Source organism: Bacillus xiamenensis (assembly GCF_000300535.1).
Taxonomy (GTDB): domain Bacteria; phylum Bacillota; class Bacilli; order Bacillales; family Bacillaceae; genus Bacillus; species Bacillus xiamenensis.
Window position 1 is genome coordinate 1 of the sequence record NZ_AMSH01000025.1, and the last position, 48,002, is coordinate 48,002.

Genomic DNA, 48,002 nt, shown 5'->3' on the forward strand with positions numbered 1-48,002 from the left:
GCTAAAATAAAAATCATTTTAGCCCTTTGTCAACAATCTGTGAGCTGTGCCCCATAAGGGCACAGCTCTATTATTGACGAGTAATATGCAGTTTTTTCATTCGATATTGCAGACTTTGCCTGCTCATGCCCAGTATCTTTGCAGTCTGTGAAATATTGTCGTCCATTTGATTTAAGTAATGGACGATATATTGTTTTTCAAAGCGTTCCATTTGGGTTTGAAAATCAGTCGTCTGTTCCGAGCTTGTGTAGATAAAGGTATCAGCTGCTGATGGTTGCTGCACAGGACTCACCTGCATGTGTTCAGCAGGACGACCTTCTCTATGCTTGAATCTGAAATGATAGGGAAGATGCTGCAAGCTTAAGTATGCTTCATCCATCATCATATTCATCCCAGCCTCAATCACATGCTCCAGCTCTCTGACATTGCCTGGCCAATCATAAGCCTGAAACAGAGCAAGCACCTCTTCATCAGCCGCCTTCACATTCATTTGAAACAGCTCATTATATTTTTGAATAAAATGCATGACAAACGTAGGGATGTCTTCTTTTCGCTCAGAAAGCGGCGGGATAAACAAGGTGACAATTCCTAATCGGTAAAATAAATCCTTTCGCATCCGTCCACTCGCAATCGCATCCACAGGGTCCTCATTCATATTGGCAATTACTCTCACATCAACGGCAATTTCTTTTGTGCTGCCTAACCTTCTCACGCGCTTCTCCTGCAAGACGCGCAATAGTTTTGCTTGAAGAGCCGGGTGTAAGGAATTGATTTCATCTAAAAGCAGTGTCCCTCCTTGTGCTTGTTCGAATAGACCGGGCTGATCTGTTGCGCCTGTAAAAGCCCCTTTTTGCGTTCCGAACAGCAGACTTTCAATAAGGTTATCAGGAAGCGCCGCACAGTTTTGGGTAATAAATGGCCCGGATGAACGACTGCTGCCATTATGAATGCTTTGTGCAAACAGTTCTTTCCCCGTCCCTGTTTCTCCAACAATCAGCACATAAGATGAGGTGCGTGTGGCTCGTTTCGCATGCTCGATGACTTCTAAAAATGCAGGACTCTCCCCAATAATTGAATCAAATGTAAAGCGTGTGTTTCCTTTTTTCTTCATATTGTGATGGATCAGCCGTTCGAGCTTGGTGACGTCATTCGAAATTTCAACCGCTCCTTGAATCAAACCGTCTCGAACGAGCGGGTATGTATGGTTAATGGTTGTGATTTCTTTTCCATTGTAGTTGTGATATGTCTGCTTTGCATGAACCGTTTGTTTCCCCGTTCGTAGCGCTTGGACAAGTGTGCTGTGCATCTCGTCTTGAAAGACAAAGAGGTCTAATACATTTTTATAAAGGACATCAGAGCGTTTTAAAGATTCGATCTCCATCATTTTTTTATTATAAACAATGGTATTGCCATTTTCGTCAATGGCGTGCACCCCGACATCAATTAAATCGAGCATTTGTTTATACAGATCAATCTCATTTTCAAGTTTTTCGACATGGTGCTCTTTTTTCATTTACGCCACCCCCCAGACCTTTCCATCTATTTTACATGAAATATTTTGCGGTTTCCTCTTAAAAATTTTGCATATGCAAAATATTTTTGCGTTAAAGGCCAGATAAAACCTAGGAACGAAGCGATTACAAAGTTGGCACAATCCTTGCATAACATAAGAGTGAAGATGAACCCAATGGAAAAAGGCAAGCTTATTGAAGGAGGATAACATGATGACACAGACAAATGAATTGATTCAACAAACAGAACAATATGGTGCTGCGAACTATCATCCGCTGCCAATTGTGATTTCAGAGGCTGAGGGCGTGTGGGTGACTGACCCTGAAGGCAATCGATACATGGATATGCTTAGTGCGTATTCCGCAGTCAATCAAGGACATCGGCATCCCCGTATTATTGAGGCACTCAAAACACAAGCAGACCGTGTGACACTGACATCGAGAGCCTTCCATAATGATCAGCTTGGTCCTTGGTATGAGAAAATTTGCAAACTGACGAATAAAGATATGGCGTTGCCGATGAATACAGGAGCGGAGGCTGTGGAGACGGCTGTAAAGGCAGCAAGGCGCTGGGGCTATGATGTAAAGGGCATTGAAGAGAATCGCGCAGAAATCATTGCATGTACCGGGAATTTTCATGGCCGTACGATGACGGCTGTGTCACTTTCTTCTGAAACAGAATATCAAAGAGGTTTTGGTCCGATGCTTCCGGGCATTAAGCTCGTCCCTTATGGAGATCTGGATGCGCTGCGTGAAGCAATCACTCCGCAAACAGCGGCTTTTCTCATTGAGCCGATTCAAGGGGAAGCGGGCATTATCATGCCGCAAGAGGGCTTCTTGAAAGAAGCAAAGGCACTATGTGAGAAGGAGAATGTTTTATTTATTGCAGATGAAATTCAAGTAGGATTAGCACGAACGGGTAAGATGTTCGCATGTGACTGGGAAGAAATTGAGCCTGATATGCTGATTCTCGGTAAAGCACTTGGCGGCGGGGTATTCCCGATCTCATGTGTTGTAGCAAACCGTGATATTTTAGGCGTGTTTAATCCGGGGTCTCATGGGTCTACATTTGGTGGAAATCCTCTCGCATGTGCAGTGTCACTTGCTGCACTGGATGTTTTAATTGACGAGAAGTTAGCAGAGCGTTCAAAGGAGCTTGGCGAATATTTCAAAGACAAACTGTCACGCATTCAAAGCCCTGTCATTAAGGAAGTGCGCGGGCGCGGACTATTTATCGGCATGGAGCTGCATGAGGCAGCTAGACCATATTGTGAGAAGCTCAAGCAAGCAGGGCTGTTATGCAAGGAAACCCATGAGACAGTAATTCGATTTGCACCGCCGCTCACCATTTCAAAAGAAGACTTAGACTGGGCGATCAATCATATTGAAGCATTGTTTCAAGCATAAAGGGTGCAAGGGAGAAGCCTCAAATTCTCCCTTTCTCTTTCAATGAACGGCGAATTTTGTCAAAAGATGATGAATAGAAGAGTGAAAGTGGGGAAGCGGATTTGAAGCAAGAACAGCATAATGAACTAGAGCGTTCCATGAAAAGCAGACATCTCTTTATGATTGCCTTAGGCGGGGTCATTGGCACAGGCCTTTTCCTTGGGTCAGGACTCATTATTCATCAGGCTGGACCAGGGGGAGCGATTCTTTCATTTATCATTGGCGGACTGTTCATGTATTTGGTCATGCTCTGTCTTGGTGAATTAGCAGTGGCGATGCCGACAGCCGGTTCCTTTCAGGAGTATGCAACCGAGTATATTGGTCCATCCACAGGCTTTATGATCGGCTGGCTCTATTGGTTTAGCTGGGCGTGTACAATCGGACTTGAGTTTACATCGGCAGGTATTTTACTCCAAAGGTGGTTCCCTGATATTCCTGTGTGGCTTTGGTGTCTGGCATTTAGCATCATCTTATTTGCCATCAATGCCATCTCAGCACGAAGCTTCGCTGAAACAGAGTTTTGGTTTTCAGCCATCAAGGTTGCTGCCATCGTCTTGTTTATTATCATTGGAATTGGCGCAATTTTCGGAATGATTCACTTGAAAGACGGAGAACCAGCCCCTCTATTTCGTCATTTGACGGATCATGGCGGCCTTTTTCCGAATGGTATTTTTGCGATTTTATTAACCATGGTCACAGTTAATTTCTCCTTTCAAGGAACAGAGCTTGTAGGGATTGCAGCAGGGGAGAGTGAAAGTCCCGAAAAAACACTCCCTCGTTCTATTCGGAATATTATTTGGAGAACGATGGTCTTTTTCGTCTTATCTATTGCGGTTCTTGCCGCACTTCTTCCATGGCAGACAGCAGGCACTGTAGATAGTCCGTTTGTTGTGGTATTGGACAAGGTCGGCATACCATACGCCGCCGATATCATGAATTTTATTATCATTACAGCCGTTCTATCTGTAGCGAACTCTGGATTATATGCATCATCACGAATGCTCTGGTCGCTTTCAAAGGATGGGAAAGGACCTGTTTTTACGAAAAAATTGTCCAAGCGTAAAATTCCGATCAACGCATTATTGGTGACAATGGGTGTTTCTGCTCTATCTCTGCTCACGAGTGTTGTAGCACCAAAAACGGTCTATGTCTGGCTTATTTCAATTTCAGGTATGGTGCTTGTGGTCGTATGGATGTCCATTTGTTTATCCCAGTATTTCTTTAGAAGACAATTCATAAAAGACGGAGGAGATGTAAAGGATCTCGTCTTCCGTACACCACTTTATCCATTTGTGCCATTGGCAGGCTTTATCGCATTTGGCTTGATTCTTATCAGCTTATTCTTTATTGAGGATCAGCGGATTGGCCTTTATTGCGGTGTTCCGTTCATGGCTGCCTGCTATCTCATTTATTACCTTAAAATCAAACCGAAGGAAGATGCGAAGCGGTTTGCTGAAGAGGAAGAAGCGGTACCAAAAACATAAGCAGGCGGATTACATTCGCCTGCACCTTTTTCATGCCAAATTCATTCTATATAGAAGAAAAATAATATTTTGAAAGAAATAAAATAGCGAGAAGCTTGGTGACAAGCAGGTTATCGGTGAAAATGTGTCTATTTTTTGTCTGAATGTGTTTGTAAGAGTTGAAAATGCAAGATGATCCTGTTAAAATAATGAAAGAAAGCAGGGTTTGATTTTTTTTGGCTGTGGCGGGACGTTTTTTGTCACAGTGGGACGTTTTGAGTCCAACGTGAAAAGAAAGGGTCGTTTGCCATGAATCATTTATTGGAAGCTCAAAAAAAATTATTGCCAGATCTTCTTACAGTTATGCAAAAACGCTATGACATTTTGCAGTACATCAGGTTAGCTGAACCAATTGGCCGCAGAAGCCTTGCGACAAGTCTTGGTCTCAGTGAGCGCATCTTAAGAGCTGAAGTTCAGTTCTTAAAAGAACAAAACCTGCTGGATGTTAAAACGAGCGGTATGATGCTGACAAGTGAAGGTCATGCTTTGCTAGACATGCTTGAAGGAATGATGAAAGACGTTTTAGGCTTAACCTTTTTGGAAAATACATTAAAGAGGAAGTTAGGCCTGGAAGAAGTCATTATTGTTTCTGGTGACAGTGACGAATCTCCGTGGGTGAAGCAAGAGATGGGGAGAGCTGCTGTCCAATGTATGAAAAAAAGGTTTACAGGAAATAATATCGTCGCCGTCACTGGCGGAACGACGATGGAAGCCGTTGCCGAAATGATGACCCCTGATGCCAAAAATCGCGACATGATGTTTGTCCCTGCGAGAGGCGGTCTTGGGGAGAATGTAAAAAATCAGGCAAACACCATTTGTGCCCACATGGCTGAAAAAGCTTCCGGTACTTACAAGCTGCTGTTTGTTCCAGGACAGCTGTCAGAAGGTGCGTACTCTTCCATTATTGAAGAGCCGTCCGTCAAAGAAGTGCTTCAAACGATTAAATCGTCCACGATGCTCATTCACGGGATCGGGGAAGCAAAAACAATGGCGATGAGACGAAACACACCAACCGAAGATTTAAAAAAGATTGATGAGCATGACGCCGTGACTGAGGCCTTTGGCTATTACTTTAATCGTGATGGCGAGGTCGTACACAAAGTTCACTCCGTCGGCATGCAGCTAGACGATCTAGAAAACATTCCACACATCATTGCTGTTGCAGGTGGATCATCAAAGGCAGGGGCCATTGAAGCCTATTTCAAAAAACCCCGCCGAACGGTTCTTGTTACAGACGAAGGAGCCGCAAAAGAGTTATTAAGGGAGTCAATTGATCCCTCAATATAAAACATTCTGTTACCTATAAAAGGAGGAAACATCATGGCAGTAAAAGTCGGTATTAACGGATTTGGACGTATTGGACGTAACGTATTTCGTGCAGCATTAAACAATCCTGAAGTTGAGGTAGTAGCGGTTAACGATCTAACAGACGCTAACATGCTTGCACACCTTTTACAATATGACTCTGTTCACGGAAAACTAGATGCAGAGGTTTCTGTAGACGGTACAAACTTAGTAGTGAACGGTAAAACAATCGAAGTATCAGCTGAGCGTGACCCTGCAAAATTAAGCTGGGGTAAACAAGGCGTAGAAATCGTTGTTGAATCTACTGGATTCTTCACGAAACGTGCAGACGCTGCAAAACACTTAGAAGCTGGCGCTAAAAAAGTCATCATCTCTGCTCCTGCTAACGAAGAAGATATCACAATCGTTATGGGTGTAAACGAAGACAAATACGATGCAGCTAGCCACGATGTCATCTCTAATGCATCTTGTACAACAAACTGCTTAGCTCCATTTGCAAAAGTACTTAACGATAAATTTGGTATCAAACGCGGTATGATGACAACTGTTCACTCATACACAAATGACCAACAAATTCTTGACCTTCCGCACAAAGACTACCGTCGTGCTCGTGCAGCTGCGGAAAACATCATTCCAACTTCTACAGGTGCTGCGAAAGCTGTTTCACTTGTATTGCCTGAACTTAAAGGAAAATTAAACGGTGGCGCAATGCGTGTTCCAACACCTAACGTTTCTTTAGTTGACCTTGTTGCTGAATTAAACCAAGATGTAACAGCTGAAGACGTAAATGCAGCACTGAAAGAAGCAGCTGAAGGAGAACTTAAAGGAATCCTTGGCTACAGCGAAGAGCCATTAGTGTCTGGTGACTACAATGGTAATGCAAACTCTTCTACAATCGATGCTCTTTCTACAATGGTTATGGAAGGCAGCATGGTGAAAGTGATCTCTTGGTACGATAACGAGAGTGGATATTCTCACCGCGTAGTTGACCTTGCAGCTTACATTGCAAAACAAGGTCTCTAATTTCTCACACTGAAGGAACTCACTTGGTTCTTTCCTAGAGACACGATATAATGAAGACGGACAAGGGAAGGGGAAGCATCCCTTTCCCTTTTTCTCTGTTTTTATCCGTTCTGCACGATTTCTCGTTTTGATGAGGGCAAAATGGGAAAAGGATAAAAGAGAGACTTGTCTAATGCGTAAGGAAACCAGAATAAAGGAGGATCTCCTGACGAGCATGAATAAGAAATCAGTAAAAGACATTGACGTAAAAGGTAAAGTTGTGTTCTGCCGCGTGGATTTTAACGTTCCAATGAAGGACGGAAACGTGACGGATGATACTCGTATTCGCGCAGCATTACCAACCATTAAGTATTTAACAGGGCAAGGCGCAAAGGTACTATTAGCTAGTCATTTGGGTCGTCCGAAAGGTCAAGTTACTGAAGAACTGCGTCTGACACCTGTGGCAAAACGTCTGCAAGAGCTTCTTGGACAAGAAGTGAAAAAAGCAGATGAAGCTTACGGCGACAACGTGAAAAAGCAAATCTCTGACTTAAAAGAAGGAGACGTGCTAGTGCTTGAAAACGTTCGTTTCTATCCTGGTGAAGAAAAGAACGATCCTGAATTATCAAAAGCGTTTGCTGATTTAGCGGATGTGTATGTCAATGATGCGTTTGGTGCTGCACACCGTGCACATGCATCAACAGCTGGTATTGCAGCATATCTTCCGGCTGTTGCGGGCTTCCTCATGCAAAAAGAGCTTGAGGTTCTAGGAAAGGCCATTACTAATCCTGACCGTCCATTTACAGCGATTATCGGCGGGGCAAAAGTAAAGGATAAAATCGGTGTGATTGAAAGCCTTCTTGATAAAGTGGACAACCTCATCATCGGCGGCGGACTCGCTTATACATTTGTAAAAGCACTTGGCCACGAAGTAGGGAAATCCCTATTAGAAGAAGACAAAGTAGATTTAGCGAAATCCTTTATGGAACGTGCAAAAGAAAAAGGCGTGAACTTCCTTATTCCAACAGATGTTCTAGTAGCCGACGACTTTTCAAATGATGCGAATACAAGCATTGTGCCAATCTCTGAAATTCCAAGTGATCTAGAAGCACTTGATATTGGAACAGAGACAAGAGAGAAGTATGCTGATGTCATTAAAAACAGCAAGCTTGTTGTCTGGAACGGTCCAATGGGTGTATTTGAAATTGATGCATTCGCCAAAGGAACAAAAGCAATTGCAGAAGCACTGGCAGAAGCAAAAGATACATATTCTGTCATTGGCGGTGGAGATTCAGCAGCAGCTGTTGAGAAATTTGGACTTGCCGATCAGATGAGCCATATTTCGACAGGCGGCGGCGCTTCACTTGAGTTTATGGAAGGCAAAGAGCTTCCAGGTGTGACTGCATTAAACGATAAATAAGACCAAAACTGCTATAAGGAAGTGTCAATCATGAGAAAACCAATTATAGCTGGGAACTGGAAAATGAATAAAACACTTGGCGAAGCGGTCAGCTTCGTTGAAGAAGTAAAATCATCTATTCCATCTCCTGACAAAGTGGAATCTATTGTATGTGCACCAGCCCTTTTCCTTGAAAAGCTGAACAGCCTTTCAAACGGAACAGACCTGAAAATTGGTGCGCAAAACATGCACTTTGAAGAAAACGGTGCATTCACTGGTGAAATCAGCCCTGCTGCTCTAAAAGATCTTGGCATCGGCTACTCAGTGATCGGTCATTCAGAGCGCCGTGAATTCTTTGCTGAAACAGATGAAACAGTGAACAAAAAAGCACACGCAGCATTCAAGCATGGCATCGTTCCAATCATCTGTGTAGGTGAAACACTTGAAGAGCGTGAAGCAGGCAAAACAAATGAACTTGTCGCTGATCAAGTGAAGAAAGCACTAGCTGGTTTAACAAAGCAGCAAGTTGCTGCATCTGTGATTGCATATGAGCCAATATGGGCCATCGGTACAGGTAAATCTTCTACAGCGAAAGATGCAAATGATGTTTGTGCTCACATTCGCCAAACCGTTGCAAGCGAATTTGGTCAAGAAGCGGCCGACAGCCTTCGCATTCAATATGGCGGAAGCGTAAAGCCGGCGAATATTAAAGAATATATGGCAGAATCCGATATTGACGGTGCTTTGGTTGGTGGCGCAAGCCTAGAGCCTCAGTCTTTCGTTCAATTATTGGAGGAAGGTCAATATGAGTAAGAAACCAGTTGCATTAATCATCTTAGACGGGTTTGGTTTAAGAGGTGAAACAGTCGGAAACGCTGTTGCACAAGCAAAGAAACCGAACTTTGACCGCTACTGGAACGAATTCCCGCATCAAACGTTAACGGCTTCAGGTGAAGCAGTAGGTCTCCCAGAAGGTCAAATGGGGAACTCTGAAGTTGGGCATTTGAATATCGGTGCAGGACGCATTGTGTATCAAAGCTTAACAAGAGTGAATGTCGCCATTCGTGATGGGGAATTTGAAAAAAACGAAACGTTCCTAGACGCAATGACCTATGCAAAAGAGAATGACAAGGCCCTTCATTTATTTGGACTATTGTCAGATGGCGGTGTGCACAGCCACATCCAGCATCTATTTGCATTGCTGAAACTAGCGAAAAAAGAAGGCTTAACAAAAGTATACATTCATGGCTTCTTGGACGGACGTGATGTTGGTCAGAAGACAGCTAAAGTGTACTTAAAACAGCTTGAAGAACAAATCAAAGAAATTGGTGTCGGTGAAATTGCAACACTTTCTGGACGCTATTACTCAATGGATCGTGACAAACGCTGGGATCGTGTGGAAAAAGCATATCGAGCAATGGCGTATGGTGAAGGTCCAAGTTATCAAAACGTCTATGATGTCGTGGATGACTCATATGAAAATGGAATCTATGATGAATTCGTCATTCCATCTGTCATTACAAGAGAAAATGGTGAGCCAGTTGCAAAGGTAAACGACGGCGACTCTGTGATTTTCTATAACTTCCGTCCAGACCGTGCCATTCAAATTTCAAACACATTCACAAATGAAGATTTCCGCTCATTTGACCGCGGAGAAGCGCATCCGAAGCATTTACACTTCGTTTGCTTTACACACTTCAGTGAAACGGTGGATGGCTATGTCGCCTTCAAACCAGTGAATTTGGATAACACAGTAGGAGAAGTGATTTCACAAAATGGATTGAAGCAGCTGCGGATTGCTGAAACAGAGAAATATCCTCATGTGACATTCTTTATGAGTGGTGGACGTGAAGAAGAATTTCCTGGTGAAGACCGCATCTTGATTAATTCACCAAAGGTGGCAACCTATGATCTAAAGCCAGAAATGAGTGCTTACGAGGTGAAGGATGCACTTGTTGAAGACATCAATGCAGACAAGCATGATGCGATCATTCTGAACTTTGCCAACCCGGATATGGTCGGTCATTCAGGAATGCTTGAGCCAACCATTAAAGCCATTGAAGCAGTAGATGAGTGCTTAGGAGCTGTAGTCGACGCAATCCTAGCGAAAGGCGGACATGCCATCATCACGGCAGACCACGGTAACGCAGACGTGCTGATTACCGAAGAAGGAAAGCCGCATACTGCGCACACAACAAACCCTGTTCCAGTGATCGTCACGAAAAAAGGTGTGACGCTTAGAGAGGGCGGCATTTTAGCCGATCTATCGCCAACACTTTTAGACTTACTTGGTCTTGAAAAACCAAAAGAGATGACAGGAACATCATTGATTCAAAAATAACAAATTGATTCAAAAGGAGAGAAATCACAATGCCATACATTGTTGACGTATATGCACGCGAAGTATTAGACTCACGCGGTAACCCAACAGTTGAAGTAGAAGTTTACACAGAATCTGGCGGTTTTGGCCGTGCATTAGTTCCAAGTGGTGCTTCTACTGGTGAATATGAAGCAGTAGAACTACGTGACGGAGACAAAGACCGTTACCTTGGAAAAGGTGTTCTGACAGCTGTAAACAACGTAAACGAAATCATTGCACCAGAGCTTTTAGGCTTTGATGTAACAGAACAAGTAGCGATTGACAAGCTGTTAATCGAACTTGATGGAACAGAAAACAAAGGGAAATTAGGCGCAAATGCTATTCTTGGCGTATCTATCGCTGTAGCACGTGCGGCTGCTGATTTCTTGCAAATTCCACTTTACCAATACCTTGGTGGATTCAACTCCAAAACGCTTCCAGTGCCAATGATGAATATCGTCAATGGCGGAGAGCATGCGGATAACAACGTAGACATCCAAGAATTCATGATTATGCCTGTAGGTGCACCGAACTTCCGTGAAGCACTTCGCATGGGCGCACAAATCTTCCACAGCCTGAAATCTGTATTAAGCGCAAAAGGCTTAAACACAGCTGTAGGTGACGAAGGTGGATTCGCTCCAAACCTTGGTTCTAACGAAGAAGCACTTCAAACAATCGTAGAAGCGATTGAAAAAGCGGGCTTCAAACCAGGTGAAGAAGTGAAACTTGCGATGGATGCTGCATCTTCTGAGTTCTATAACAAAGAAGACGGTAAATATCATTTATCAGGCGAAGGTGTTGTGAAAACATCTGCTGAAATGGTTGACTGGTATGAAGATATGGTATCAAAATACCCAATCATCTCTATCGAAGACGGCCTTGATGAAAACGACTGGGAAGGTCACAAACTATTAACTGAACGCCTTGGCAGCAAGGTTCAGCTAGTAGGAGATGACTTGTTCGTAACAAATACGAAGAAGCTTTCTGAAGGAATCAAAAACGGCGTTGGTAACTCAATCCTGATCAAAGTGAACCAAATCGGTACATTAACTGAAACATTTGATGCAATCGAAATGGCAAAACGCGCAGGATATACAGCTGTCATCTCTCACCGTTCTGGTGAAACTGAAGACAGCACAATTGCCGACATTGCAGTTGCAACAAATGCTGGACAAATCAAAACAGGTGCTCCGTCTCGTACGGACCGTGTGGCGAAATACAACCAATTGCTTCGCATCGAAGATCAATTGGCTGAAACAGCACAATATCATGGCATTGAAACGTTCTATAACTTGAATAAATAATGCCAGTACCGCGCTGCGTGCCGCTCTTACATAAGAGCGCGCCGCAGCGTTTTTTTTTATGTTCATGCAACTATTCCATTTGGCATATCCTTTTTCTGTAAAAAATAATTCTTCTGTCATTGAAAATTCGGTAAAATGCCAATATATAAGAAAGAAATCATGAAAAAATTTCTAGAAATATGAATAAATTTGAACTTATGTTTTATGTATGATGGTGTTATTGTTTTACATATATTAGGAGGTGTTAAGATGCTGAATGCTTTTAGTCTTCGTTTTCCTGTAAGTGTGTACATGTATGTACTACATTTATTGGCAGCCTATGAGGAAAAGAAGCAACGAATCCTAACTTCTCAGAATACACAGAAAAACTCATTTTGGATTTATGTTCTTGCGGTTATTTTAGGTGTAGTGACATTTGCAGCACTGGTTTGGGCATGCAAAACATTTGGAAAAGGCTCTAAATTTGCAGGGCAATTCAAGTTTTTAGGCATTTACATCAAAATCAAATGCGGTTGAGTTTTTAGCAGATGTAAGGGACAGATGACGATATCGTGAGGCGAAGTCATCTGTTCTATCTGAAACAAACGGAGGGACATGATGCTGACCTTACAATTAAAAGAAAAAACGTATAGCCGCACCTTCTCTCTTCGCAATATTCAGCTAAATGTGGAGAAAGGACGTATGCTTCTTCTTTTGGGGCATAATGGTGCAGGAAAGACAACGATGATTCAATCTATGTTTGGGCTGACGCCATTTACAGGGTACGTATCTTTACATGGTCAACAGCTGAACTTTCAATCCTCAGCTCATATCTCCCTATTAAAAGAACATGTTTCCTATATTCCTGATGAACATGCTTTGTTTGATTATTTAACGCCAAGAGAATATTTTCACTTACTCCAGCTACCACATGAGCAAGATATCACGCGGGAGGAGACATTCGTTGATCTTTTTGAGCTGAGTCCGTATATGGATCAGCCAATTGCCCAGCTGTCTCATGGCAATCAAAAGAAAACGCAGATCATTTCACAGCTCCTCAGGCCTTGTGATTATTATGTATTCGACGAGCCAACGAACGGACTTGATCCAGATATGATGATCATCTTAAAAAAGGTGCTCATGAAACTGAGAGATCAAGGCGCTGGTATCCTCATTTCCACTCATCATTTAAGTTTTGGTGAGACATTGTATGATCATCTCATGATCTTAAGAAACGGTGACGTAAAGCTGGATATGTCTCGTCAAGAAACGAGCCGGACATTTCCTCAACAAGCACTTGAGGACATTTATAAAGAAGTGAATCGAGATTACTATATACAGGTGGAGAGGTTACTCAATGATTTGGACACGACACGTTCTTCATAAAATAGAATGGGGCATGCTCATAACGAAAGTAAAGCAGATCGGCAAAAAATATCCTTTGCAGCTTCTCACAGCAGCCGCATTTTTCTTGTTGATCTATGCCACATACGTGGTCATGAGCCTGCGTTTTTTTATGCAAGCAGGGGAAAGCGAACCAACTGCTTTATACCTTCAATTTGTGAAAATGACACTGTTACTTTTAGGTGCGGGTGTTGTCTTTTCCCGCAATAAAATGAAGCGTCAAGAGTATCAATTCTTCTTTCTGAATAGTGCGATTCAAAGTGTGTCATTTGTCCTGTGTGTCTATTTCTTTCCGGTGTTGTTTTGCTTCATGATGCTTGGCCTGCTTTTTTTGCCAATTGGTTTTGGACTTTTTATTAGCGGCGTTATCCCATCTATGTATTGGATGATGGTTATTTGTGTTACTTGCTGTGTATTGGCGCTGTATGCGCTCGCTTCTTGGATGCTCATACGAATCGGAGTGAGCCATTTCATTTCAAAAACAAAAGAGCATTTACTGCTACAAACGATCGGATTTGTGACACTCGGCGCTTTTGAGTTTTTTTTCTTTCAAAAAGCGGTTGAGATGATGCATGTATGGCCGTCTGGCTATCTCGTGTTTCTTGTGATCTTACTATGCGCCGTCTGGCTTTGGCTGAAGGGTTTAGCGCCTTGTTATGTCAATCGAATGTTTTTGCAGCTGAAAGTAGAAGTAAAGGCGTTTTCTTACCAGAAAATCAGAACGGATTCTTCATTTCTGACTCAATTGCGGCAGGAATTTGTTTATTTCACGCGATCAGCTGTGTTTAAAGAACAGGGTATTCTGTTTTTATTTCTTGTCTGTTTTACGATAGGTCTCCCGTTTGTGTTTACTCCGGCAGAGACTGGCTGGCTGTATGCTTTTATTGTGCAGTATGCATTAAAAGAGATCTTGATCATGCTTCCGCTGATGATTGGCAGGGAATATCATATGAACCATCGAGCCATCTTTATGTTAAATTCATCAAAGGGCGCTTATTTACTGTCGAGAATTTTATTTTATTACACGATCAATTTGTTGATATATTTTGTGTATATCGGGCTTGCTTATGTGGTGTTGGGCATTGAAAGTGAAGGTCACGTTTTGGCGAGTCTGTCCATTTTATTGATCACCGTCATGGCGGCATGTGTAGGCTTTGTCGTGAAAATCAGTGAGTTGAATAAACTGTTTGTGATTGTGATGATGATTGCTGTGTTCAGCATGATGGATATGATTTTATTAGAGTGGCTTTCAGCACATACCGAGCTTCTCTCAATCGCCTACATGGCCTTCTCAGCCGTATTCTTTAGCTGTATATATGCTGCCATGTTAAAGAGGCCGATTGTGCGATGATGGAACTTTTAATTTGCTTGATAGCGGTTGTGGTCATTCATGAACTCGGTCATATACTGATGGTGATGTTGTGCAACAAAATCGAAAAAAGGCCGCTTTTTGATTATGTGGTGATGATCGATTGGAAGCACGTGTCGATCGTTCATGAGACCTTTGCCCGGCCAAGCTTTAATATGATGGTGGCACTTGCAGGTCCGTTGTTTCCAGTAATCTGCTCGGCTGTGCTTTTTCTGATATGGAAGCATCCGATGACTCATCCTTTGCTGCTTTTTTCTTTACTAAACACTGTGATGCTACATCCAGCTTGCCCAGACGGGAAAAATATCACAGCCAGCTTAAAAGAGATGAAAGGAGAGAAATAGATGGTCAAAGTTTTTCATTCGTTTTCTAGCGGCTTAACGCTAGCGATGCTTTATGTATTTGCTGTGTTTATGACTCCGGTATTTTTACTGCTGCTAGAGGTCAAACATGTGGAATCAAGTCCAACTCTGTTTGGCATGCCATTTTATATCATGAAAATTGAACAGTATCAATTCAGCTCTGAGGCGACCCTCTTTGGATGCGTGGTCTGCTTTTTAGCGGGTGCCGTGCTTTATTTCTTGATTCAATATGTGATTCATGCAGTGAAAAAGAGCAGAACATAAAAAAGCAGGCTGAATGGACTCAGTCTGCTTGAAGAACGAGTGACAGCCGAACCATATCCATACACTGAATGCCATTTTCATAGATCGGTTCATCATAATGTTTAAGAAAGAAATCATGATCAATGGACGCCATGCGAAATCCGCATTTTTGGTAAAGGGCGAGCTGCTGAATGCTGGAGTTGCCTGTGCCAATTTCAATTGTGTGAAAGCCGGCAGCTTTGGCTTCTGAAATGGCATGGCGCACCAGCTGTTTTCCAATCCCTTTTCCTTGCCATGACTCCTTCACAGCGACATTCATGATTTCCACTGTATGCTGAGAAAGAGACGTGAGAACATAGACACCTAGCATGTCCTGTTCATGAAAGGCAACATAACAAGAACCAGATTCTACATAGGCAAGGACCTTTTCTTTTGAAGGATCAGCTAATAATAAAAGATCCATAGGGACAGATTGATCAGGGGGCAACGGCCGAATCTGTATCAATTCACTTCATCCTTTCTATTTTTCAATATCTCCTTGTTTCATACCCCAATCCCCCACTGAGAGCGAAGGGGATGTTTTTTTCATGTTCTATCCTCCTGTCTTCAAGCCTCTCTTATCAGCGGTTAAAGCCGAATAGGTTTTATCCGAACAAGGGAATATTCGCATCAGATTGGCAGACACTATGAAAAAAGGAGGGTGTCTGTTGATTTCCTTTATGATTCATGTCATTGTGTCATTATTTGCTGTATCGAACCCGATTGGAAATGTGCCTCTATTCATCACTTTAACAGAAGGCTATTCAGAGAAGGAACGCTCCCAAACAGCCAAAAAAGCCATTGTTGTGTCATTTATTATTTTGATTGCCTTTCTACTGGCAGGCAGGCTCATTTTCAAATTGTTTGGCATCGATATTCATGCACTCCGCATCGCCGGAGGTATTTTTATTTTTGGTATCGCTTACAATTTGCTGAATGCAAAAGAATCACATGTTCAAAACCCTCATTCGGATGAAAAGGCAGAAAGCAAAGAGAAGGCAGATGTCTCGGTGACCCCGCTCGCCATTCCGATCATTGCCGGACCTGGTACAATCGCTACCGTCATGAGCTTAACGCCAGGAAGCCAAGTAACGCTTCATATGCTTGCGATTCTGATTGGGATTGTGGTCGTTCTGACCATGACTTATTATGCATTTCATTACTCAAGTTTCATCATGCGAAAAATGGGGAAAACAGAGATGAATGTCGTGACACGATTAATGGGATTGATTCTTGCTGTTGTGGCAGTTGAAATGATTGGCTCAGGAATAAAAGGGATGTTTCCAATGCTGATGTCATAAGTGTATATAAAAAAGCTGTTTTTTTCTACAAAGTTGTAAAATAAAACAGCTTTTTTAAGGTTTTGGCACATGTTTAAATACTTCTTCGCTTTCGAAGAACTCAATTAAGCGGCTAATCCAATCATAGTAATCAAGGCTTTCCTTAATTTCTGAAAGAAGAAGATTGATTTTATCCTCTGTCTCTTCTGGTAAGTCATCTTGTTCGAGCAGCTCCAGCAATTCCTTGCATGTCTTCTTATGTGCCTTGCGATTTTTGCTGACCACACGTGACCAATTGGCTGCAAACAATGAAATAAAGGTTTGGTAATGATCTTGCTCAACATCATACAAATCTTTACGTATTCCTTTTTCATACACCTTTTCAGCAATATTCAAATCAAGCATTTCTCGAACGACTTGACTCATTCTCGTTTTGCTCATGCCGGTCGCCTCTGAGAGCTCACCGAGCGTCATTGGTTTACGGTTCATGTGAATGATACCAAGCACTCTGCCCACTGTGGCAGAAAGACCAAAGGCATTCATGTTCTCGGCAGCTTTTTCAATATAATGATCCTGTGCTTTTTGAATGGCACCTAACGCTTGCTTGTCCACTCCCCGCTTCATCCCTTCATGACTGACAATTTGTAACACAATATATCATATACCTGTTTGTTGATGAAAACAATAAATATTGAGTATTTGCTCGTAAGTTGGAGGAAAAAGGAGGGATCGTTACATATCTGACCGTTAACTGAAAATTTTAAATAAATCTTATGCAATATAAACACATCGTAAACTTTTTATTTTATAAAGTTTGCACTATAATAAATAAGGTGTAAATTTTCTGAAAATATATATCCGACTAATTGGAGGTGTCTCATTTGCTGAAACTAGAGAATGTATCTAAGACGTATAAAGGCGGAAAAAAAGCTGTCAAAAATATTGATTTAGAAATAGCAAAAGGAGAATTTATTTGTTTTATTGGACCGAGTGGCTGTGGAAAAACGACAACCATGAAGATGATCAATCGACTCATTGAACCTTCCTCAGGAAAGATTTTGATCGAGGGAGAAAACATTATGAAAAAAGATCCAGTCCAATTAAGAAGAGAAATTGGTTATGTGATTCAGCAAATTGGGCTTTTCCCCCATATGACCATTGCACAAAACATTTCACTTGTTCCGAAGCTGCTAAAATGGCCGGAAGAAAAACGAAAAGAACGTGCACGAGAACTGCTCAAACTCGTCGACATGGGGCCGGAATATTTAGAGCGTTACCCGCATGAACTCAGTGGAGGACAGCAGCAGCGGATCGGAGTTCTTCGCGCATTAGCAGCAGAACCCCCTCTTATCCTCATGGATGAACCATTTGGAGCACTTGACCCCATCACAAGAGATTCATTGCAGGAAGAATTTAAGAAGCTACAAAAAACGCTAAATAAAACAATCGTATTCGTCACACATGACATGGATGAAGCGATCAAACTTGCTGACCGCATTGTGATCTTAAAAGATGGAGAGATTGTCCAAGTAGGAACGCCAGATGATATTTTACGTAACCCTGTCAACGAGTTCGTAGAAGAATTCATCGGGAAAGAACGCTTGCTTCAATCAAATCCGAATATGGAACGTGTGGAACAAATGATGAACACGTCACCAGTCACAATTACAGTCGAAAAAACACTGACAGATGCCATCTTTATTATGAGAGAAAAGCGGGTGGATTCCCTGCTCGTCGTTGATGAAAATCATGTGCTAAAAGGCTATATCGACATCGAAACAATTGATGCGAACCGCAGAAAAGCAGCCTTTGTTGGCGATATTTTAAATACAGAATTCTATACAGTACAAGAAGGCGCACTTCTAAGAGATACCGTCCGAAAAATTTTAATACGAGGCATTAAATATGTACCAGTTGTCGATACACAGGGTCATTTAAAAGGCATTGTGACACGTGCAAGTCTTGTGGATGTTGTATATGACTCCATTTGGGGAGAAGATACGCCGGAGGCTGTCACTGAAATGAACTAAGGGAGGTGTACACATGGATCAAATCATTGATTTTCTAGAGAAAAATGGTGGGGAACTCCTCACAAAAATGTGGGAGCATTTATATATTTCTTTGATTGCCGTTGTGTTAGGCATTATCGTTGCCGTTCCTTTAGGCGTGATTCTCACACGAATGAAAAGAGGCGCAGGTGTTGTCATCGGTGTCGTGAATATCTTTCAAACACTCCCTAGTTTAGCGATTCTTGCATTTTTTATTCCTATTTTGGGAGTCGGGAAAATACCTGCAATCGTTGCTCTATTTTTCTATTCGGTTTTGCCTATTTTGAGAAATACGTATGCAGGTGTTCAAGGTGTGAACAAAAACTTGCTTGAATCTGGTAAAGGGATCGGCATGACGACATGGGAGCAAATTCGTCTTGTTGAACTGCCGCTTGCCATTCCGATCATTATGGCAGGTGTTAGAACATCAACCATTTATTTAATTGGCTGGACAACACTTGCAGCTTTTATCGGTGGAGGCGGTCTTGGTGACTACATCTTAATTGGACTTCAGCTATACCAGCCGGAATACATTATTGCAGGTGCCATCCCAGTCACCATTTTAGCGGTCATCATCGACTTTTCATTGATGAAGCTTGAGAAAAAAGTAACACCAGAAGGCTTAAAAGGATTGAAGGAAGTTTCATAAGGAGTTGGCTCATGTGAAGAATCGAAAAACAAAATGGATCAGTGCACTGCTTGCTGGATGCTTGCTATTGATAAGTGGCTGTTCACTTCCTGGACTAGCCGGCTCCTCAGGGGGCACGCTGCGAATCGGAGCACAAAACTTTACTGAATCAGAAATTATGGCTTATATGGTTGGAGATATCATTGAGCATTACACAGATAAAAAGACAACCATTGTGAAAAACCTAGGCTCAAACACCGTACAGCAGAAAGCGATGGAAAACGGAGATGTCGACATTTCTGCGACAAGATATACAGGCACAGATTTGACAAGTACGCTCGGAATGGATGCGGTAAAAGATCCAAAACGTGCAATGGAAATCGTCCAGAAAGAATTCAAAAAACGCTACGATTACAAATGGTTTGATTCCTATGGATTTGATAATACGTATGCCTTTGCCGTGACGCAAAAGATGGCGAAGGAAAACAACCTGGAAACAGTCTCTGATTTGAAAAAGAATGCCAAGAATTATCGCTTCGGTGTGGATAATATTTGGCTGAAAAAGAAAGGCGACGGTTATGAAGGGTTTGTGAAAACATACGGAATTGAATTTGGAAGCACCTTTCCGATGCAAATCGGTCTAGTCTATGACGCATTGAAAAATGAAAAAATGGATATTGTACTTGCCTATTCAACAGATGGCCGGATCAAAGCGTATAATCTCAAAATCTTAAAAGATGATAAACGATTCTTCCCGCCTTACGATGCATCACCAGTTGTCCCGGAGAAAGTATTAAAAGAACATCCAGGGCTCGACAAGGTCATCAACAGGCTGATTGGGAAAATCGGTACAGAACAAATGCAAGAGCTAAACTATCAAGTCGATGGAGAGCTTCAAGAACCAGCGACTGTTGCGAAAAATTTCTTAAAGAAACACAATTACTTTGAGTAAGATTGGGAGGTGTCAGGGCTGATGGACACACTGCAGCAATTATGGACATATTATCAGCAGAACGGTTCATATGTGTTAGAAGAATTTTATCGGCATTTTCTCATGTCAGTGTATGGGGTGCTATTTGCGGCGATTGTCGGAATTCCAGTAGGCATCTTTGTGGCGCATTACCGCAAATTGAGCAATTGGGTGTTCGCAATTACAAATGTCATTCAAACGATTCCAGCATTAGCGATGCTTTCAGTGTTGATGCTTGTATTAGGACTTGGCGCAAATACAGTCATCCTATCACTCTTTCTGTATTCGCTTTTGCCGATCATCCGCAACACGTACACAGGGATTGTCAGCATTGAGCATGCCTATTTAGAGTCGGGGAAAGCAATGGGTATGACGAAATGGCAAGTGCTGAGAATGGTTGAATTACCGCTTGCTTTATCGGTTATTATGGCTGGTTTAAGAACCGCACTGGTCATCGCAATCGGCATTACAGCGATTGGGACATTTGTTGGTGCTGGAGGACTTGGAGATATCATCATTAGAGGTTCAAACGCCACCAACGGAACAGCCATCATTTTAGCAGGTGCTATTCCAACTGCGCTCATGGCCATTATTGCCGACCTTGTCATGGGCTGGCTTGAACGTTATTTAAGCCCAACAAACAAGAAAAAAGAGAATAAAGCGCTAGCTGAAAAAAATATGACATCGGCTTAAGCGATGAAAAAGAAACAACCTCTCTTACAAATGGTAAGGGAGGTTGTTTTATGATCAACAGGCGGGCTCATTTGAGGAGAAATTATGATTCAAGATTGATCCATTCAGAGGACCATTTCGCAATTTCCTCAAAAACGGGTGCAAGTGAGCGTCCCATATCCGTTAAAGAATACTCAATACGCACGGGTGTTTCAGCGAAAACCTCCCGTTTTACAATGCCTGCTGCTTCAAGCTCTTTTAATCTCTCAGATAATACTCTTCCGCTTAAATTTGTCAGGGCTGCCTCAATTTCACTAAAGCGCTGCTGACCTGAGAGAAGCTGAAAAACAATCAGTGCCACCCAGCGTTTACTTAATAACTCAACTGCTTTTTCAAACCGCGGGCACATGTCAGATTGATTCATCTTTCTTCACTCCAATCTGAACCCATTATACCGTAATTCTGTCATAAATCAGCGCAAAAAGCTTGTCAATGCTCAAAACATTTTACGGCGATGAACGGCTGTTTAACAGAAACAGCAAATAGCGGTTTAGATCCTCTATTTCTTTTTTAGATAAGGTGGACCAGATGTCCCCATTGAATATTTCAAGGTCGCCAAGCCCATAGTTGTCTGCTGTTTCTCGTATTTTGGACAAAGCCATTTCTTCTTCCTTCATGACTTGGGCAGGGGTTGCTTCTTCAATATAGCCTGCAGCCTTCATCATTTCCTCATAAGGTATCTTTAATGCACCTGCCAGCTTCTTAATTGTAGGAGGTTTCGGAATGCCTCGTTTCCCATTTTCAATCCGAGAAATACCGGCAGCACTGACCTCTGAATACATCGCTAACTGGTTCACTGACAGCTTCTTTTCCTCACGCAATGCTCTTAAATATGCACCGAAGTTCATCAACTCAAAACCTCACATGGTTAAAGATTAGTTACCTCTAGTTTACTTGATTTGTTGACTATTGGCAATAAGTATACCATGAAAATATTGACATTAGTTAATGGTGGATGTATCTTAAGTTTATGCCCAACTATTTGTTCGCCTTTTTTTGGTTGATGAGCGTGAGAAAGTATTGATTCAACTGGCTGATGTCATGTGCGGTGAGCGTTTCCCATTGGTCTCCATCAAAAATGGGGAGATGTTCGACATCTTTTTGAAGCGCCGTTTGATAGATTTTTAACATGGACTCATATTTAGGTTTCATTTCGTGAACTTTTTCTTGTTCAATATAACCGGCAAGCAGCATTAAATCCTCATAAGGCACCTTCAAAGCGCGTGCTAATTTTTTTATGGTTAAAGGCTTCGGCACACCGCGCTTTCCATTTTCAATCCGAGAAATACCAGCAGCGCTAACACCTGAATACATGGCAAGCTGATTGACAGACATTTTTCTATTTTCTCTTAAAATGCGTAATTGTTCACCAAAGTGATTCATGTCATCGAACCTCACATTTCAGTATATGACTTATTTTAGTATGATCATTGACCAAAGGAAATAGCAAGGGCATAAAAGTGTTGACATAAGTAAATGAAGCTGATTGATGTGAGAGTTCTACATGTTGTACATATTGATCCTACAGGAGGTTGTAATGATGGTCGAAAAGATTCAGATCAGGCGGGCTTTTGTGATGCAGTATATGATCGAAAACGATATGTCTTTAAATCAGCTCGCAGATGAAATTGGCATCTCTCCTGCCACACTCAGCAGGGTATTAAATGGTCACAGGAAGCCAGGACAGCTTGTCATTGGCAAAATGATTCATTACTTTGATAAGAAATTTGAAGATCTATTTTACTATGAAGATGTTGACAAAAGTCAATGAATGCAATCATCGTATCATCATAAAGGAGGCAACCTCATTGAAAAGAACTGGGATGGTTAGACACATTGATTCTCTTGGTAGAATTGTTCTGCCTTCAGAAATGCGAAAGGTACTTAATATCAAAGAAGAGCAGCTGTTAGAAATTTTCATCGAAGATCAAACCATTATGCTGAAAAAATATGATGCAGACAAAAGCTGCCTTTTAACTGGAAAAATAACGAAACACAACAAAAGCTATGGAAATGGCAAAGTGGTTCTGAGTCCTGAAGGAGCTGAACAGTTGTTAGTAGAATTAAAACAGCTCTTGCAAGAAGATGCAACTCGCTAAAAACGTTTTTTAACTCAAAAATTGCATATAAAAAATGCGGCATGCAGCACATTGGAGCGAAATTGAATCAAAATGACAAATAAAGTCGACAATATATAGGAAATCTTTATTTTGATGTTTCGTGACATGTACCTTGTTTTCATGTAAAATAAAGTTATGTGTACCAGTTTGTCTGGAGGTGTTTTCATGCACGCATTTGTTATCACATTACTCGTAATTGTCAGTATCGCACTTATCATCGTTGTATTATTGCAATCAAGTAAAAGTGCTGGACTGTCAGGCGCTATTTCAGGTGGAGCCGAGCAGCTTTTCGGTAAGCAAAAAGCGAGAGGTCTTGACTTGATTCTTCACCGATTAACTGTCATTTTGTCAGTGCTTTTCTTCATCTTAACACTTGCATTGGCATATTTAGGCGTGTAAGGCGCGAGTAACAGAAGGTCTGATCTTTTTTCAGACCTTTTTTTATTATTAGCACTCTTTTGTGTTTGTTTCGTACATACAGGTGGAAAATATAAACTATATCAAAAAGAAAGGAAGTCACATCATGAAAGTTGTTACACCAAAACCATTTACGTTCAAAGGTGGAGAAAAGGCGGTGCTTCTTCTTCACGGTTTTACTGGGAATACAGCAGATGTTCGGATGCTTGGGCGCTATTTGAATGAAAGAGGGTATACATGCCATGCACCTCAATACAAAGGACACGGCGTACCGCCAGAGGAACTTGTCCATACAGGCCCGGTAGATTGGTGGAAAGATGTAGAAGAAGGTTATCAATTTTTAAAAGATGAGGGCTATGAGGAGATTGCTGTATGCGGACTATCCCTCGGAGGAGTTTTTTCATTGAAATTAGGTTACACTGTACCTGTAAAGGGAATTGTACCTATGTGTGCACCTATGTACATAAAAAGTGAAGAAGTCATGTACCAGGGTGTACTAGATTATGCCCGTAACTATAAAAAATTCGAGGGTAAGTCAGAGGATCAGATTGAACGAGAAATGGAAGAGTTCAAGAAAACACCAATGAATACGCTCAAGGCTCTTCAAGAACTGATTGCAGAAGTGAGAAACAATGTTGACATGATTTATTCACCTACTTTTGTTGTTCAGGCACGTCATGATCATATGATTAATACAGACAGTGCAAATATTATTTATAACGAAGTAGAGACAGATGAAAAACATTTGAAATGGTATGAAGAATCAGGCCATGTCATTACGCTTGATAAAGAGCGAGAGAAGGTTCATCAGGATGTATATGCATTCTTAGAATCACTCGATTGGTCAATTTAAATATATAGAGGGTTAGAGTGTGCAAAAAGAAGAATTTATGGATGAACTACTTACGTTTATGCAGGAAGAGGCGTACAAACCGTTAACGGTACAAGAATTAGAAGTCATGATGGAAATTACCAATCCGGATGATTATAAAGAGCTCGTCAAAGCACTTGTGATATTAGAGGATCAGGGACTTATCGTCCGTACCCGCAGCGACCGCTATGGTGTACCAGAAAAAATGAACTTGGTAAAAGGGAAGCTGTCTGCTCATGCAAAAGGATTTGCGTTTGTGACACCTGAAGAGTTTGGACAGGATGATATTTTCATTCCGCCTAATGAGCTGGGCACAGCGATGAATGGTGATACCGTCATGGTGCGTGTCAGCCATAAATCAAACGGCACCAAAAAAGAAGGAACTGTCATCCGTATTCTAGAGCGTAATACTCAGACGGTTGTCGGTACCTATACAGAAACGAAAAGCTTTGGTTTTGTCATTCCGGATGATAAAAAAATCACAAACGATATCTTTATTCCGAAATCAGCTAAAAACGGAGCGGTTGAAGGTCATAAGGTTGTTGTGACACTGACAAGTTATCCAGAAGGCAGAATGAGCGCAGAGGGTGAAGTGACTGAAATCTTAGGTCATAAAAATGACCCTGGCATTGATATTTTGTCGATCATTCATAAACACGGTCTGCCAGGTGAGTTCCCTGAAGAAGCACTGAAGCAGGCGGCAGACACACCTGAAACAATTGATGAAAAAGATCTGGAAGGCAGACGTGATCTGCGCAACGAGACGATTGTAACAATTGACGGTGCAGATGCAAAGGACTTAGATGATGCCGTTACTGTGCAAAAGCTGGATGATGGTAAATACAAGCTAGGGGTGCATATTGCGGATGTCTCTCATTATGTGACGGAGAATTCCCCAATTGATCGGGAAGCCTATGAGCGCGGGACGAGTGTGTATCTTGTAGACCGCGTTATCCCAATGATTCCTCATCGTCTGTCAAACGGTATTTGTTCATTAAATCCGAAAGTCGATCGTCTTACACTGTCTTGTGAAATGGTTATTGATCAAAACGGGAAGGTTGTCAAACACGAAATTTTCCAAAGTGTGATCAAAACGACAGAGAGAATGACGTATTCCGATGTGAATAAGATTTTAGTGGACCAAGACGAAGAGCTTCTAGACAAATATGAGCCGCTTGTACCGATGTTCCAAGAGATGGAGAAGCTTGCAGAAATTCTTCGCGACAAGCGGATGGAGCGTGGAGCTGTAGACTTTGATTTCAAGGAAGCAAAAGTGCTTGTAGATGATGAAGGAGTAGCGAAAGATGTGGTCATTCGTGAGCGTTCTGTCGCCGAGAAATTAATTGAAGAATTCATGCTGGTTGCAAACGAAACAGTTGCCGAGCATTTCCACTGGATGAATGTGCCGTTCATTTACCGAATTCACGAAGAACCAAATCCCGAGAAGCTTCAGCGCTTTTTAGAGTTCGTGACGACATTTGGTTACATTGTCAAAGGAACGTCAACAAATATTCACCCGCGTGCACTTCAAAGTGTACTCGATGCCGTCCGTGATCAGCCGGAAGAAGTCGTCATTCAAACTGTGATGCTTCGCTCTATGAAACAGGCGAAGTATGATCCAGAAAGCATTGGCCATTTTGGATTATCAACGGAATTCTATACACACTTCACATCGCCGATCCGCCGTTACCCGGATTTAATCGTGCATAGGCTGATCAGAACCTATTTAATAGAGAAAAAGACAGACGAAGCGACCCTTGAAAAGTGGGGACAACTGTTGCCAGAAATCGCAGATCATGCATCTACAATGGAGCGCCGCTCTGTTGATGCTGAGCGCGAAACAGATGACCTGAAAAAGGCAGAGTATATGCTTGATAAAATCGGTGAAGAGTTTGATGGTATGATTAGTTCGGTCACGAATTTCGGACTATTCGTTGAACTGCCGAATACGATAGAAGGTCTTGTCCATGTGAGCTACATGACAGACGATTATTATCGCTTTGATGAACAGCACTTTGCCATGATCGGTGAACGTACAGGAAATGTCTACCGTATCGGTGATGAAATCACTGTCAAAGTAGTTGATGTCAATAAAGATGAGCATTCGATTGATTTTGAAATCGTCGGAATGAAAGGCACTCGCCGTAAATCGCCAAAAGACTTCAAGTTCAAAAAGCGGACAGATCCACCAGCCAAAAGAGGGCGCGGAGGTCAAAAACCTTCTGGAGAAAAAGCCAAAGATGAAAAAAGCGGTGGAGAGTGGTTTACGAGCCGTAAAAAGAAGAAAAAGAAAAAACGCGTATTTGATAACGCACCGAAACAAAAGCGCAAAAAGAAAAAGTAACGTGACAAAAAGCAAATAGGGCATCATGCTCTATTTGCTTTTTGACCACGTAGCGTCAGCATTGTCGAAAGCTGGATTGTTTGATAAAATAATCCGTACGATTTGGACCGTGTTTGTGTCAAAAGGAGGGTGTTCGCCAATGCCAAAGGGAGAGGGAAAAGTTGTTTCCCAAAACAAAAAAGCAAATCATGACTATTTTATAGAAGAAACCTACGAAGCCGGCCTTGTGCTACAAGGGACGGAAATCAAATCAATTCGAGCAGGAAAAGTGAATTTAAAAGATTCCTTTGCCAAAATCGAACGAGGAGAAGTGTTTCTTCACAACATGCACGTAAGCCCATACGAGCAGGGGAACCGTTATAACCATGATCCGCTGAGAACAAGAAAGCTGCTGCTTCATCGCAAGCAAATCAGCAAATTGATTGGTGCCACTAAGGAAGAGGGCTATTCACTTGTTCCCATTAAACTCTATTTGAAAAATGGCTTTGCCAAAGTGCTAATCGGAGTCGGTAAAGGGAAAAAGAAATACGATAAGCGTGAAGATTTGAAGAAAAAAGATGCAAAACGTGAAATCGAGCGTGCCTTCCGTGATCGGCAAAAGCAATTCTAGTCTAGAGCGGATTGCTTGCTGAGGCCCGAAGCACTATGCTACAATATGATATGCAGTCATCAATCATCGTCATTTTTTACAGAAACCACCAGTTGTTTCGAACGATGAAGTTGTTATAATAGTTATATACGGAAGCAGTTAAGCTAAAGAACGTTTCCATCCCGTATATCCCTTTTACAAGGGGACGTTACGGATTCGACAGGGATGGTTCGAGCTTAGGCTGCGAGCCGAGAGGCGATCTCGTTAACACGCACTTAAATGTAACTGGCAAAACTAAAAGTTTTAACCAAAACTTAGCACTAGCTGCCTAATAAGCGCAGCGAGCTCTTCCTGACATCGCCTATGTGTCTGTGAGGAGCCCAATGAAGTAGGCTACGCTTACGTTTTCGTCTGAGGACGTAAGAAGAGATCCATCAGACTAGCTCTCCAAGCGCCCGTCAGCAGGCATGAGGATGAGTGAACACGTAAATATGTTGACTACGCTCGTAGACGCTTAAGTAATCGATGTCTCTGGACGTGGGTTCGACTCCCACCGTCTCCATCAAAACTTTTAGAACGCAGTCGTATCAAGGGTTTGAAAGCCCTTGGTGCGGGTCTGGCAACATTTTGGCAACATGTATGAGTTTCCTAAACGTTTGGTCAGCATCTAAGGATTTGTTAACAATCTTTTTATTCTTTATAAACATTACATATTTCAATAAAAAAAGACGCTATTTTCAGCGTCTTTTTTTTATTCGATAATCTAAATTTCTATTCATATTCAAATGCTTATTATTTCGAGAGCGTCTATTTTTCAAAAAAATACCTTTAAATGAATATTATCCTATCTTCATCATGTTTATGTTGAAATAAACTTATAATGTTTAATATTAACATTTATAGTAGGTATTTGTAACGGTGGCGATGAATGAATTTCTCAAGAAAGTTTCAATTTTAACAGTCATTCTTTTTACAATTAGTTCATTATCGACTTTAACTAGTTTCGCAGAGACAGAGTCAGATAATGAGAAACAGCCCGTTTTAGAGGGAGTTTTAGTAGGTGAAACAGTAGATGGCATCAATTCAAAGAATGTTCAATTGAGTAAGGAGGTTTTATCTGAGGAATTCGATCTCGAAGAAGAGGTTAGAAATATGCCTTCAATAGATGAAATGACGAAAGATGAGAAGCAACTTTTTAATAAAATAGTAGAAGAACAAACAGAGCTTTCAAATGTAAATGAGAAGGAAATATTTAAACAAGAATTAACAAATTTCTTTGATAAATATTCTGATACATATAATGATTTGACTGCAGCACGCACAAAAAGAGTTAGTGGAGGGAATAAATGATGCAACACTAGAAGAAAATGATGATTTTGCATTTGCTAAAGATGTATTTGTTTCTTCTTTTGGGGTGAAAGAAATTCAAGCTGCTAAAAAGAAAAAATCATCAGGTATAAAGGTCGGTGTCTCTGTTAGATTTGCAGGTGCAGTTTTCAATGCAGTGATTGGTTTTGCTGTTGGGGGTGGTGTAGGTGTTATACAATCATTTATTATTAAAAAAGGTAAAGCGGAAGCTAAAAGAATATTTACTAAAACTGTGACAAGTAGATTAAAGGCGTGGGGAGCTAAAAAATTAGCGATCTCTATTGGTGTTGCTGTTGCAATTGCTTTAATTATTTGGATATCGGAACTCAAATTGCTAAACAGTTAGATAAGAGGGATAAGCACCCTAATAATGGTTGGGTAGATATATATTAGGAGGAATGTTGTGAAGAGGATGATGAAGTATGCTGTGATGATTTTATTTATGAGTGTATTTTTCTATTATTACAATATGTTTGTACCTAAAAATTTTCTGTACCTTTTAATTGCATTTCCAATTTGCTTTGTTGCTATAAACATAATTGATAAGCTATTTACGAATAAATGATTATAAGAATAAGCAAGCCTCATGTTTGCTTATTCTTATAATTAGATTTGTATCGGTATATCATTCTATCGGCCGATTAGAGTGATCCTTAGATATTGTTTATCCATGTTCAACTTTTATTAAAATGTTATCGTTATCTAAAATGTTTCCTCGAATAAGTCTCTAAAAACCGAACAAACAAAGGACAAACCACAATCACCGCCATCACCATCAAAAACCGATCCGACATAAACTCCAAAAACGTTGTTTGAATCACATAAACCGCAATCAGCAGTAAATAACTTACCAAAAAGAACAACCCAGATCGTCTTTTTTCAAATGGCTTCTCTAAAAGAATGAGCATAAACAAACATGCCATGAGGATCAAAAAAGTCATATTCTTTTCATGCCTCCTCCGCATTTGATCCCCAAATTGTACATATAATTCTTCTGCCGCAACATGCTTTTCCATCAATTTGAGCAAAGAGTATTGAAATCAGAGATGTCATCACAAGTAAAATGCTCGGAACTTTACAAAAAATCTCCAATCAATTCAAAATCGCATCTTCCCATTTGTGACGTCCTCATATATAGTTATATTAGACTAGTTCTAAATAACTGAAATTGGGGCGTTTACATGAATTCGATTGTTTTACATTTTATTGTGATCATGAGTGTTTCTGGCATTCTGTCCGTGATCTTATCAATCATTGCTCATGCAAATCGCCATCGGTATATTGGCTGTCAATTGTTTATGTACATGTCTGCGGCAACTGCGATTTATATTTTTGGGCACACGTTTGAATTGTTGGCACGTACCCCTCAAGAAATCATGTTCTGGGTTAGTTTTCAATACATAGGTCTTCCGTTCATCGCACCGTTCAGCCTCATGATTGTGCTGCAATTTACGGGTTTTTATCAATATATAACAAAGCGCCGCGTGCTTTTCATCTTACTGATTCCCATTCTCACCACCATTATGGTGTTCACCAATTCTTTTCATTCACTTTTTTACCGAAGCATCACGCTGCATACTTTAGACGGGTTTTTACTGGCTGATTTTAGGATTGGGTATTGGTATATCATTCATGGCGTCTATACCTTTGGCTGTTCAATGCTCGCAGTCTTTATGCTGCTTTGGTTTTTACGTGTGACCAAAAAAGAATATTTAAAACAGATTCTGATCCTGCTCGTTGGCATGTTATTGCCGATCACGACCTCTTTTATCTATTTATTAGGTCTCACGCCTTTTCACATTGACCCAGTACCAGTGGTGATGTTTTTAACCAACGCTCTTTATTTATGGGCGATTATGTCCTTTCATCTCTTTAAGCTTTCTCCTATTGCGATGGAGCGTGTGTTTGAGCATATGTCAGAAGGCGTTCTCATTTTGGATCGTTACGGAACGCTCATCGATTATAATCCTGCGGCTGCGTCGATTATTCCGATACTTTCTAAAAAGGGAATCGGCTATAAAATCGAGGATATTTTCTCAGGGGTCATCAAAGAGTCCTCGTTTATTCAGTGGTTGCGTTCTCCGCAGGATCATTCGCATTATGATTTGATGTGGGAAAAAGAGCAGCCCTGCTATTATCATCTGACCGCTTCTTCTCTATTTAATAAGAGAGGTGAGATCGAGGGCAGGCAAATTGTGATTAGTGATGTTACGGAGCAGCGTTTGCTGCAGGAGGAGCTGGAGCGTCGCGCGTATATAGATGGTTTAACGAATATCTTCAATCGTTCTTCTTTCATTGAACGAACACAGATGATATTGGAAGAGGATGCACAGAATACCGCCATTTTACTGTTTGATATTGATTTCTTTAAACAAATCAATGATACGCACGGACATCATATTGGGGACGAGGCACTTCGTCATGTTGTCTCCATTTGTCAGCAGCATTTAAAGGTGGATGATTTATTTGGCCGATATGGTGGAGAAGAGTTTGCCATTTGTCTGCCGCAGCATTCATTTGAAGAAGCATGTCATATCGCAGAACAAATAAGACATTCCTTTGAAGTGAGCTTCTTTCAGGCTGATGAGAAAAAAGTACAAGTGACAGCGAGCTTCGGCATCGCCCATACAGCGAATGATTCCCCTATATTAGAAAAGCTTCTATTCGAGGCGGATCAAGCCTTGTATATGTCAAAACGCCACGGACGTAATCGGATTTATTCATCAACTGGTGAAGACTATATACCACATCAGAGACATGACCTGCCGCCAGCTTCTCATTGACTGTTGTCCTTCATTTAGATATGATAAACATAACATTTGAACGGTTTCCTAAAGGGGAGTAGCTTTTACGGTTTGGTCGTCATTACAGAAACATCCGCTGTTTCTCGGCCATTCCGGCATGAACATGTTAGCCAGACCTTTGCCTATGACACATAAGGCAAAGGTCTGGCTTTTTTTAAGGCCTTTTTGCATCCGTGTGGCAGGGGAGCGGGACAAATGAGTGCTTTTAACACAATAGATGAAAGGATGATGGAGTTTGAAAAAATATGTGATGACTTTCCTATTTTCCGGCACGCTGTTGTTAAGCGGATGTTCCGGCTTGCTTGACCAAGTAAACGATACAACGACGTATGTCACAGAGGCAAATGAGTATGTGACGGATATTCAGCAATTCACAGAGGCATTTCCACAACTTGCGAAAGAAGCTGTACAAGATGCTGCAAAAAAAGCAGATTTGACGCAGCAGCTTGAATCATTGAAGGCTGACATTCAAGAATTTAATGAACTCACAGCGCCGAAAATAGCGGAAGATCTGCATGCACAAATCATAGAGAAAAATAAAGTGCTGTCAGAGGAAATTCAAACTTATTTACAGCAATTGAAAACAGACAAATTCGATGCTGCTGCTATATTGGAGGATCAGCAAGGGCTGATCAAGCAGCTCCAGCAGTCCGTCAACCTTTTGCAGGATATTGAACAATTAACAAACTAGGACAAACGCAGCTTACGCAAGGCATATCTTTGCCTTTTCCGGTGGAGATATGCTTTAATTTAGTAAAAGACAAGTTTGATAGAAAAAAGGTGATCACATGACAGAGCATGAAGAAAGGCATATCGCTTCGCCTAGAGCCGAGAAGGAAAAAGATCAATTAATCAACCGCTTAAAACGAGTGGAAGGACAAGTTCGAGGAATTCAGCAAATGATTGAGAACGATCGTTACTGTATAGATGTCGTCAATCAAATTTCTGCTGTGAATGCGGCTTTAAAGAAGGTGAGTCTTCAATTGATGGAAAAGCATACACACCACTGCGTAGCGGATGCCATTAAGAGCGGCAATGGGGATGAAGCCATTGAGGAGTTAATGAACGTCTTCACGAAGCTGACAAAATCGTAGCACACAGCGCATCATTTATGTTTACAATGATACCCTACTAGGGTATAGTAAAAATAGAAAATGATTGATGGAGGCGATGAGAAGTGGAACAAGCAACACTTCAAGTGCAGGGCATGTCTTGCGGACATTGCGTGAAAGCAGTCGAAGAAAATGTAGGAGAATTAGCAGGTGTTGAATCTGTGAAAGTCCATTTAGACAAAGGACAGGTGAAGGTTTCGTTTCATCCTGATCAAGTCACGTTACACCGTATCTCCGATGTGATCGAAGAACAGGGATATGATGTCGTATAAATGAACAAACGTGCTGCATAAGACAGCGCGTATTTTTTTAACATCACAATACCCCCATGGTGTATATGGAGAGGTGAGATAAATGAAAAAAGAAATTGACTTTCACATTACGGGGATGACCTGCGCCGCCTGTGCAGGCCGCATTGAAAAGGGCCTGAACAGGCTAGAAGGGGTGGACGATGCCAGTGTAAATTTGGCGCTTGAAACATCGCACATTGTCTATGAAGCGGACCAGCTAACAGCAGATGATCTGAAACAAAAAATTCAATCGCTTGGCTATGATGTGGTGATGGAGCAAGCAGAATTTGAGATAGAAGGAATGACGTGTGCGGCCTGTGCAAACCGAATTGAGAAAAAAGTCAACCGGATAGACGGTGTTGATCAAGGGTCTGTGAACTTTGCGCTTGAAACCCTTCAGGTCACGTATCATCTTGGTCAAACATCTCCAAGTGACATCAAAGAGGCTGTGAAATCCATTGGGTATTCATTAATAGAACCAGCCGAAGAGCATGCAGAGGAAGGCAAAAAAGATCATCGCCAAGCAGCCATTGAGAAGCAGACGGCACGTTTTTTATTTTCAATGATCCTGTCACTGCCGCTGCTTTGGGCTATGGTCAGCCATTTTTCTTTCACATCGTTTATTTGGCTCCCAGAAGCGCTGATGAACCCGTGGGTTCAGCTTGCATTAGCAGCGCCCGTCCAGTTCATTGTCGGCTGGCCTTTTTATGTAGGCGCCTATAAAGCTTTAAGACATAAAAGTGCCAATATGGATGTCCTTGTGGCACTAGGGACATCTGCTGCCTTTTTCTATAGTTTATATGAAAGCATTCAATCAGCAGCGGTCCAAGGCACACATGAGGCGGCTCTCTATTATGAAACAAGTGCGGTGCTTATTACGTTGATTGTGCTCGGAAAGTTAATGGAAGCAAGAGCGAAAGGGAGATCATCAGCAGCGATTCAAAAACTGATGGGCTTACAAGCGAAAGAAGCAGTCATTGAACGAGACGGGAAAGAGATGACCGTTCCTATTTCCGAAGTGAAAGTGAATGATCTTGTGTTTGTAAAACCGGGTGAGAAAGTCCCGGTAGATGGAGAAATCATCGAGGGAACAACAGCGATAGACGAATCCATGATTACAGGAGAAAGTCTGCCAGTTGATAAAATCGCAGGAGATACGGTCATCGGGGCAACCATCAATAAAAATGGGTTTATCAAAGTGAAAGCAACAAAAGTAGGGAAAGAGACGGCTCTTTCACAAATCATTCGAGTGGTAGAACAAGCACAAGGCTCAAAAGCACCGATTCAAAGAATGGCGGATCAAATTTCAGGGATTTTTGTTCCCATTGTAGTCGGTATCGCTGTACTGACCTTTCTCATATGGTTTTTCTTTGTAGATCCAGGGAATGTGACATCAGCACTTGAGACTTTTATAGCGGTGATAGTCATTGCATGTCCTTGTGCGCTCGGCCTTGCTACACCGACCTCCATTATGGCAGGTAGCGGACGTGCAGCTGAGTCAGGGATTCTGTTTAAAGGCGGAGAGCATCTAGAAGTGACCCAATCACTAGACACGGTAGTTTTAGATAAAACAGGGACTGTGACAAAAGGCGAGCCGAGTCTTACAGATGTGATGGCATATGGCCATTGGACTGAAGATAAGCTACTTCAGCTAGCGGGGTCGGCAGAACAACAGTCAGAACATCCTCTTGCCAGAGCGGTGACAGAAGGCATGAAGAACCGCGGTCTTGAAGCGGTTGAGGTAGAAGCTTTCCAAGCAGACCCTGGTCATGGAATGAAAGCAAGGGCCGCTGGTCATGAGCTTTTGATTGGCACGCGGAAGCTATTAAAGAAACACCATATCGAATACGAAAAAATAGAAGCAGCCGTTACTAAACTAGAGGAGCAAGGGAAAACGGCCATGCTCATTGCGATTGACGGCGAGGCGGCAGGTATTGCTGCGGTTGCAGATACGATGAAACCGTCTTCTCCTCAAGCAATCGCTCGGCTCAAAGAGCAGGGGATTCATGTCGTAATGATAACAGGGGATAACAAACGAACAGCAGAGGTGATTGCGAGACAGGCGGGCATTGATCATGTCATCGCTGAAGTCCTGCCTGAGGAAAAGGCGGCACATATTGCGACGTTTCAGGAACAAGGAAAGAAAGTGGCTATGGTGGGAGACGGCATCAATGATGCACCTGCCCTTGCGACAGCGAATATTGGAATGGCAGTTGGAACGGGGACAGACGTTGCCATGGAAGCAGCAGATATTACGCTCATGACAGGAGATCTTCATGCCATTGCAGATGCGCTTGAATTCAGTAAAAAAACGATGAGAAACATTAAGCAAAATCTATTTTGGGCGCTTGCTTACAACTGCATTGGGATTCCAGTAGCCGCATTTGGATTCCTTGCGCCATGGCTTGCAGGAGCGGCAATGGCCTTTAGCTCTGTGTCGGTTGTGCTGAATGCACTTAGATTACAGAGGTTGAAACCTGTCAGAGAGGGAGTGGCAGAATGAAGCTGAATGTCAAATGGGTGTGGACGTTGAGTGCTGTGATTTATGTGGCGCTTGTACTGATTGGTTATGCTGTTTATGACAAATTTTCTCCACATCAAGAGTCTCCAGCTGAACAGATGCAGCAACATTAAGACTTCGCCAAAAGCGAAGTCTCAGCGTGTAGACAAACCCTCGCATTCTTTGTCAGTCCTGCGTGCCGGTGCTCACGAATGTCAAATTCGCTCCGCTCCGGTACTCGTCCTTCCTAGACTGCAAAGGTTTTCACGCTGAAAGGAAGACAAAGGGCTAAAATAAAGGACATTTTAGCCCTTTGTCAACAATCTGAGACTTCGCCAAAAGCGAAGTCTTTTTTTAACATTTTTGTGGAAGAACTGACCTTTTTTAAAAAATTTCATAAAAAATTCATTTGTTTTTGTTCCTTTTTGTCGTTTTTTGTAGGTTCATCGTTAAGATTCGATTAAGCAACAAAGAAAGCGTTATCAATAAAAGGGGGTTCACGTATGAAAAAGTTAGGGTTAGCTTCTCAAATACTCATTGCACTTGTTCTGGGTGTTGTCGTAGGAGCGCTGTTTTATCAAAATGAAACTGTTATTAATGTGTTAACGCCGATTGGCGATATATTCATCCATTTAATTAAAATGATCGTTCTTCCAATTGTCATTGCTGCATTGATTGTAGCAGTAGCAGGTGTAGGCGATATGAAAACCATCGGAAGACTCGGTGGGAAAACGATTCTTTACTTCGAGATTGTGACAACGATTGCTTTAGCAGTTGGACTGCTTGCAGCAAACGTCTTCCATCCTGGTACAGGAATTGATATGAGCAACATGGAAAAAGGCGATATCTCTAAATATGAAGAGACATCTAAGGCTTCTTCCGACAAAGCGACTTTCTCTGAAACGTTGGTACATCTTGTCCCAACAAACGTTTTCCAATCAATTGCAGAAGGTGATCTATTACCAACCATCTTCTTTACAGTATTATTCGGATTAGGAATTGCCGCAGTAGGAGATAAAGGGAAACCAGTGTTAGGATTCTTTGAGGGCATACTCGAAGCGATGTTCTGGGTGACCAATAAAGTGATGAAGTTTGCTCCATTTGGTGTATTCGCACTCATCAGTGTGACGGTGATCAAATTCGGGGTCGGAGCGCTTCTTCCATTAGGTAAACTGGTCCTTGTCGTATACGGTACAATGGCATTCTTCGTATTTGTTATCCTAGGCATTATCGCAAAAATGGCTGGAACAAGCGTCATTACACTATTTAAAATTTTAAAAGAAGAAATTATTCTTGCCTTCTCAACAGCAAGTTCAGAAGCTGTTCTGCCTAGATTAATGGACAAAATGGAGAAGTTCGGCTGTCCGAAAGCGATCACGTCGTTCGTTATCCCGACAGGCTATACATTTAACCTAGATGGAAGTGCAATCTATCAATCGATTGCCGCTATATTTGTTGCACAAATGTATGGCATGCCGCTTTCCATCTATGAGCAAATTACGTTACTATTAATCTTAATGCTGACATCAAAAGGAATGGCTGGTGTACCAGGTGCATCTATCGTTGTTGTCATCACAACACTTGGAGCAATGGGACTACCGCTTGAAGGACTTGCCTTCATCGTTGGTATCGACCGTATTCTTGACATGGTTCGTACAACAGTGAACGTCTTTGGTAACTCACTTGCAGCCATTGTTATGTCTAAGTGGGAAAAAGTATTTGATCACGAAAAATCGAAAAAGTATATTGAGGAATTAAAACAACAAACAAAAGCAGCGTAAAAAGGAGATCTTTTCAAATGACGAAGCTACAGGACAAGCAAGTTCGAATCGAACGAGACTTTCTAGGTGAAAAGGAAGTAGACACTCAAGCATATTATGGGATTCAAACATTACGTGCAGTGGAGAACTTTCCAATTACAGGCTACCGTATTCATGAGGAACTCATTAAAGCATTAGGGATTGTCAAAAAGGCAGCCGCCCTTGCCAATATGGATACACAGCGACTATATTCTGGTCTTGGAGAAAAAATTGTTCAAGCCGCAGATGAGGTCATCGAAGGAAAATGGAACAGCCAATTTATTGTCGATCCAATTCAAGGCGGGGCTGGCACTTCAATGAATATGAATGCCAATGAAGTCATTGCAAACAGAGCGCTTGAACTACTAGGAAAGGAAAAAGGCGCTTATACTGAGCTTAGTCCAAACACGCATGTGAACATGTCGCAGTCTACAAACGACGTTTTCCCAACAGCGATTCATATTTCGACATTGAATATGATTGAAAAGCTACTTTATACGATGGAAAACATGCATCAAGTCATGATTGAAAAAGCGCAGGAATTCGATCATGTCATCAAAATGGGACGTACGCATCTTCAGGACGCTGTGCCAATCAGACTTGGTCAAGAGTTTAGTGCCTATGCAAAGGTGCTCGCTCGTGATATTAAACGTATCAAGCAGTCTAGACAGCATTTATATGAAGTGAATATGGGGGCAACAGCAGTCGGAACGGGGCTGAATGCAGACCCTAAATATATTCGTCAAGTGGTGAGCTATCTTTCTGACATTAGTGGATTACCGCTAGTTGGAGCGGAAGACTTAGTTGATGCAACGCAAAACACGGATGCTTATACAGAAGTATCTGCTGCGCTTAAAGTATGTATGATGAATATGTCCAAAATGGCGAACGATATTCGACTGATGGCTTCAGGTCCAAGAGCAGGCTTTGGTGAGCTGCACTTGCCGCCTAGACAGCCAGGTTCATCGATCATGCCAGGGAAAGTCAACCCAGTCATGCCAGAGGTGATGAACCAAGTGGCATTCCAAGTCATCGGGAATGATCACACGATTTGCCTTGCATCAGAGGCTGGTCAGCTTGAACTGAACGTAATGGAGCCAGTCCTAGTGTTCAACTTGCTTCAATCTCTCAGCATGATGAAGAATGTATTTGAGTCCTTCGTTGACAACTGCTTGCGTGATCTAAAAGCAGATGAATCTCGATTAAAAGAATATGTAGAAAAGAGTGCCGGTGTCATGACGGCGGTCAATCCGCACATTGGTTATGAAGCTGCTGCACGAATTGCTAGAGAAGCGATCCTGACAGGCGCATCTGTACGTGAGCTTTGTCTGCAAAATGATGTGTTAACAGAGGAAGAGCTTGATGTCATCTTAAATCCTTTTGAAATGACGAAACCAGGTATTGCTGGCGCATCACTTTTAGAAAAGGATCGTTTAGAAGATTAAGTGACACCATGAGAAGCGCACACCGACAAAGTTCCGGTGTGCGTTTTTTCATGGACTGTTTGTTTTTCTGAAGCTCACATAGTATACTATCGTCAATTATTAGGGATGTGACTGCGTTTGAATCTACTGAAAAAATGGCTGAATACAGAGCCTTATTTAATTGTCATGCTCATTGTACTAACACCGATTGGCGGAGAGCTGAAATTTTATCCATTTGAGGACAGCTTTCGGGTCAGCTTTGGAACCGTTGTCTTTTTCTTTATCCTGCTTCAAATGAAAAAATTCCCTTCATGGGCAAGCGGCATGATTGCGGGGGGATCTGTGTTTGCTTTCCGGGTGCTGCTTGATACAGTCGTGACAGGCCATCTCCCGCTGGAAGAGGCGGTTTCTTTAAGATTTCCTTCCCTGCTCTATTATGTCGTCTATGGCACGCTCTTTTATTTATTGCAGGTCAGACGGTTTCGTGATAAGCCTTGGTTGATTGGGGCGACGGGCATCATCATGGAACTGTGTGCAAGTGTTGTTGAAATGATTGCACTCCGGGGAGCCATTGATGAAATTTTAACAGTGAGAACGCTCTTCCAACTATTTGTATTGGCGATTTTCAGAAGCTTTTTCGTACTGGCTTGTTATACGATGATTCGATTATACGAAGAACAGGCAAGAGAGCGTCAGATGAAAAAGGAAAAGGAACATCTGCTGATGCTGCTGTCGAACCTTTATATGGAATCTACATACTTTCATAAAACACTGGCACATGCTGAGCACATTACAGCCACATCGTATCAATTGTATCAATCCCTTCATCATGCAAAGGATGCGGAATCATTAGATTTGAAAAAGCTCGGAAAAACAGCCCTGCAAATTGCAGGAGAGGTGCATGAAATCAAAAAGGATAATCAGCGGATTTTTTCTGCTTTATCAAAACTGATTCATGAGGAGAATTTTCAGGAGTATGCAAGTCCCGCTCATATTGCTGGGCTTGTCATTCGTATTCATGAAAATTACGCGGAATCACTTAAAAAACACATTGTCTTTGATTATGATGAAGAAGGACAGCATCCTGCCTATCATGTGTATACGATTCTATCTTTATTAAATAACATTGTTTCCAACGCCGTTGAAGCCATCCCAGTTGATGGAGAGGTGTCACTAGCCATTTCAAGGGAAGAAAATCATGTGATCTTTCAAATTAGTGACAACGGACCAGGCATTAAAGAGCGTAACCACCATGTGATCTTTAAACCGGGCTTTACTTTAAAATACGATCAGGCTGGAAATCCATCAAGCGGCATCGGTCTTTCCTATGTGAAGGACACAGCGGAGAAGCTGGGCGGAAGTGTTGAGATGGAGAGTATCCCAAATAAACAAACGATTTTTACGTTAAAGATACCAATTGATCAAGTCAGCAGAAAAGAGGGGAATGGGAGATGAGATTTTTTATTGTCGATGATGATGAAGCCGTTCGTTCATCACTGGCTCAGCTCATTGAAGATGAAGAGCTTGGCGTTGTGGCTGGAGAAGCAGAGGATGGTGCTGAATTAACAGCCAACTACTTAAATGATTTGCATATTGATATCTTATGTATTGATCTTTTGATGCCAGAAAGGGACGGGCTTGAAACGATCCGAGCGATCAAGGATGAGTTTCATGGGAAATATTTAATGCTTTCGCAAGTAGAAACAAAGGAATTAATCGGACAGGCATATACGCTTGGCGTCGAGTATTATGTGACAAAGCCAATCAACCGTGTAGAGGTTTTAAGTGTGCTCCATCTGATGATTGAACGTCTGCATTTAGAGCACTCGATTGAAAATATTCAGCATTCGCTAAAGTCGGTGATGCAGTTCCAGCAGCGCGGACAGACAAAAACGAAGCAGCGGGGGAAAAGTCTTGCAGAGGCAGGTCAATTCTTGCTGGCGGAGCTTGGAATTGTTGGCGAGAAGGGGTCTAAGGATTTACTAGATATGATTCTTTTCACAGATCAGTATTTAGCGGTACATGCCGATCAGCACGACTCTTTTCCTTCATTAAAGGTGATTTTTACTGGCATCACAGAGGAGAAATTAAATGAACCTTTTACATCAGCAGACATCGCAAGAGAAGCCAAAGCAGCGGAACAGCGGGTAAGGCGTGCGATCAATCAATCATTGAAACACATCGCATCGCTCGGGCTAACGGATTTTTCGCACCCAACCTTTGAAAACTACGCCTCTAAATTTTTCGATTTCACGATTGTTCGAAAGAAAATGAGTGAACTGACAAAAGAGACAAGCGGTAGAGAAGAACATACCCGCATCAATGTAAAGAAATTTGTGCAGGTGCTCTATTACGAGGCCAAACGTATCTTTATGGAAGATTAAAACAGACATGCTCTTTATGACGAGGGCATGTCTGTTTTTGTGATGGATTCAAAATGTATCTGCAGCACCGAGCGCATAAGCTGAGGCGGGAGACGGTGAGGCTGTAAGATACCGTTCAAAGCAAGCCCGTTGATGACCGCATAAAGTCGTTCAGTCTCTAGTAAAAGATCAAGATGATCTAGCAGCAGATCATCGTCTTTCAGCTTCGTTAGACAAAAATGAACGGTTTGGAAAAGCTCGTCATACATTTCCGCATTGAGCGGCTGTAGATCTGGTTCAGTCAACGATTGAATCGTAAAAGCCTGCCACACCTCCATTTCAAATCTTCGTTCCTCATCAAGCGGACGGACTTGCTCAAGTAACGTGAGGACATTTTCAGTAGTAGAACCGTTTAATGACAGTCCGGCCATTCGCTCCTTGACTCACTCTTGAATCAAATTCATAGAGAAAAGAAATAATTCCTGCTGTGTGGAAAAATAATGGCGCATGGAGCCGGCAGAAATGTCAGCTTCAACAGCTATTTTCCATACAGGCGCATTCTCTAATCCATCCTGTTTGATCACTCTCATGGCAGCTGGCCCAAAAAACATCCGCAAAATATGGCAGGCTGAAAAAAGACAGGCGGATTCACTCCACCTGTCTTTTTTAGGATGACAATCCTTTGTATATGGTGTCAATATTCCATTTCATCATTTTATAGTAGCTGTCCCCGTCTTCCCCTTTCTTGCCAATGGAATCAGTGAAGACTTTCCCCTTAATTGGAACCCCGGTTTCCTCAGAAAGGCTTTCAAGGCTCCGTTTATCTACACTTGTTTCAAGAAAAAGAGCAGGAACTTGATGATCTTTGACAAAATGAATGATGCGTTTCATTTGCCCAGGTGTTCCTTCGCTTTCTGTATTGATCTCCCAAATGTAGCCGGCCTTCAGTCCATACGCATCTGCAAAATACTTGAATGCCCCCTCACTTGTGACAAGAAGCTTTTTGTCTTTTGGCAGCTGTTCAAACTTGTCTTTTGCTTCATCATGAAGAGCCTGAAGCTTTTTGATATAGGCTTTAGCATTTTTTTCGTAATCCTCCTTATGCTCAGGGTCGGCTTGAATGAGCGCATCCCGGGCATTTTGGGCATAAAGGATACCGTTCTCGACATTCAGCCAGGCGTGAGGGTCCTGCTGGCTTTCCAGTCCTTTTGAGGACAAATGCTTTACTTTGACTCCCTTACTCAGCTCGGCTACAGGTGCATCATCTCCATTCTTACCGCTTGATTCAAGCAGCTTTTGAAACCAGCCGTTCCCTGTTTCAAGATTTAAGCCATTATAGAGAACAAGGTCTGCATCCGTTGTATGCTGAACATCCTTTGGCAGTGGGTCAAATTCGTGTGGATCTGTTCCAATTGGTACGATGCTGTGAATAGAGACATGCTGCCTGCCTACTTCCTTGACGATGTCATAAAGAATGGAGTAGGTTGTGACCACTTTTAATTTGCCATCATCTTTGCCAGCATGATTTTGTTGAGTAGAACATCCTGCGATCACCATAAGAGCAATGAATACTGCGGTCAACCGGATTGCAAATACCTTCTTCATATATGTCCTCCTTTTACATAGACGCTTCCTTTTTTAATTGCGTTCGTTTTCGTTTCGATTTTAATGATCTCCACAAAATCCCTTGCTTCGGTGAAAAGATAAATGCACTGCCGAATAAAATGGTCGCAACTAGCACGATTGAAGCACCAGACGACAAGTTATACGTAAAGCTAAGCCCAAGTCCTGCGACTGCTGAAACTGCTCCGAAAAAGGCAGATAAATAAATCATGATCCATAGCCGGTCTGTCAGTAGATAGGCGGTGGCTGCCGGCGTAATCAGCATCGCAACAACAAGTATAATACCTACGGTTTGCAGGGATGCGACGGTTACAAGGGTCAATAAGGTCATGAGAAAATAATGAATCATTCGATTCGGTAAACCGTAAACAGAAGAGATCACTGGATCAAATGAACTAATGAGCAGTTCTTTGTAGAAAACAATGACGGCCAGCAAAATAAAAATGCCGATTCCAAGCGTAATCCACATATCAGATGAGCGAACGGCTAGTACGTTTCCAAACAAGATATGATATAAATCGCTTGAACTTTTCAAAAATGTGATCAAAATGATCCCGATGGAAAAAAAAGCGGTGAATACGATGCCGATGGCAGAATCATTTTTAATGCGGCTGTTTTGACTGACATATCCGATGCCGATAGCTGTTAATACGCCGGTTAAGACGGCTCCGAAGAAAAAATTGATCCCCAGCATATAAGAGATGGCGACACCTGGCAGAACGGCGTGTGAAATCGCATCTCCCATCAGTGCCATACCTCGTAAAATGATAAAGCAGCCAATGACGCCGCAAATGATCCCCACCATGACGGATGTAAATAACGCTTTTTGTAAAAACGCATACTCAAAGAGTCCGGTTAAGAATTCCATTACACGTCTCCTCCTGCTGATTTTAAAAATGGCAACTGCGTTTCATAGGCTTCCAGCATGACCTCTGGACGAAGGATATCGTGTACAGGTCCTGCTTTGATCAGTTTTTTATTTAATAGAATGAGGTGGCTGAAGTAATCATCCGCCTTACTTAAATCATGGTGGACGACCAGAATGGTTTTCCCTTCATCTCGCAGCTCCTTCAAAATGCGAATCATCGTTTCTTCACTGGTCATATCAATTCCGACAAAAGGTTCATCTAAACAAAAGAGCTGTGCGTTTTGAGCAAGCGCTCGTGCAAGGAAGACGCGCTGCTGCTGACCGCCGGATAATTCCCCAATTTGTCTTTTGGCAAAGTCCTGCATTCCGACCTTTTCTAAGCAATGGTACGCATAGGCACGGTCTTCTTTTTTCGGTCTTTTGACCAATCCGAGCTTTGGGTATGTCCCAAGCAGAACGGTATCTAGCACATGGATTGGAAACGTCCAGTCTAAATCATTTCTCTGCGGTACATAGGCGATCTGTTTTCTCACTTGTTTAAAGGGCTGTTCAAAAAAGTGAATATCCCCTTGATCTTTTTCAATTAAATCCAAGCAAGCTTTCAATAAAGTTGATTTACCGGCACCATTTGGACCAATGATGCCTGTCATCGTTCCTTCCTGTATGGAAAGAGAGACGTTTTCTAGTGCATCCTGTCCGTGGTATGAGACATATAGACGGTCGATTGTTAAAGCGTTTGACATCTCTTGAGACCCCTTTCAATCATCAATTGCGTTTCCTAAAGATATATGCGTTCATTTAATAATTTTGACTAAAGGATGAAATGATTCTCTAATGCTAATTTGTTTCCTTAGGGAAACTTTTATTTTATTCTAAGCGTATGTTCTTCTTTTGTAAAGAGAAATGCTGGAATTCCTCATCAAACGATCGTTTGTATGTTATGCAAGGAGCAGGGGACATGAGCATGGTTTATTGAAAATCTCAGTGACATCATTGGACACAAAAAAACACTTCATTTGCTCATAAACGATTGACAGTTTATAAGAACTCCTCATATAATAAGGGTAATTCAATATATGAATATGTGCTCATATATAATATTTACAGCAGCTGATAGGTTTGATTGAATCAGGGAACGCTACTTATATAGAAAAAGGTGAGAACATGAAAAAGATGAAGGATGAATACGTGTTAAGCGGTCTTGATTGCGGAAACTGTGCACGTAAAATTGAAACAGGCGTCAGCAAAATTGCTGGAGTTGAAGCCTGCTCCATTAATTTTGCGACCGGTACATTAACTGTGACACATGCTGATGCACAAGAAACGATGTCAAAGCGTATTGAAAAAACCGTTCAGTCCATTGAACCTCATGTGAGTGTATCACCAAAAGAAGAAGGACATCACCACGATCACGATCATGGGACAAAAAATTTGAAAACGATTGTACTGAAATTAATCGGCGGTGCAGTCATTGGAACAGCAGCTTATTTTATACCTGACAATGGCTTACTGAAGTTCATCATGTTTTTCGCCGCATATTTACTCGTTGGCGGAGATGTTGTCTTGAAAGCACTGAAAAATATAGTGCGAGGCCAAGTATTTGATGAGAACTTCTTAATGACCATAGCGACAGCTGGTGCTTTTGTGATTCAGCAGTATCCTGAGGCACTGGCAGTCATGCTGTTTTACCAAATTGGAGAGCTTTTTCAAGGAGCGGCAGTCAATCGTTCAAGACGGTCGATTAGTGAATTAATGAATATCCGTCCTGAATACGCGAATCTCAAAGTAGGACACGAAACGAAAAAAGTAAAGCCGGAAGAAGTGAAAGCTGGTGACCGCATTGTCGTGAAACCAGGTGAAAAAATTCCTTTGGATGGACGTGTGATAGATGGCTATTCTCTTGTCGATACCTCTGCACTAACTGGGGAGTCTGTTCCAAGAGATGTGGAAGCGGGAAAAGAAGTGCTGGCTGGATTTGTGAATCAAAACGGCATTCTTGAAATTGAAGTGCAAAAAGAGCTAAGCGAATCGGCTGTTACGAAGATCTTGGATTTGGTCGAGAATGCAAGCAGCCGAAAAGCACAAACAGAAAACTTTATCACAAAGTTTGCAAAATATTATACACCTGCTGTTGTCGTGCTTGCCTTATTGCTTGCCTTTATGCCGCCGCTTTTCATTCCATCAGCTCAATTGTCTGAATGGGTGTACCGGGCGCTTGTCTTTCTCGTCATTTCTTGTCCTTGTGCACTCGTTGTCTCCATTCCATTAGGTTTCTTTGGAGGAATTGGTGCAGCATCTAAACGAGGCATTCTCGTGAAAGGCAGTAACTATTTAGAAGCCCTGAACTCTGTGCGCTATGCTGTGTTTGATAAAACAGGCACGCTCACAAAAGGGAACTTTACAGTCACTCATATCACAGCCGCTCATGAGAAATGGTCAGAAGAGGAATTGCTTTCTTTTGCGGCTTTAGCAGAAGCGCATTCCTCGCACCCGATTGCAGAATCGATTAAAGCCGCTTACGGATCAGCGCTCGATGAGAGCCAAATCGAAGCCTATGAAGATATTGCGGGACATGGAATTAAAGCGACAATACGCGGTGCAAATGTTTTAGCGGGAAACCATCGCCTCATGGAACGAGAAGGCATTGCTTTTGAAAAAGAAAAACGAAGCGGAACGGTTGTGTATTTGGCAATAGACGGTGAGTTTGCGGGATCTATCTTGATTGTTGATGAATTAAAAGATGATGCAAAGGAAGCAGTATCTGCTTTAAAAGCTTCTGGCATTCAAACTGTGATGCTTACAGGGGATGCCAAGCAAGTAGGGACTGCCGTAGCGCAGCAAATCGGTATTGACGAAGTTCACACTGAATTATTGCCGCAGGATAAAGTGACGAAAATAGAGGAAATGTATCAGAAAAAAGCACCTCAAGAAAAATTATTATTTGTTGGGGACGGCATTAATGATACGCCAGTATTAGCAAGAGCGGATATCGGCATTGCGATGGGGGGACTTGGTTCAGATGCAGCTGTAGAAGCGGCTGATATTGTAATTATGACGGATCAGCCATCAAAGGTAGCGGAAGCCATTACTGTCGCTAAAAGAACGAGAGCCATCGTATGGCAGAATATTGCATTTGCTCTTGGGGTGAAAGCCGTTTTCCTCTTACTTGGTGCATTCGGTATTGCCACCATGTGGGAAGCAGTCTTTTCAGATGTCGGTGTCACCGTACTGGCTGTTTTAAATGCGATGAGGGTCATGAAATAAAATTGTTAGGAAAAATTCATGAATAGCGTCTTTCATAATGAACCCCCTCTTGTTAAAATAGAAGAAGTTGGATAATGGCATTTTCCTGAGCTATTATCCTTTTTCTTTTGTGAAGGAATGAAAAAGATAAGGTAGGTGCTTTTGTGAGTAAAAAAAATAATCAATCTTCATCCATCAAGTTTGCTGTTATTCTAACCATCATTGCAGCTCTTCTCATCGGTATTTTCGTTGTTATTGGCGGCAACAACAACAGCCAAGAAGCACAAACAGTCGACAGTAAGCCGTCTATTAAAGGACAGCCTGTCATGGGAGATAAAAAGGCAAAAGTGCAAATTGTCGAGTTTGGGGACTACAAATGTCCATCATGTAAATTATTTGAAACAGACATTTTCCCAAAACTGAAAGCAGACTACATAGATAAAGGCGATGTAACCTTCTCATTTATTAACTTACCACTCCCTGTTCATGGAGACGGTGCAGTGTTAGCAGCACTTGCTTCTGAAGAAGTGTGGAATGAAGACCCGAAAAATTTCTGGGCATTTCATGAGGCTGTCTACAAAGCACAACCAGATAGTGAAGCGGAATGGGTAACACCCGCAAAACTCATTCAATTGGCGAAAAAGACAACCAAAATTGATACGGACAAGCTGAAAGACAATTTATCGAAGAAAACGTATCAACCTCAGCTGAGCACAGACAATGAGCTGGTGAATCAATACAAAGTAAATGCAACACCAACCATTTACATTAACAATAAACAAGTTCAAAACTTTTATGACTATGATGAAATCAAGGAATTAATAGATCAAGAGCTTAAAGGGAAAAAGTCATGAAGAATAAGCTGTTTTACTTATACAGCGCTTGGATCGTCTCTATTGTAGCGACGATGAGCAGCCTGTATTTAAGTGAAGTGAAAAAGTTTATCCCATGTGATTTGTGCTGGTTTCAGCGCATTTTTATGTATCCGCTCGTCCTTTTACTTGGCATTGCGACTTTCAGGGGCGATGTCAAAGTGAAATATTACGTCCTTCCATTGGCGGTCATTGGTGCTTGTTTTTCCATCTATCATTATATGGAACAAAAGATACCTGGCTTTGCATCCATCCGCCCTTGTTTGAGCGGGATTCCTTGTTCCTTTGATTATCTCAATTGGTTTGGCTTTATCACGATTCCTTTATTAGCACTTATTGCATTTATTCTCATCATCATCAGTATGCTACTTTTAAATGCAAAAGAAGATTGAGTGGAATCACCTGCTTTCGAGCAGGTGATTTCAGCGTGTAGACAAACCCTCGCATTCGGTGTCAGTCCTGCGTGCTGGTGCTCACGAATGTCAAATTCGC

The 48,002-nt window shown here is 41.9% G+C and carries 51 protein-coding genes and 1 other RNA gene; 40 read left to right on the plus strand and 12 right to left on the minus strand.

From position 1 onward, the window contains the following. Nucleotides 1-70: 70 nt before the first annotated feature. The gene (locus BA1_RS09680) at nt 71-1,513 is read right to left on the minus strand and encodes a sigma-54 interaction domain-containing protein (protein ID WP_008358263.1); all 1,443 of its coding nucleotides are present in this window, start codon (nt 1,511-1,513) and stop codon (nt 71-73) included. Between the two features lie 211 nt (nt 1,514-1,724). Between BA1_RS09680 and BA1_RS09685 the strand changes: the two genes are divergently transcribed. The 13 genes from BA1_RS09685 (at nt 1,725) to BA1_RS09745 (ending at nt 15,227) form a co-directional block, all read left to right on the plus strand. Then, nucleotides 1,725-2,918, plus strand: coding sequence for an ornithine--oxo-acid transaminase (locus BA1_RS09685; RefSeq protein ID WP_008358265.1), 1,194 nt, complete (start codon nt 1,725-1,727; stop codon nt 2,916-2,918). 137 nt (nt 2,919-3,055) lie between these two features. Beyond that, nucleotides 3,056-4,441, plus strand: coding sequence for an amino acid permease (locus BA1_RS09690; RefSeq protein ID WP_051009115.1), 1,386 nt, complete (start codon nt 3,056-3,058; stop codon nt 4,439-4,441). A 288-nt stretch (nt 4,442-4,729) separates the two neighbouring features. Then, a complete protein-coding gene (locus BA1_RS09695; protein WP_008358269.1) occupies nt 4,730-5,767 on the plus strand; it encodes a sugar-binding transcriptional regulator in 1,038 nt (345 codons plus the stop codon). Nucleotides 5,768-5,800: 33 nt separating this feature from the next. Beyond that, nucleotides 5,801-6,808: a type I glyceraldehyde-3-phosphate dehydrogenase gene (gene gap / locus BA1_RS09700; RefSeq protein ID WP_007500174.1), complete on the plus strand. Its 1,008-nt coding sequence runs from the start codon at nt 5,801-5,803 to the stop codon at nt 6,806-6,808. A 214-nt stretch (nt 6,809-7,022) separates the two neighbouring features. Next, the gene (locus BA1_RS09705; protein WP_008358272.1) at nt 7,023-8,207 is read left to right on the plus strand and encodes a phosphoglycerate kinase; all 1,185 of its coding nucleotides are present in this window, start codon (nt 7,023-7,025) and stop codon (nt 8,205-8,207) included. Nucleotides 8,208-8,237: 30 nt separating this feature from the next. After that, nucleotides 8,238-8,999 carry a triose-phosphate isomerase gene (tpiA, locus tag BA1_RS09710; protein ID WP_008358274.1) on the plus strand — a complete coding sequence of 254 codons (762 nt, stop codon included), beginning with the start codon at nt 8,238-8,240 and terminating at the stop codon, nt 8,997-8,999. Then, nucleotides 8,992-10,527 (plus strand): 2,3-bisphosphoglycerate-independent phosphoglycerate mutase, encoded by a 1,536-nt coding sequence (gene gpmI, locus BA1_RS09715; protein WP_008358276.1) that lies wholly within the window; start codon nt 8,992-8,994, stop codon nt 10,525-10,527. The genes tpiA and gpmI overlap by 8 nt, the downstream gene beginning before the upstream one ends. A 29-nt stretch (nt 10,528-10,556) precedes the next feature. Next, nucleotides 10,557-11,849 (plus strand): phosphopyruvate hydratase, encoded by a 1,293-nt coding sequence (gene eno, locus BA1_RS09720; protein ID WP_008358278.1) that lies wholly within the window; start codon nt 10,557-10,559, stop codon nt 11,847-11,849. Between the two features lie 249 nt (nt 11,850-12,098). Beyond that, a complete protein-coding gene (locus BA1_RS09725; RefSeq protein WP_008358279.1) occupies nt 12,099-12,365 on the plus strand; it encodes a hypothetical protein in 267 nt (88 codons plus the stop codon). Between the two features lie 81 nt (nt 12,366-12,446). Next, nucleotides 12,447-13,214, plus strand: coding sequence for an ATP-binding cassette domain-containing protein (locus BA1_RS09730; protein ID WP_008358281.1), 768 nt, complete (start codon nt 12,447-12,449; stop codon nt 13,212-13,214). After that, on the plus strand, nt 13,186-14,583 hold the full coding sequence (locus tag BA1_RS09735) for a hypothetical protein (RefSeq protein WP_008358284.1): 1,398 nt from the start codon (nt 13,186-13,188) through the stop codon (nt 14,581-14,583). The genes BA1_RS09730 and BA1_RS09735 overlap by 29 nt, the downstream gene beginning before the upstream one ends. Further along, nucleotides 14,580-14,945, plus strand: a complete 366-nt coding sequence (locus BA1_RS09740; protein ID WP_008358286.1) for a zinc metalloprotease — start codon at nt 14,580-14,582, stop codon at nt 14,943-14,945. The genes BA1_RS09735 and BA1_RS09740 overlap by 4 nt, the downstream gene beginning before the upstream one ends. Continuing rightward, nucleotides 14,946-15,227: a hypothetical protein gene (locus BA1_RS09745; RefSeq protein WP_008358288.1), complete on the plus strand. Its 282-nt coding sequence runs from the start codon at nt 14,946-14,948 to the stop codon at nt 15,225-15,227. Between the two features lie 19 nt (nt 15,228-15,246). Here BA1_RS09745 and BA1_RS09750 read toward each other — a convergent pair whose 3' ends face one another. Continuing rightward, nucleotides 15,247-15,711, minus strand: coding sequence for a GNAT family N-acetyltransferase (locus BA1_RS09750; RefSeq protein ID WP_008358290.1), 465 nt, complete (start codon nt 15,709-15,711; stop codon nt 15,247-15,249). 202 nt (nt 15,712-15,913) lie between these two features. Here BA1_RS09750 and BA1_RS09755 point away from each other — a divergent pair, with 202 nt between their 5' ends. Then, on the plus strand, nt 15,914-16,546 hold the full coding sequence (locus BA1_RS09755) for a MarC family protein (protein ID WP_008358293.1): 633 nt from the start codon (nt 15,914-15,916) through the stop codon (nt 16,544-16,546). Between the two features lie 54 nt (nt 16,547-16,600). Here BA1_RS09755 and BA1_RS09760 read toward each other — a convergent pair whose 3' ends face one another. Then, the gene (locus BA1_RS09760; RefSeq protein WP_008358295.1) at nt 16,601-17,137 is read right to left on the minus strand and encodes a GbsR/MarR family transcriptional regulator; all 537 of its coding nucleotides are present in this window, start codon (nt 17,135-17,137) and stop codon (nt 16,601-16,603) included. Nucleotides 17,138-17,406: 269 nt separating this feature from the next. Between BA1_RS09760 and BA1_RS09765 the strand changes: the two genes are divergently transcribed. The 4 genes from BA1_RS09765 to BA1_RS09780 are packed head-to-tail and all read left to right on the plus strand — an operon-like array spanning nt 17,407 to nt 20,864. After that, nucleotides 17,407-18,555: a betaine/proline/choline family ABC transporter ATP-binding protein gene (locus tag BA1_RS09765; protein ID WP_008358297.1), complete on the plus strand. Its 1,149-nt coding sequence runs from the start codon at nt 17,407-17,409 to the stop codon at nt 18,553-18,555. Between the two features lie 13 nt (nt 18,556-18,568). Continuing rightward, nucleotides 18,569-19,222, plus strand: coding sequence for an ABC transporter permease (locus tag BA1_RS09770; protein ID WP_008358300.1), 654 nt, complete (start codon nt 18,569-18,571; stop codon nt 19,220-19,222). A gap of 13 nt (nt 19,223-19,235) precedes the next feature. Beyond that, entirely contained in the window at nt 19,236-20,153 is a 918-nt protein-coding gene (locus BA1_RS09775) for an osmoprotectant ABC transporter substrate-binding protein (RefSeq protein ID WP_008358303.1), read from the plus strand. Between the two features lie 21 nt (nt 20,154-20,174). Next, nucleotides 20,175-20,864, plus strand: a complete 690-nt coding sequence (locus BA1_RS09780) for an ABC transporter permease (protein ID WP_008358305.1) — start codon at nt 20,175-20,177, stop codon at nt 20,862-20,864. 82 nt (nt 20,865-20,946) lie between these two features. Here BA1_RS09780 and BA1_RS09785 read toward each other — a convergent pair whose 3' ends face one another. The 3 genes from BA1_RS09785 to BA1_RS09795 form a co-directional block, all read right to left on the minus strand. Next, nucleotides 20,947-21,267 (minus strand): winged helix-turn-helix transcriptional regulator, encoded by a 321-nt coding sequence (locus tag BA1_RS09785; protein WP_008358306.1) that lies wholly within the window; start codon nt 21,265-21,267, stop codon nt 20,947-20,949. 82 nt (nt 21,268-21,349) lie between these two features. After that, nucleotides 21,350-21,751 (minus strand): helix-turn-helix domain-containing protein, encoded by a 402-nt coding sequence (locus BA1_RS09790; protein ID WP_008358309.1) that lies wholly within the window; start codon nt 21,749-21,751, stop codon nt 21,350-21,352. Nucleotides 21,752-21,881: 130 nt separating this feature from the next. Beyond that, nucleotides 21,882-22,286, minus strand: a complete 405-nt coding sequence (locus BA1_RS09795) for a helix-turn-helix domain-containing protein (RefSeq protein WP_008358310.1) — start codon at nt 22,284-22,286, stop codon at nt 21,882-21,884. 154 nt (nt 22,287-22,440) lie between these two features. On the opposite strand from BA1_RS09795, the gene BA1_RS09800 reads away from it, so the two are divergent. The 9 genes from BA1_RS09800 (at nt 22,441) to BA1_RS09835 (ending at nt 28,958) form a co-directional block, all read left to right on the plus strand. Beyond that, nucleotides 22,441-22,674: a helix-turn-helix domain-containing protein gene (locus tag BA1_RS09800; RefSeq protein WP_008347669.1), complete on the plus strand. Its 234-nt coding sequence runs from the start codon at nt 22,441-22,443 to the stop codon at nt 22,672-22,674. A gap of 37 nt (nt 22,675-22,711) precedes the next feature. Further along, on the plus strand, nt 22,712-23,002 hold the full coding sequence (locus tag BA1_RS09805; RefSeq protein ID WP_008358314.1) for an AbrB/MazE/SpoVT family DNA-binding domain-containing protein: 291 nt from the start codon (nt 22,712-22,714) through the stop codon (nt 23,000-23,002). 186 nt (nt 23,003-23,188) lie between these two features. Next, entirely contained in the window at nt 23,189-23,422 is a 234-nt protein-coding gene (gene secG / locus BA1_RS09810) for a preprotein translocase subunit SecG (RefSeq protein WP_003212746.1), read from the plus strand. Nucleotides 23,423-23,546: 124 nt separating this feature from the next. Further along, the gene (locus tag BA1_RS09815) at nt 23,547-24,293 is read left to right on the plus strand and encodes an alpha/beta hydrolase (RefSeq protein ID WP_008358316.1); all 747 of its coding nucleotides are present in this window, start codon (nt 23,547-23,549) and stop codon (nt 24,291-24,293) included. Between the two features lie 19 nt (nt 24,294-24,312). After that, entirely contained in the window at nt 24,313-26,655 is a 2,343-nt protein-coding gene (gene rnr / locus BA1_RS09820) for a ribonuclease R (protein ID WP_008358318.1), read from the plus strand. A gap of 139 nt (nt 26,656-26,794) precedes the next feature. Beyond that, nucleotides 26,795-27,265 carry an SsrA-binding protein SmpB gene (gene smpB, locus BA1_RS09825; protein ID WP_008347658.1) on the plus strand — a complete coding sequence of 157 codons (471 nt, stop codon included), beginning with the start codon at nt 26,795-26,797 and terminating at the stop codon, nt 27,263-27,265. 180 nt (nt 27,266-27,445) lie between these two features. Continuing rightward, nucleotides 27,446-27,809: a transfer-messenger RNA gene (gene ssrA, locus BA1_RS18695) on the plus strand. A gap of 353 nt (nt 27,810-28,162) precedes the next feature. After that, nucleotides 28,163-28,594 carry a hypothetical protein gene (locus BA1_RS09830; RefSeq protein ID WP_008358321.1) on the plus strand — a complete coding sequence of 144 codons (432 nt, stop codon included), beginning with the start codon at nt 28,163-28,165 and terminating at the stop codon, nt 28,592-28,594. Continuing rightward, on the plus strand, nt 28,578-28,958 hold the full coding sequence (locus tag BA1_RS09835; protein ID WP_008358323.1) for a hypothetical protein: 381 nt from the start codon (nt 28,578-28,580) through the stop codon (nt 28,956-28,958). Before BA1_RS09830 ends, BA1_RS09835 begins: the two co-directional genes overlap by 17 nt. 352 nt (nt 28,959-29,310) lie before the next feature. On the opposite strand, the gene BA1_RS09840 is transcribed toward BA1_RS09835, so the two are convergent. After that, nucleotides 29,311-29,553, minus strand: a complete 243-nt coding sequence (locus BA1_RS09840; RefSeq protein WP_008358325.1) for a hypothetical protein — start codon at nt 29,551-29,553, stop codon at nt 29,311-29,313. A 240-nt stretch (nt 29,554-29,793) separates the two neighbouring features. Here BA1_RS09840 and BA1_RS09845 point away from each other — a divergent pair, with 240 nt between their 5' ends. The 10 genes from BA1_RS09845 to BA1_RS09890 all read left to right on the plus strand — a co-directional run bounded on the left by BA1_RS09845 (nt 29,794) and on the right by BA1_RS09890 (nt 40,925). Beyond that, complete coding sequence (locus BA1_RS09845) at nt 29,794-31,395, plus strand: histidine kinase N-terminal 7TM domain-containing diguanylate cyclase (protein WP_008358327.1); 1,602 nt, start codon at nt 29,794-29,796, stop codon at nt 31,393-31,395. Nucleotides 31,396-31,651: 256 nt separating this feature from the next. Next, a complete protein-coding gene (locus tag BA1_RS09850) occupies nt 31,652-32,107 on the plus strand; it encodes a DUF6376 family protein (RefSeq protein ID WP_008358329.1) in 456 nt (151 codons plus the stop codon). A gap of 97 nt (nt 32,108-32,204) precedes the next feature. Next, nucleotides 32,205-32,510, plus strand: coding sequence for a metal-sensing transcriptional repressor (locus BA1_RS09855; protein WP_008358331.1), 306 nt, complete (start codon nt 32,205-32,207; stop codon nt 32,508-32,510). A gap of 83 nt (nt 32,511-32,593) precedes the next feature. Then, nucleotides 32,594-32,800 carry a copper chaperone CopZ gene (copZ, locus tag BA1_RS09860; RefSeq protein ID WP_008358333.1) on the plus strand — a complete coding sequence of 69 codons (207 nt, stop codon included), beginning with the start codon at nt 32,594-32,596 and terminating at the stop codon, nt 32,798-32,800. Between the two features lie 82 nt (nt 32,801-32,882). After that, on the plus strand, nt 32,883-35,321 hold the full coding sequence (locus BA1_RS09865) for a heavy metal translocating P-type ATPase (RefSeq protein WP_008358335.1): 2,439 nt from the start codon (nt 32,883-32,885) through the stop codon (nt 35,319-35,321). Further along, nucleotides 35,318-35,452, plus strand: a complete 135-nt coding sequence (locus tag BA1_RS19655) for a hypothetical protein (protein WP_008358337.1) — start codon at nt 35,318-35,320, stop codon at nt 35,450-35,452. The genes BA1_RS09865 and BA1_RS19655 overlap by 4 nt, the downstream gene beginning before the upstream one ends. Nucleotides 35,453-35,821: 369 nt before the next feature. After that, on the plus strand, nt 35,822-37,099 hold the full coding sequence (locus BA1_RS09875; RefSeq protein ID WP_008358339.1) for a cation:dicarboxylate symporter family transporter: 1,278 nt from the start codon (nt 35,822-35,824) through the stop codon (nt 37,097-37,099). A gap of 17 nt (nt 37,100-37,116) precedes the next feature. Further along, nucleotides 37,117-38,562 (plus strand): aspartate ammonia-lyase, encoded by a 1,446-nt coding sequence (gene aspA / locus BA1_RS09880; protein WP_008358340.1) that lies wholly within the window; start codon nt 37,117-37,119, stop codon nt 38,560-38,562. Between the two features lie 117 nt (nt 38,563-38,679). Further along, the gene (locus BA1_RS09885) at nt 38,680-39,996 is read left to right on the plus strand and encodes an ATP-binding protein (protein WP_008358341.1); all 1,317 of its coding nucleotides are present in this window, start codon (nt 38,680-38,682) and stop codon (nt 39,994-39,996) included. Next, on the plus strand, nt 39,993-40,925 hold the full coding sequence (locus BA1_RS09890; protein WP_008358344.1) for a response regulator: 933 nt from the start codon (nt 39,993-39,995) through the stop codon (nt 40,923-40,925). The genes BA1_RS09885 and BA1_RS09890 overlap by 4 nt, the downstream gene beginning before the upstream one ends. A gap of 14 nt (nt 40,926-40,939) precedes the next feature. On the opposite strand, the gene BA1_RS09895 is transcribed toward BA1_RS09890, so the two are convergent. The 5 genes from BA1_RS09895 to BA1_RS09910 all read right to left on the minus strand — a co-directional run bounded on the left by BA1_RS09895 (nt 40,940) and on the right by BA1_RS09910 (nt 44,138). Continuing rightward, a complete protein-coding gene (locus BA1_RS09895; RefSeq protein ID WP_232532106.1) occupies nt 40,940-41,335 on the minus strand; it encodes a TetR family transcriptional regulator C-terminal domain-containing protein in 396 nt (131 codons plus the stop codon). Between the two features lie 12 nt (nt 41,336-41,347). Continuing rightward, complete coding sequence (locus BA1_RS19470) at nt 41,348-41,494, minus strand: TetR family transcriptional regulator (RefSeq protein WP_232532107.1); 147 nt, start codon at nt 41,492-41,494, stop codon at nt 41,348-41,350. Between the two features lie 76 nt (nt 41,495-41,570). Further along, on the minus strand, nt 41,571-42,509 hold the full coding sequence (locus BA1_RS09900; protein WP_008358347.1) for a metal ABC transporter substrate-binding protein: 939 nt from the start codon (nt 42,507-42,509) through the stop codon (nt 41,571-41,573). A 13-nt stretch (nt 42,510-42,522) separates the two neighbouring features. Beyond that, nucleotides 42,523-43,395: a metal ABC transporter permease gene (locus BA1_RS09905; RefSeq protein WP_008358349.1), complete on the minus strand. Its 873-nt coding sequence runs from the start codon at nt 43,393-43,395 to the stop codon at nt 42,523-42,525. Beyond that, nucleotides 43,395-44,138, minus strand: a complete 744-nt coding sequence (locus tag BA1_RS09910; RefSeq protein WP_008358351.1) for a metal ABC transporter ATP-binding protein — start codon at nt 44,136-44,138, stop codon at nt 43,395-43,397. Before BA1_RS09910 ends, BA1_RS09905 begins: the two co-directional genes overlap by 1 nt. A gap of 421 nt (nt 44,139-44,559) precedes the next feature. Here BA1_RS09910 and BA1_RS09915 point away from each other — a divergent pair, with 421 nt between their 5' ends. The 3 genes from BA1_RS09915 to BA1_RS09925 all read left to right on the plus strand — a co-directional run bounded on the left by BA1_RS09915 (nt 44,560) and on the right by BA1_RS09925 (nt 47,902). After that, nucleotides 44,560-46,659, plus strand: coding sequence for a heavy metal translocating P-type ATPase (locus BA1_RS09915; protein ID WP_008358352.1), 2,100 nt, complete (start codon nt 44,560-44,562; stop codon nt 46,657-46,659). A 143-nt stretch (nt 46,660-46,802) separates the two neighbouring features. Next, nucleotides 46,803-47,492, plus strand: a complete 690-nt coding sequence (locus BA1_RS09920; RefSeq protein WP_008358355.1) for a DsbA family protein — start codon at nt 46,803-46,805, stop codon at nt 47,490-47,492. Beyond that, nucleotides 47,489-47,902 (plus strand): disulfide oxidoreductase, encoded by a 414-nt coding sequence (locus tag BA1_RS09925; protein ID WP_008358357.1) that lies wholly within the window; start codon nt 47,489-47,491, stop codon nt 47,900-47,902. Before BA1_RS09920 ends, BA1_RS09925 begins: the two co-directional genes overlap by 4 nt. Nucleotides 47,903-48,002 lie beyond the last annotated feature (100 nt).

Bases quoted from the DNA above. Each gene is read 5' to 3' on its own strand.
- smpB (WP_008347658.1), top strand. From the start codon at position 26,795: ATGCCAAAGGGAGAGGGAAAAGTTGTTTCCCAAAACAAAAAAGCAAAT.
- BA1_RS09865 (WP_008358335.1), top strand. From the start codon at position 32,883: ATGAAAAAAGAAATTGACTTTCACATTACGGGGATGACCTGCGCCGCC.
- BA1_RS09785 (WP_008358306.1), bottom strand. From the start codon at position 21,267: ATGAATCAATCTGACATGTGCCCGCGGTTTGAAAAAGCAGTTGAGTTA.
- BA1_RS09745 (WP_008358288.1), top strand. From the start codon at position 14,946: ATGGTCAAAGTTTTTCATTCGTTTTCTAGCGGCTTAACGCTAGCGATG.
- BA1_RS09800 (WP_008347669.1), top strand. From the start codon at position 22,441: ATGATGGTCGAAAAGATTCAGATCAGGCGGGCTTTTGTGATGCAGTAT.
- gap (WP_007500174.1), top strand. From the start codon at position 5,801: ATGGCAGTAAAAGTCGGTATTAACGGATTTGGACGTATTGGACGTAAC.
- BA1_RS09925 (WP_008358357.1), top strand. From the start codon at position 47,489: ATGAAGAATAAGCTGTTTTACTTATACAGCGCTTGGATCGTCTCTATT.
- BA1_RS09845 (WP_008358327.1), top strand. From the start codon at position 29,794: ATGAATTCGATTGTTTTACATTTTATTGTGATCATGAGTGTTTCTGGC.
- BA1_RS09815 (WP_008358316.1), top strand. From the start codon at position 23,547: ATGAAAGTTGTTACACCAAAACCATTTACGTTCAAAGGTGGAGAAAAG.
- gpmI (WP_008358276.1), top strand. From the start codon at position 8,992: ATGAGTAAGAAACCAGTTGCATTAATCATCTTAGACGGGTTTGGTTTA.
- BA1_RS09875 (WP_008358339.1), top strand. From the start codon at position 35,822: ATGAAAAAGTTAGGGTTAGCTTCTCAAATACTCATTGCACTTGTTCTG.
- BA1_RS09910 (WP_008358351.1), bottom strand. From the start codon at position 44,138: ATGTCAAACGCTTTAACAATCGACCGTCTATATGTCTCATACCACGGA.
- BA1_RS09795 (WP_008358310.1), bottom strand. From the start codon at position 22,286: ATGAATCACTTTGGTGAACAATTACGCATTTTAAGAGAAAATAGAAAA.
- secG (WP_003212746.1), top strand. From the start codon at position 23,189: ATGCACGCATTTGTTATCACATTACTCGTAATTGTCAGTATCGCACTT.
- aspA (WP_008358340.1), top strand. From the start codon at position 37,117: ATGACGAAGCTACAGGACAAGCAAGTTCGAATCGAACGAGACTTTCTA.
- BA1_RS09905 (WP_008358349.1), bottom strand. From the start codon at position 43,395: ATGGAATTCTTAACCGGACTCTTTGAGTATGCGTTTTTACAAAAAGCG.
- BA1_RS09730 (WP_008358281.1), top strand. From the start codon at position 12,447: ATGCTGACCTTACAATTAAAAGAAAAAACGTATAGCCGCACCTTCTCT.
- BA1_RS09690 (WP_051009115.1), top strand. From the start codon at position 3,056: ATGAAAAGCAGACATCTCTTTATGATTGCCTTAGGCGGGGTCATTGGC.
- BA1_RS09780 (WP_008358305.1), top strand. From the start codon at position 20,175: ATGGACACACTGCAGCAATTATGGACATATTATCAGCAGAACGGTTCA.
- BA1_RS09915 (WP_008358352.1), top strand. From the start codon at position 44,560: ATGAAAAAGATGAAGGATGAATACGTGTTAAGCGGTCTTGATTGCGGA.
- BA1_RS09790 (WP_008358309.1), bottom strand. From the start codon at position 21,751: ATGAACTTCGGTGCATATTTAAGAGCATTGCGTGAGGAAAAGAAGCTG.
- BA1_RS09695 (WP_008358269.1), top strand. From the start codon at position 4,730: ATGAATCATTTATTGGAAGCTCAAAAAAAATTATTGCCAGATCTTCTT.
- tpiA (WP_008358274.1), top strand. From the start codon at position 8,238: ATGAGAAAACCAATTATAGCTGGGAACTGGAAAATGAATAAAACACTT.
- BA1_RS09770 (WP_008358300.1), top strand. From the start codon at position 18,569: ATGGATCAAATCATTGATTTTCTAGAGAAAAATGGTGGGGAACTCCTC.
- BA1_RS09840 (WP_008358325.1), bottom strand. From the start codon at position 29,553: ATGACTTTTTTGATCCTCATGGCATGTTTGTTTATGCTCATTCTTTTA.
- BA1_RS19655 (WP_008358337.1), top strand. From the start codon at position 35,318: ATGAAGCTGAATGTCAAATGGGTGTGGACGTTGAGTGCTGTGATTTAT.
- BA1_RS09900 (WP_008358347.1), bottom strand. From the start codon at position 42,509: ATGAAGAAGGTATTTGCAATCCGGTTGACCGCAGTATTCATTGCTCTT.
- eno (WP_008358278.1), top strand. From the start codon at position 10,557: ATGCCATACATTGTTGACGTATATGCACGCGAAGTATTAGACTCACGC.
- BA1_RS09725 (WP_008358279.1), top strand. From the start codon at position 12,099: ATGCTGAATGCTTTTAGTCTTCGTTTTCCTGTAAGTGTGTACATGTAT.
- BA1_RS09735 (WP_008358284.1), top strand. From the start codon at position 13,186: ATGATTTGGACACGACACGTTCTTCATAAAATAGAATGGGGCATGCTC.
- BA1_RS09895 (WP_232532106.1), bottom strand. From the start codon at position 41,335: ATGGCCGGACTGTCATTAAACGGTTCTACTACTGAAAATGTCCTCACG.
- BA1_RS19470 (WP_232532107.1), bottom strand. From the start codon at position 41,494: ATGAGAGTGATCAAACAGGATGGATTAGAGAATGCGCCTGTATGGAAA.
- BA1_RS09855 (WP_008358331.1), top strand. From the start codon at position 32,205: ATGACAGAGCATGAAGAAAGGCATATCGCTTCGCCTAGAGCCGAGAAG.
- BA1_RS09685 (WP_008358265.1), top strand. From the start codon at position 1,725: ATGACACAGACAAATGAATTGATTCAACAAACAGAACAATATGGTGCT.
- BA1_RS09740 (WP_008358286.1), top strand. From the start codon at position 14,580: ATGATGGAACTTTTAATTTGCTTGATAGCGGTTGTGGTCATTCATGAA.
- BA1_RS09680 (WP_008358263.1), bottom strand. From the start codon at position 1,513: ATGAAAAAAGAGCACCATGTCGAAAAACTTGAAAATGAGATTGATCTG.
- BA1_RS09705 (WP_008358272.1), top strand. From the start codon at position 7,023: ATGAATAAGAAATCAGTAAAAGACATTGACGTAAAAGGTAAAGTTGTG.
- BA1_RS09890 (WP_008358344.1), top strand. From the start codon at position 39,993: ATGAGATTTTTTATTGTCGATGATGATGAAGCCGTTCGTTCATCACTG.